The organism is Sediminibacterium ginsengisoli (assembly GCF_900167075.1).
GTDB classification, from domain to species: Bacteria; Bacteroidota; Bacteroidia; order Chitinophagales; family Chitinophagaceae; genus Sediminibacterium; species Sediminibacterium ginsengisoli.
The window spans coordinates 57,672-115,342 of record NZ_FUWH01000007.1 but is presented as its reverse complement, the minus strand read 5'-3'; the positions used below and the strand labels follow the sequence as shown (position 1 = coordinate 115,342).

Annotated in this window: 47 protein-coding genes and 1 riboswitch (2 of these 48 cut by a window edge); of the genes, 29 read left to right on the top strand and 18 right to left on the bottom strand. The window is 45.7% G+C overall.

All coding sequences use genetic code 11. The features are described 5' to 3' along the window. Both B5D42_RS12565 and B5D42_RS12560 read right to left on the bottom strand, forming a co-directional pair. On the bottom strand, window positions 1–1,036 hold the 5' portion of the coding sequence (locus tag B5D42_RS12565) for an NAD(P)/FAD-dependent oxidoreductase (RefSeq protein WP_078831868.1). It extends 170 nt beyond the left edge of the window; only the first 1,036 of its 1,206 coding nucleotides appear in the window; the start codon lies at window positions 1,034–1,036; its stop codon lies off the left edge, out of view. Between the two features lie 35 nt (window positions 1,037–1,071). Beyond that, window positions 1,072–2,025 carry a YihY/virulence factor BrkB family protein gene (locus B5D42_RS12560; RefSeq protein WP_078831867.1) on the bottom strand — a complete coding sequence of 318 codons (954 nt, stop codon included), beginning with the start codon at window positions 2,023–2,025 and terminating at the stop codon, window positions 1,072–1,074. 132 nt (window positions 2,026–2,157) lie between these two features. Here B5D42_RS12560 and B5D42_RS12555 point away from each other — a divergent pair, with 132 nt between their 5' ends. Further along, on the top strand, window positions 2,158–2,307 hold the full coding sequence (locus tag B5D42_RS12555; protein WP_139367142.1) for a lmo0937 family membrane protein: 150 nt from the start codon (window positions 2,158–2,160) through the stop codon (window positions 2,305–2,307). Between the two features lie 150 nt (window positions 2,308–2,457). On the opposite strand, the gene B5D42_RS12550 is transcribed toward B5D42_RS12555, so the two are convergent. Then, window positions 2,458–2,796, bottom strand: a complete 339-nt coding sequence (locus B5D42_RS12550; protein ID WP_078831866.1) for a hypothetical protein — start codon at window positions 2,794–2,796, stop codon at window positions 2,458–2,460. 235 nt (window positions 2,797–3,031) lie between these two features. Between B5D42_RS12550 and B5D42_RS12545 the strand changes: the two genes are divergently transcribed. After that, window positions 3,032–3,502: a hypothetical protein gene (locus tag B5D42_RS12545; RefSeq protein ID WP_078831865.1), complete on the top strand. Its 471-nt coding sequence runs from the start codon at window positions 3,032–3,034 to the stop codon at window positions 3,500–3,502. A gap of 25 nt (window positions 3,503–3,527) precedes the next feature. Here the strand turns inward: B5D42_RS12545 and B5D42_RS12540 are convergent, their stop codons facing one another. From B5D42_RS12540 to B5D42_RS12520, 5 genes are read right to left on the bottom strand one after another with little or no spacing between them, the layout of a single operon-like run. Next, window positions 3,528–4,592 (bottom strand): DNA topoisomerase IB, encoded by a 1,065-nt coding sequence (locus tag B5D42_RS12540; protein WP_078831864.1) that lies wholly within the window; start codon window positions 4,590–4,592, stop codon window positions 3,528–3,530. Beyond that, complete coding sequence (locus B5D42_RS12535; protein WP_078831863.1) at window positions 4,555–5,088, bottom strand: low affinity iron permease family protein; 534 nt, start codon at window positions 5,086–5,088, stop codon at window positions 4,555–4,557. Before B5D42_RS12535 ends, B5D42_RS12540 begins: the two co-directional genes overlap by 38 nt. 30 nt (window positions 5,089–5,118) lie before the next feature. Continuing rightward, window positions 5,119–5,880 (bottom strand): MlaD family protein, encoded by a 762-nt coding sequence (locus B5D42_RS12530; protein WP_078831862.1) that lies wholly within the window; start codon window positions 5,878–5,880, stop codon window positions 5,119–5,121. Between the two features lie 14 nt (window positions 5,881–5,894). Continuing rightward, on the bottom strand, window positions 5,895–6,623 hold the full coding sequence (locus B5D42_RS12525; protein WP_078831861.1) for an ABC transporter ATP-binding protein: 729 nt from the start codon (window positions 6,621–6,623) through the stop codon (window positions 5,895–5,897). 9 nt (window positions 6,624–6,632) lie between these two features. Then, window positions 6,633–7,409 carry an MlaE family ABC transporter permease gene (locus B5D42_RS12520; protein ID WP_078831860.1) on the bottom strand — a complete coding sequence of 259 codons (777 nt, stop codon included), beginning with the start codon at window positions 7,407–7,409 and terminating at the stop codon, window positions 6,633–6,635. A gap of 153 nt (window positions 7,410–7,562) precedes the next feature. Between B5D42_RS12520 and B5D42_RS12515 the strand changes: the two genes are divergently transcribed. Continuing rightward, the gene (locus B5D42_RS12515) at window positions 7,563–8,213 is read left to right on the top strand and encodes an energy transducer TonB (RefSeq protein WP_176113000.1); all 651 of its coding nucleotides are present in this window, start codon (window positions 7,563–7,565) and stop codon (window positions 8,211–8,213) included. Between the two features lie 56 nt (window positions 8,214–8,269). On the opposite strand, the gene B5D42_RS12510 is transcribed toward B5D42_RS12515, so the two are convergent. Next, on the bottom strand, window positions 8,270–8,704 hold the full coding sequence (locus B5D42_RS12510; RefSeq protein WP_078831858.1) for a response regulator: 435 nt from the start codon (window positions 8,702–8,704) through the stop codon (window positions 8,270–8,272). A 159-nt stretch (window positions 8,705–8,863) separates the two neighbouring features. On the opposite strand from B5D42_RS12510, the gene B5D42_RS12505 reads away from it, so the two are divergent. From B5D42_RS12505 to B5D42_RS12495, 3 genes are all read left to right on the top strand, one after another. Continuing rightward, window positions 8,864–9,097 carry a hypothetical protein gene (locus tag B5D42_RS12505; protein WP_139367141.1) on the top strand — a complete coding sequence of 78 codons (234 nt, stop codon included), beginning with the start codon at window positions 8,864–8,866 and terminating at the stop codon, window positions 9,095–9,097. A gap of 2 nt (window positions 9,098–9,099) precedes the next feature. Next, complete coding sequence (locus B5D42_RS12500; protein WP_245825667.1) at window positions 9,100–9,762, top strand: YiaD family glycine zipper/OmpA-like lipoprotein; 663 nt, start codon at window positions 9,100–9,102, stop codon at window positions 9,760–9,762. A 77-nt stretch (window positions 9,763–9,839) separates the two neighbouring features. Next, window positions 9,840–11,354, top strand: coding sequence for an OmpA family protein (locus tag B5D42_RS12495; protein WP_078831855.1), 1,515 nt, complete (start codon window positions 9,840–9,842; stop codon window positions 11,352–11,354). Window positions 11,355–11,511: 157 nt separating this feature from the next. Here the strand turns inward: B5D42_RS12495 and B5D42_RS12490 are convergent, their stop codons facing one another. Continuing rightward, the gene (locus B5D42_RS12490; RefSeq protein WP_078831854.1) at window positions 11,512–11,676 is read right to left on the bottom strand and encodes a DUF1328 domain-containing protein; all 165 of its coding nucleotides are present in this window, start codon (window positions 11,674–11,676) and stop codon (window positions 11,512–11,514) included. Window positions 11,677–11,829: 153 nt separating this feature from the next. On the opposite strand from B5D42_RS12490, the gene B5D42_RS17900 reads away from it, so the two are divergent. Next, window positions 11,830–11,997, top strand: coding sequence for a hypothetical protein (locus B5D42_RS17900; protein WP_176112999.1), 168 nt, complete (start codon window positions 11,830–11,832; stop codon window positions 11,995–11,997). Window positions 11,998–12,029: 32 nt separating this feature from the next. Continuing rightward, window positions 12,030–12,326, top strand: coding sequence for a hypothetical protein (locus B5D42_RS12485; RefSeq protein ID WP_078831853.1), 297 nt, complete (start codon window positions 12,030–12,032; stop codon window positions 12,324–12,326). Here the strand turns inward: B5D42_RS12485 and B5D42_RS12480 are convergent. Next, on the bottom strand, window positions 12,311–13,693 hold the full coding sequence (locus tag B5D42_RS12480) for a sensor histidine kinase (RefSeq protein WP_176112998.1): 1,383 nt from the start codon (window positions 13,691–13,693) through the stop codon (window positions 12,311–12,313). The two genes, B5D42_RS12485 and B5D42_RS12480, sit on opposite strands and share 16 nt — an antisense overlap. Before the next feature lie 178 nt (window positions 13,694–13,871). On the opposite strand from B5D42_RS12480, the gene rpoN reads away from it, so the two are divergent. The 4 genes from rpoN to B5D42_RS12460 are packed head-to-tail and all read left to right on the top strand — an operon-like array spanning window position 13,872 to window position 20,304. Beyond that, a complete protein-coding gene (gene rpoN / locus B5D42_RS12475; protein WP_078831851.1) occupies window positions 13,872–15,299 on the top strand; it encodes an RNA polymerase factor sigma-54 in 1,428 nt (475 codons plus the stop codon). A gap of 46 nt (window positions 15,300–15,345) precedes the next feature. Continuing rightward, window positions 15,346–16,884 (top strand): sigma-54-dependent transcriptional regulator, encoded by a 1,539-nt coding sequence (locus B5D42_RS12470; protein ID WP_078831850.1) that lies wholly within the window; start codon window positions 15,346–15,348, stop codon window positions 16,882–16,884. Between the two features lie 5 nt (window positions 16,885–16,889). Next, window positions 16,890–18,860 (top strand): PAS domain-containing sensor histidine kinase, encoded by a 1,971-nt coding sequence (locus tag B5D42_RS12465; RefSeq protein WP_078831849.1) that lies wholly within the window; start codon window positions 16,890–16,892, stop codon window positions 18,858–18,860. A gap of 1 nt (window position 18,861) precedes the next feature. Beyond that, window positions 18,862–20,304: a hybrid sensor histidine kinase/response regulator gene (locus B5D42_RS12460; RefSeq protein ID WP_078831848.1), complete on the top strand. Its 1,443-nt coding sequence runs from the start codon at window positions 18,862–18,864 to the stop codon at window positions 20,302–20,304. 64 nt (window positions 20,305–20,368) lie between these two features. Here B5D42_RS12460 and B5D42_RS12455 read toward each other — a convergent pair whose 3' ends face one another. Both B5D42_RS12455 and B5D42_RS12450 read right to left on the bottom strand, forming a co-directional pair. Continuing rightward, entirely contained in the window at window positions 20,369–21,037 is a 669-nt protein-coding gene (locus B5D42_RS12455) for a porin family protein (RefSeq protein WP_078831847.1), read from the bottom strand. A 154-nt stretch (window positions 21,038–21,191) separates the two neighbouring features. After that, window positions 21,192–21,692, bottom strand: a complete 501-nt coding sequence (locus B5D42_RS12450) for a hypothetical protein (protein WP_078831846.1) — start codon at window positions 21,690–21,692, stop codon at window positions 21,192–21,194. A gap of 167 nt (window positions 21,693–21,859) precedes the next feature. On the opposite strand from B5D42_RS12450, the gene B5D42_RS12445 reads away from it, so the two are divergent. The 14 genes from B5D42_RS12445 to B5D42_RS12380 all read left to right on the top strand — a co-directional run bounded on the left by B5D42_RS12445 (window position 21,860) and on the right by B5D42_RS12380 (window position 46,849). Further along, window positions 21,860–26,863: a translocation/assembly module TamB domain-containing protein gene (locus tag B5D42_RS12445; RefSeq protein ID WP_176112997.1), complete on the top strand. Its 5,004-nt coding sequence runs from the start codon at window positions 21,860–21,862 to the stop codon at window positions 26,861–26,863. Further along, on the top strand, window positions 26,847–29,138 hold the full coding sequence (gene tamL, locus B5D42_RS12440; RefSeq protein ID WP_078831844.1) for a translocation and assembly module lipoprotein TamL: 2,292 nt from the start codon (window positions 26,847–26,849) through the stop codon (window positions 29,136–29,138). The genes B5D42_RS12445 and tamL overlap by 17 nt, the downstream gene beginning before the upstream one ends. A 1-nt stretch (window position 29,139) precedes the next feature. Then, window positions 29,140–31,203 carry a hypothetical protein gene (locus B5D42_RS12435; protein ID WP_078831843.1) on the top strand — a complete coding sequence of 688 codons (2,064 nt, stop codon included), beginning with the start codon at window positions 29,140–29,142 and terminating at the stop codon, window positions 31,201–31,203. Between the two features lie 8 nt (window positions 31,204–31,211). Then, window positions 31,212–31,943 carry a DUF72 domain-containing protein gene (locus B5D42_RS12430; protein WP_078831842.1) on the top strand — a complete coding sequence of 244 codons (732 nt, stop codon included), beginning with the start codon at window positions 31,212–31,214 and terminating at the stop codon, window positions 31,941–31,943. Window positions 31,944–32,028: 85 nt separating this feature from the next. Continuing rightward, window positions 32,029–33,183, top strand: coding sequence for a sigma-54-dependent transcriptional regulator (locus tag B5D42_RS12425; protein WP_078831841.1), 1,155 nt, complete (start codon window positions 32,029–32,031; stop codon window positions 33,181–33,183). 171 nt (window positions 33,184–33,354) lie between these two features. Next, on the top strand, window positions 33,355–42,087 hold the full coding sequence (locus tag B5D42_RS12420; protein WP_078831840.1) for a GH36-type glycosyl hydrolase domain-containing protein: 8,733 nt from the start codon (window positions 33,355–33,357) through the stop codon (window positions 42,085–42,087). A 4-nt stretch (window positions 42,088–42,091) separates the two neighbouring features. Beyond that, window positions 42,092–42,658 carry an NADPH-dependent FMN reductase gene (locus tag B5D42_RS12415; RefSeq protein ID WP_078831839.1) on the top strand — a complete coding sequence of 189 codons (567 nt, stop codon included), beginning with the start codon at window positions 42,092–42,094 and terminating at the stop codon, window positions 42,656–42,658. Between the two features lie 20 nt (window positions 42,659–42,678). Then, on the top strand, window positions 42,679–42,894 hold the full coding sequence (locus B5D42_RS12410; protein WP_078831838.1) for a hypothetical protein: 216 nt from the start codon (window positions 42,679–42,681) through the stop codon (window positions 42,892–42,894). Window positions 42,895–43,118: 224 nt separating this feature from the next. Continuing rightward, window positions 43,119–43,712: a DUF4142 domain-containing protein gene (locus tag B5D42_RS12405; RefSeq protein ID WP_078831837.1), complete on the top strand. Its 594-nt coding sequence runs from the start codon at window positions 43,119–43,121 to the stop codon at window positions 43,710–43,712. Between the two features lie 135 nt (window positions 43,713–43,847). After that, window positions 43,848–44,708 carry an SDR family oxidoreductase gene (locus B5D42_RS12400; protein WP_078831836.1) on the top strand — a complete coding sequence of 287 codons (861 nt, stop codon included), beginning with the start codon at window positions 43,848–43,850 and terminating at the stop codon, window positions 44,706–44,708. A gap of 10 nt (window positions 44,709–44,718) precedes the next feature. Then, the gene (locus tag B5D42_RS12395) at window positions 44,719–45,453 is read left to right on the top strand and encodes a DNA-formamidopyrimidine glycosylase family protein (protein WP_078831835.1); all 735 of its coding nucleotides are present in this window, start codon (window positions 44,719–44,721) and stop codon (window positions 45,451–45,453) included. A 444-nt stretch (window positions 45,454–45,897) separates the two neighbouring features. Continuing rightward, a complete protein-coding gene (locus B5D42_RS12390; RefSeq protein WP_078831834.1) occupies window positions 45,898–46,104 on the top strand; it encodes a hypothetical protein in 207 nt (68 codons plus the stop codon). A gap of 56 nt (window positions 46,105–46,160) precedes the next feature. Then, window positions 46,161–46,619, top strand: coding sequence for a PA2169 family four-helix-bundle protein (locus B5D42_RS12385; RefSeq protein ID WP_078831942.1), 459 nt, complete (start codon window positions 46,161–46,163; stop codon window positions 46,617–46,619). A gap of 44 nt (window positions 46,620–46,663) precedes the next feature. After that, on the top strand, window positions 46,664–46,849 hold the full coding sequence (locus B5D42_RS12380; RefSeq protein ID WP_078831833.1) for a DUF3606 domain-containing protein: 186 nt from the start codon (window positions 46,664–46,666) through the stop codon (window positions 46,847–46,849). A 69-nt stretch (window positions 46,850–46,918) separates the two neighbouring features. Here B5D42_RS12380 and B5D42_RS12375 read toward each other — a convergent pair whose 3' ends face one another. Next, a complete protein-coding gene (locus B5D42_RS12375; RefSeq protein WP_139367140.1) occupies window positions 46,919–47,959 on the bottom strand; it encodes a sensor histidine kinase in 1,041 nt (346 codons plus the stop codon). A gap of 158 nt (window positions 47,960–48,117) precedes the next feature. On the opposite strand from B5D42_RS12375, the gene B5D42_RS12370 reads away from it, so the two are divergent. Beyond that, the gene (locus tag B5D42_RS12370; protein WP_078831831.1) at window positions 48,118–49,584 is read left to right on the top strand and encodes a M28 family peptidase; all 1,467 of its coding nucleotides are present in this window, start codon (window positions 48,118–48,120) and stop codon (window positions 49,582–49,584) included. Window positions 49,585–49,616: 32 nt separating this feature from the next. On the opposite strand, the gene B5D42_RS12365 is transcribed toward B5D42_RS12370, so the two are convergent. The 3 genes from B5D42_RS12365 to B5D42_RS12355 all read right to left on the bottom strand — a co-directional run bounded on the left by B5D42_RS12365 (window position 49,617) and on the right by B5D42_RS12355 (window position 52,873). Then, a complete protein-coding gene (locus B5D42_RS12365) occupies window positions 49,617–50,249 on the bottom strand; it encodes a phosphatase PAP2 family protein (protein WP_078831830.1) in 633 nt (210 codons plus the stop codon). A 122-nt stretch (window positions 50,250–50,371) separates the two neighbouring features. Further along, window positions 50,372–51,628, bottom strand: coding sequence for a homoserine dehydrogenase (locus B5D42_RS12360; RefSeq protein ID WP_078831829.1), 1,257 nt, complete (start codon window positions 51,626–51,628; stop codon window positions 50,372–50,374). Between the two features lie 12 nt (window positions 51,629–51,640). Further along, on the bottom strand, window positions 51,641–52,873 hold the full coding sequence (locus B5D42_RS12355; RefSeq protein ID WP_317042013.1) for a trans-sulfuration enzyme family protein: 1,233 nt from the start codon (window positions 52,871–52,873) through the stop codon (window positions 51,641–51,643). A 143-nt stretch (window positions 52,874–53,016) separates the two neighbouring features. Continuing rightward, window positions 53,017–53,132, bottom strand: a riboswitch (SAM riboswitch). 187 nt (window positions 53,133–53,319) lie between these two features. Here B5D42_RS12355 and uvrA point away from each other — a divergent pair. After that, a complete protein-coding gene (gene uvrA / locus B5D42_RS12350; protein WP_078831828.1) occupies window positions 53,320–56,190 on the top strand; it encodes an excinuclease ABC subunit UvrA in 2,871 nt (956 codons plus the stop codon). A 60-nt stretch (window positions 56,191–56,250) separates the two neighbouring features. On the opposite strand, the gene B5D42_RS12345 is transcribed toward uvrA, so the two are convergent. Further along, on the bottom strand, window positions 56,251–56,709 hold the full coding sequence (locus tag B5D42_RS12345; RefSeq protein ID WP_078831827.1) for a GNAT family N-acetyltransferase: 459 nt from the start codon (window positions 56,707–56,709) through the stop codon (window positions 56,251–56,253). Between the two features lie 62 nt (window positions 56,710–56,771). Here B5D42_RS12345 and B5D42_RS12340 point away from each other — a divergent pair, with 62 nt between their 5' ends. Then, a protein-coding gene (locus tag B5D42_RS12340; RefSeq protein WP_078831826.1) for a glycosyltransferase family protein crosses the window boundary here: on the top strand, window positions 56,772–57,671 show its 5' portion. It continues 657 nt past the right edge of the window; only the first 900 of its 1,557 coding nucleotides appear in the window; the start codon lies at window positions 56,772–56,774; its stop codon lies beyond the right edge, outside the window.

Genomic DNA, 57,671 nt, shown 5'->3' with positions numbered 1-57,671 from the left:
TGGTACTGCAGAATGTACCTGCCCAGGCATAATCCGTTTTAAAAGGAATGCCGGGGAACATCCTGGCGAAAATAAGTTCAAGCCTTTTCCGTTTCATTTTAATGGCTTTGTTACGCCTGTCTGCATTGTAAAAATCATCATCCCTGCCACCGATCAGGATACGGTTATCGGGCGTAGTGCGCAGGTAAGTATAGGGCACAGCCGTTTCCCAGATCAATGCGTTGCGATGCCAGAGGTACTGCTTTTCTACAGGCTCACTTACCAGCGCATATGTGCTATGGTTCTTCTGGATCTTTCTGGGGACATATTTTTCCGATTCATACCCGCATGCGATCACAAGATAGCTGCATTCCACGCGGGCATTGTCTTCGGTAATAAGTGTTACTCCTTTTTTATGATGTTGCAAGGTGGTTACTGTAGTATTGTCGAAAACCTCTGCTCCCATTTCCCTGCATAGCCTGATCAGTTCGTGTGTGAAATAATAAGCATCCATTTCGGCGCCATCGGCAGAAAGAATACCTGCGGGTGCTTCAAAACCGAACTGTTTCTTCACATCACCGGCATCGAGCCATTCCACGGAAGAGATCCGGTGTTTCTGCCGGAGTTCAAGTTCCTTCCGCAGATCCGGAACATGTTTGCGGTAACTCGCAAACTGGAAACTTTCGCGGTAGCTGAAACCGGCGTTATCGTTCATGCTGTTGGCCAGTTTACCCAATCCTTCAATGGCTTCAATGCATAAACGGTAGCTGGTGAGCGCATTTTCAAGTCCGACCTTTGCTGCCAGTTCATGAAGCGGTGTGTCGATCTCATATTGCAGTAATGAGGTACTGGCCGCAGTACTGCCCATAGCTACATGTCTTTTATCCAGCATGATCACACTGTAACCTGCCTGGCAGAGCCGGTAAGCTGCAAGCGCCCCGCTGATGCCGCAGCCGATAACGGCAATATCAGCTCGTGTATTCCGCTGCAAAGAAGGATAATGATGTAAAATGCCGCTTTTTAAGAGCCAGTAGGGACTTCCGCTTCTCAGGTCCATGATCCGGTGCTTGGGTTGGTAATATGAATGACTGTTTATATGCTTGATTGCTCTGTGTTATCAGGCCTTTCCTTTGATCCTGCCGGACTGATCTCTATGCTTTCTGTTTTAACAATATATACCGCCTGCTGGTTAGGCCTGATGCCTTTTCCTACCTGGTTGCTGTACACTTTGGTGAATTCAGCGCCGAGGTATAATATGATAGATGTATAATAGACCCAGACGAGTATCACTATAACTGATGCGGCAGTGCCATAAGTGATGCCCAGCTTGGAATTGCCGATATAGAAACCGATCAGGAATTTGCCGATGATAAAAAGAAAAGATGTGAATGCAGCGCCTGTTCTGCTGTCTTTCCACGAGATCTTTGCATCCGGAAGCACCTTAAAAACGATGGTAAACAATGCCGTGATCACAATAAAGATGATCACGATATTCAGTACATAGAACAGTTTGACCGATGCGTTGCTGAATTGAACCTGCAGTCTGTCGTGCATCACATCCATCAGTGAATTAATGATGAGCGATACCAGCAGGATAAAACCGATACTTACCACCAGCGAAAAAGAGATCAGGCGGTTGAAGATGAATTTAAGAATGCCTTTACGAGGTTTGGCCCTGATGCTCCAGATATAATTAATGGAACTCTGGATCTCGGTAAACACACCCGTGGCACCGATAATGAGGATTGCGAAACCGATAATGGTTCCTATTGTACCGCCCTGCCTTACCTGTACATTTGCAATGATATCCTGGATCTGCTTGGCTGCAGCTGAACCGATAAGACTGTTGATCTGAAAATAAACCCTGCCCTGCACAGCTTCCTGGCCGAAAAAAAGCCCTGCCAGCGATATCACAATAATGAGCACCGGCGCCAGTGAAAAAATGGTATAATAAGATAATGACGCACTCAGCTTCATGCATTCATCTTCACTAAACGCTTGTATCGATTTCTTCAGAATGGTGAAAAAACTGCCTATTTTTTTCATGGTTATGACAGATAAATTCCTATTCCACAAACCGGCACTACATATTGGGGAATAAGTTCCCCAGACCCTTTAAATCCTTTACCCGACAATATTTGGTACGCTTATTTCTACTATTTCTATAAAATGATTTTTATGAGAAGCATACTTTATATAATCGCTGTAATACTGGTAATCGGCTGGCTTATCGGATATGTGGGTTATAGTTCTTCCGGATTGATCCATGCGCTCCTGGTGCTGGCTGTTATTTCCTTACTGCTTGGTCTGATCAGGCGGGCTGACTGACGATAATTATATTTTTAAATACACGGTCACTTTTATTGGTACAAGGACTGCAGTTTCCACTGCGGTCCTTTTTTTATGATGTTGCCTGATAGGGTAAAGACATAAAAAAGCCACGGAATTTCCGTGGCTGATTAAAAAGGGGGACGGTTGTTATTTTTCTGACCTGGGCTTTTTCTCCATTTTCTCAACTTCTGTCATGAATTTACTGATATTCTCATCTGCATAAGGACCATATGCATCGATCAGTGTGCCTTTGGCGCCGTCTGAAGTTTCTATGGCATACAGGATGGAGTTATCCTGAGGGTCGCTTTGCCCTTCAAACCGGAAAAAGTTTACTACACTCACTTCTGCGGGTGAATACAGCTTTTCCGTCTTGAGCGATTTCAGCTTGCCGTCTGCAACCGTAAAATCTTCAGTGTAACCGTCGGTAACCATTTTATTCACACACTCTACCAGTGTTTTAAGATAAGGGATGGCTATTGCTTTCATAATGTTGTTGCTTTTAGGAATGAATATTCATTTACTGATGTTAATATTCTTTGAATTGAAAGAATCACTTAGTTATCAGGATAAATTTCCGTGCCATCGGAGAAAGATTGCGGATGCGTAAAAAGAGAGCTTTTTTTCTACAGATTTCGGCACATTGCGGCAGTTCAGGCACAGTATTTTATAGATGGATGATGAGTTTACCCGAAACTCTTTTTAAAACAAAAAAACTAAGGACATGAAAAAGATCTTATTAAGCATGGTACTGGGAGGATTTGTATTTTTTGCCGGTGCACAAACCACTACCAACTCTTATTCTTACAAAACCGCTTTGGGTGTTAAAGTATGGGATGGTGCTGGTATCAGTCTGAAACATTTTGTACAGGGCAACAACGCTCTCGAAGCTGTTGGTTTCTTCTGGAGAGATGGATTCAGACTTACAGGATTGTACGAGATACACGGAAATATCAACGGTGCTCCGGGCTTGAAATGGTATATCGGTCCTGGTGCTCACCTGGGCATTTATAACCCTCCTGGCCCGAACAACAGTACTACAGTCGGTGGTATCGATGGTGTTCTTGGTCTCGATTACAAGATCAACGGCGCGCCGATCAACTTCTCGCTCGACTGGCAGCCTTCCTTTGAATTCGGAGATAACAGGGGCTTTGTTGGCAGCTGGGGTGGTTTCGGCGTGAGATATACATTCTGATAACCGGTTCAGATAAGGGAACAGGTTACTGTAAATTTTCAAGAATATGAAGCAGTACCTGTTCCTGTTTATTTAATCCTGACTGTACCTGCCCGTTCTTGATTTCCGGAAAAGTATTCTTTCCCGGTTCAAAATATTTCAGGAGTACCGGATGAATATAATATTTACGGCATACGGCTTTGGTGTTGCCAAGTTTGCTGCTGACATATTCCAGTACAGAAGTCAGTTGTTGTTTTTTCCCTTTTTCTTCCTCGCATTGCTCAAGGTTGCCGATAGCTTCCAATGCATGGAGTGATCCTGCCCAGGTTCTGAAATCCTTAGCTGTAAAATCTTCACCAGTAATTTCTTTTATATAGGCATTGACGCTTCCGCTGTCGATCGGTTTTCTTTCTCCTGCATCGTTATAATATTGAAATAATTCTTTCCCGGGAATATCACGGCATTCCTTCACGATTTTTGCCAGCTTCCTGTTACGGATCGATACCTCGTGATGGATATGGGTCTTACCGGTGAAACTGAAACGTATATCATTTCCGCTGATGTGCACATGCTCATCATGAAGTGTAGTAAGACCAAAACTTCCATTTTCTTTTTCGTAAATACTATTGCCCACACGTATGTAGGTTCGTTCCATCAGACTGATGACTGTAGCCAATACCTTACGTTCGCAGAGATCCTTTAATGCCAGGTCTTTTTCAAGCTGCTTCCTGATTGCCGGCAATGCTTTCCCGAACTCGATCATCCGGTGAAATTTGGTTTCGTTGCGTAAATGGTTCCATTGGGCATGATACCTGTACTGTTTCCTTTTTCTAGCATCATAGCCCGTTGCCTGGATATGGCCATTGTCCAGGCGGCAGATCCAGACCTCCGTCCAGGCGGGTGGGATTGCGAGGCTGCGGATCCGGCTCAGTTCATCTGCAGCTTTGATGATGGTATTATTGAAATGATAAGAGAATCCTTTGCCTTTTTTGATGCGCCGGATCCCAGGTGTGCGGTCGGTGACATATACGAGGTGCGCTGCTTTCGCCGCCTGGTAATAATCCCTCGCCAGTTTAAGATGCTTTTGATGCGGTATGCTGATCTTTTCCATTTGCTTTTTTTAAAGACGCTCTCTTCTTCCTGTTCTCACTGTTTTTGCGGTCATCCAGATGTTCCGCCTCATCGATGGAATGGGTGCAGAAAATATCTTCTTCTTTTTCGGAGAGGGTAGAGAGTTTTACATAGAACTTTTTAAGCACCACCAACTCATCTTCCGTGAGGTCTTCGATATCTATCAGCCTGTTACTGGCTTTTTCGTTACAGGCGATCAGCTCGTTCAGTTTGAGCTGCAGCGCAATGGTGTCTTTATTCTGCGATTGCTGGATCAGGAATACCATCAGGAATGTCACAATGGTTGTTCCGGTATTGATCACCAGTTGCCAGGTGTCTGAAAAATGAAACAACGGCCCGGACACACACCATGCAATTACTACTCCGAGCGCCAGCAGGAAAGCCATAGGACTGCCCGTTGCCTTTGTCACTTTTGTTGAAAAACGGTCAAACAAGACCGCAAACCTGTTCTTTTTTTTAGGTTGCCTCCGTGCCATACGCTTCAGTTTAAACAGGACTTATTTGAATTATTCGTTCTTTTTCTTTTTCAGATCGGCATTACTTTTAGCTTTTGCCTTTTCAATGGAATCCTTGATCCTTTCTTTTTCCTTTCTCCTGAAATAACCCCTGAAGAGGAAATTGTTTTTAGCCGCATCCATATTGTCGCTGAAGCCATCTGCGCCTTTCTTGATGCTCTGCATGGTGGATCTTGTAGACGAAACCGTTGATTCAAGTTCCCGCGCCAGTTTATCGCTCGATACCAGCCTGCCAAGGCTTCCTTCGCCATTGTTTACCCTTTGAACAATGTCGGCCAGGTCGCCTGTAATGCTTTCAGCATTATTGAGAATACTGGTTGCTTTGGCAATCATACGATCCATGTCCGGTGGGTTAACGGTTGCGATCCGGTCTCCGTTTTTCAGGTTACCGCTCATGTTGCTTCCGGGTGATACCTGCACCAGTTTGTCGCCCATAAGACCGTCGTTGGTAATACTGGCTACCGCGTCGGGCCTGATATAAGGCTGTACAGAGGTCTGCAGGTTCAGATCAACGCGCACCGTTGTATCGTTCTCGATCAGGATATTGTTCACGGTCCCTGCATTAATACCCGCAAAACGTACATAGTTCCCCACCTGCAGTCCTGATACATTTTTAAATCTGGCCTGTACGGTGAATGTGCTGTTAAAAAGATTTTGCTGTTTGCCTATCAGGAATATGCACAGCAGCAGCAGTCCGAAGGCGATGGCGATGAATAAGCCGGTTTTCAATTTTTGGGAGGCTGTTACTTTCATATGTGTTCGTTGATTCAGTTAAAAAATGACCGGATAAATTCATCATCTGATTTTTCCAGTTCTTCATAAGATCCCTCTGCTATAAATTTTCCTTCGTTCATAATCACAATCCTGTTGGCGGTGATACGGGCGCAGGACATATCGTGCGTGATGATGATGGATGTTGTGTTATATTTTTTCTGGATGTCCAGTATCAGCTGGCTGATCTCACGGGATGTAATGCTGTCGAGCCCCGTTGTAGGTTCGTCGTACAGAATGATTTCCGGCCTTACGATCAGCGTCCGTGCCAGTCCCATCCGTTTACGCATACCACCGGAAAGATCAGAAGGCATTTTGTCAATGGCATCCTGCAGACCAACTGCTTCCAGTACTTCCATGGTCCGCGATGAGATCTCCGACTCATCCCTGATTTTCAATACACGCTGCAGGGGAAAAGCGAGGTTTTCTTTTACAGTCATTGAATCGTAAAGCGCGCCGCTCTGGAAAAGGAATCCTACTTTAGTGCGCAGTTCTTTCAATTCATCTTCGCCCAGATCTTTTACTTCTTCACCCAGTACTTTCAATGAACCAGCATCCTGTGTAAGCAGGCCTACGATACATTTGATCGTTACTGATTTTCCCTGCCCGGATTTTCCCAGCACCACCACATTCTCGCCCTTGTTCACGGTAAGGTTCACATCCTTCAGAACAGTGTTGTCGCCAAAGCTTTTTTGTATACCCTCCAGTTCTATAATTGCTTCCATACGCTACTTTTAATTATATACGAATGCACTGGTGATCTGAACTGCAATCGCATCTATGATGATGATCCAGATAGAAGAAGTTACAACAGCTGAATTGGCTGCTGCGCCTACACTTTCTGTTCCTTTGTTGGAATTGAACCCTTTATAACAGCCCACGAAACCGATGATGAACCCAAAGACAAGGGTCTTGATCACCGATGGGAAAAGATCTGCAAATACAAGGGCTGAAAATGATTTGGACATATATAGCGACAGGTTCATGGAGCCGGATATATTGGTGCCGAAATACCCGCCCAGGAAAGCCAGGGCATCAGCAACGCAGGTCAGTAACGGTATCACAAGCGTTGCCGCCAGGATTCTTGTAACCACAAGGTATTGCATGGGGTTGGCACCCGAAACTTCCATAGCATCGATCTGTTCCGTTACGTTCATGCTGCCAAGCTCGGCACCGATGCCTGATGCGATTTTGCCGGCGCAGATAAGTGATGTGATCACCGGACCGATCTCCCTGATCACGGAAATGGATACCATACTCGGAACATAGTTCTCCGCACCGAAATCCTGTAATGTTGGTAAGGATTGCAATGTAAGTACAAAACCAAGTATAAAGCCTGTTACTGCAACAATACCGCAGGACCTGTAACCGATCAGGAAACACTGTCTGATGAATTCATTCCATTCAAATCCGCCGCGAAAAATATTCCGGCAGAAAGAAAGGAAGAAATAAGCCTGATCGCCGGCAACAACAAGCGCGTTTTTCTGTTTGTCAATGAATTGTTTAAACATATAGCCAGCCTTTGCCCGTATGAAAGGCAAATGCCATACCCTTGTATTATTAACATTCTTTTCTGGAAAAACAGAAAGCCTGTGGAATTAATTACTCAGCGCCTGAGAAAGAACAGGCATATTTTTTTAAAAGCATGTATAAAATTGTATGTTATGAAAAATAATAAAACCCTGCAGAACTACTTATTGAGTTCAGCCCTGGCGCTAACGGCAGTTACAATGATTGTTAGCTGTAAGGACAAAAATGAAAATGAAGAGCCATCGGTGTATACGTCTGCGGCAACAGCAGCACCCGACACTACAAAGATCAATGCGCTTGACCCCGGTGCAGCCGGAATGCCAGACACGGCTACCGTAATGAACGCTACAGCAGCAACAACTACCAACAAGGCAGTGATCAATCCAAAGAAAAAAGGCGGTAAAGGAAAAACCGTTGTGATCTGGAGAAATATTGCTCCCGGAACAAAATACGAAATAGACAAAGAGGGCATTTATAATTATGCGGAAGTAATGCCGTCATTCCCCGGCGGACAGAAGGCGTTAGAGAAATTCATCGAAGACAATATCACTTATCCGCAGGAAGCACTGGATGAAGGAGTGGAAGGTGTGGTTTATGTACAGTTTGCCGTTGATGAAGCCGGTAAGGTTTATACACCGCAGTTGAAAAGCGATAAGCTCGGCTATGGTCTTGATGAAGAAGCGTTGAAAGTAGTACAGAAAATGCCACGCTGGAATCCGGGAAGAATCAAAGGGAAAAATGTAAAATCAAGATTTGAGCTGCCGATCAGTTACCAGATCTTGTAAGAAAACACAAACCGATACAAATTTTAGTAAAGGCCGCTGAAAAGCGGTCTTTTTTATTATTCGTCCGCTACGATGGTTGCAGTAGAAAGCCAGTAAGACCTGATCTCACGGATGGTTTTGAGGAGAGAGTCGAAGCTGACTGGTTTAACGATATAGGTATTGGCCCCCAGGTCGTAACAGCGGGTGACTTCCAGTTCATTTTTAGTAGTACTGAAAATAATCACCGGTATTTTACGGAAAGAAGGGTTTTCCTTGATTTCTTTCAAAGCCTCACGGCCATCTTTTTTAGGCATGTTCAGATCGAGCAGGATAAAACTGGGCAGGTTGGTATCTGTATTACCCGATGCGATCTGGTTAAGGTGATTGATCAGTTCCACACCATTTTCCACAAATTCAATCTTTTCTGAAGCGCCGGTTTCATCAAAGGCAGTCTGCAACAGGAACCTGTCGTCTGCATCATCTTCTGCTATTAAGACTGTTGTCCGTTTCATAAAAATTGCCTTTGTTCAAATGTATAACAATAACAGCTATACAAAATGATAATGTTTCTCCTGTCGGGCAGTGTAGAAAACATTTCCCAAAGGTATAATGTTTTGCGAAATCGTCCTGATGGTACGAAAATTTATGATAGGCTTTAAAATATGGATGTTATGGGTAAGAAATATGCAGGAGCAGAAATGCCCGACAAGGAGCTTAAGAAAGGAGATCATCCGTATGGGAGCAACCAGGCTCCCAAGGAAGAACAGCCCAGCAGGGCAGAAGACCTGAGCAGGCTTCACCGCTCAAAAGAGGTAGGAACAGCAGGTGCTGATCAGCGTAAGAAGGAAAAAGACCCGGAGAATGAAAATCTCGGAGACAATGATAAACTGAAATCAAAGCCATGATCATGAAGAGAAGCATTTTATTATTAGTGGCGGCTGCCGGACTGATATTGAGCAGCTGCAAGAGCCTTAACAAATCCCAGAAGGGAGTATTGATTGGAGCGGGTGCCGGCGGAGCTGTTGGAGCCGGTGTAGGTAAAATTGCTGGTAATACAGCCCTAGGTGCTATTATCGGTGCAACAGTTGGCGGTGCAGCAGGCGGTATCATCGGAAAAAAAATGGATGATAAGGCCAAAGAGCTGGAAAAGATCAAGGAAGCAGAAGTACAACGTGTGGGAGAGGGAATCAACCTTACGTTTAAATCCGGTGTCCTCTTCGCAACAGACAGTTATGAACTGAACAGTGCAGCGCGCCAGACATTGGCCAAAGTAACAGACGTGCTGGTTAAAAATGATGATGTCAATATCCTGATCGAAGGACATACAGACAATACCGGAAGCGATACTTATAACCAGACTCTTTCAGAAAGACGGGCAAGGGCAGTAGCAGATTTCCTGGTAGCGCAGGGCATAAAATCTGCAAGGCTGAAAACAACCGGTTATGGCAAAACACAACCTAAAGTGAGCAATGATACAGAAGAAGGCCGGGCAACCAACCGTCGTGTAGAGTTCGCTATTTATGCCAATGAACAACTGAAAGAAAGCGCAAAGAGCCAAAGTGGTTCCTAAAGAAAGCGTAAATAACTGATGCAATCGTTTAATCCATATATAAAATCCAAATCGTTTTAACCAAAAATCAGAAAAAGATGAAAACAATGCGATACCTTATACTGCTCATGGCCATGTTGGTCGGTCAGTATTGTTTGCAGGCACAAACCACAACTACAACAACAGAATTAGGCAGAGAATGGTCAGATACTGCTAAAATACCGGCATCCGGCATGGCGCAGCATACTGAATTCCTGAATAACCAGCAGCCGTATCCTGCAAAGCCCCGTAATATGTGGGAACTGGGTATCGGCGTTGGCCCTGCCTTCATATTTGGTGATGTGGCTTCAAAGATCGGTGTAGGTGGTAACCTTACCCTTCGTAAAGCGATCAGCCATGTATTCTCATTACGTGCAGGCTATACCGGCATGCTTACCTATGGCGAAGCGAAACCTTCACTGGGTATGCGTGGCTACACAAACAGGAGCCATATGCTGGGACTGGACCTGATCGCTTCTCTGAATGCAGCAAGCGGTTACCGTGGAAATCCTAAAACAGACTGGTACCTGCTGGCTGGTTATAACCTGATCGGCACACAGGTAGAATACGATGATGTGGCTTCTGGATCACGTCTTTTCTACCCAGGTAATCCTGCTTATCCATACAGCAACAATGCCCTGATCACTACTGTTGGTAAAGGTGATTCATGGGGATTGTTCCATGGTCTGAACGCCGGTCTGGGTGTAGCATTTAAACTGAGCCCAAGGGCTAACCTCGGTATCGAGCAGAAATTCACTTTCATTGCAAGAGGTGGTTATGATTACCTCGATGGTTACAGGGCTGGTAATAACAGTGACTTCTACAGCCTGTCTACCGTTCGCCTGAACTTCAACCTGGGCAATTCAACACGCAGAACAGAACCATTGTGGTGGATCAATCCTAACAACTATGTATACAGCGAGATCAATTCTCCACGTCACATGAAACTGCCTCCGGTTGTATTACCAGATGCTGATGGTGATGGTGTAACCGACCAGTTTGACCTTGAGCCTAACACACCTGCAGGCGCTCCTGTAGATGCACATGGCAGGGCTAAAGATACAGACGGTGATGGCGTTCCTGATTACAGGGATAAAGAAATCCTTACTCCGCTCAAATGTTTCCCTGTAAACAATGATGGTGTAGGTACCTGCCCTGAGCCAGCCTGCTGCAAAGAGATCAAGGACATGATGGCTAATATGGCTGCAGCACAACCGAAGAACGATTGTAATATCGGCAACCTGCCAAGCATACAGTTCAGCAATAACAGCGCAAGACTCAGCAGAGATGCACAAAGCATGCTTGCGTCTGCAGCTGCCAAGATCATCGCCAACCCTAACTGTAAGGTGAAGGTAACCGGCTACGGTGCTTCAAGCAAGGCCGCACAGCAAATGAGCTGGGAAAGGGTGAATGCAGTGATCAAATACCTGGTTGAAAAACAAGGTGTGGCTGAGAACAGGTTCATCTTCAGCTACGGCCAGGATGGAACTTCAAACACTGTAGATCTGCAGGGAACAACAGAAGACGGTCCTAATACAGTACCTTCTCCTTATCCAAACCTGCGTAAAGGATAATAAGGCATTAAAATAGCCATAAGTGAGGTTTGATATTTAACCTTACACGTGCCTGGTTGCTTCTGCGGCCAGGCTTTTTTTTATGCATATGCCAGATGATAAGCGCAAAAAAAAGCAGCCTTATGGCTGCTTTTCAATAATGTATTATTGCTGCTGATTAATCCACGCTTCTTCTTCCGCCGATAATAGAAAGGAGGAATAAAACAATGAAAATAAAGAAGAGGATCTTAGCAATTCCTGCTGCACTGGCTGCAATACCTGTGAAGCCGAAAATACCTGCTACCAGGGCAACGATAAAGAAGATGATTGTCCAACGTAACATAACAAAAGATTTATCATGAGGAATAGATTGTCAGTTAATATGATTAAAAAATCGTTCCACATTAAAGTCTGTTGCTGAGAAGATATTTCTACGGTTTATTTCCCTCTGGTCCGGTATAACATTTGGAGATATACCAGTAGCAAGCAACAAGATATGCAGGTATTCACGACTATAAAAAACAAGATCCGCCAGCTGGTCAATTTCATGATCGTAACGGTTATATGCCCCGGTGTGGAAGCAAGGCTGGAAGATCTTTTGTATTATTTCACCGGCATTTCACGGTATATGCGCCATATCCGGGATCTCCTGGATGGCCGATAGCAGTTCTAATAATCACCTAATAAACATATCTTATGCAGTTACAATTCACTTTACCCCAACAGCTCATTAACACTACTGCTGCATTTTCATTGCTGAGCAGCTTTGTTGAACGCATGAAAGAGCTGGCATCCGAAACCGGTCTCGCCATTGCATCCATGCAGCTCGATGAAGTAAGATCAAACGGTGAATCACTTAAAAAGGCAAAATTCAATGTAGTATTACCGGATGGCTCGCCCATGCACATTGCGGCATTCGCGCATCGCTGGGAAGATGCTATACTGAATGCGATCGATACCTGTGCGCAGCAGGTCACTTACAGCGGTAAATAAATATAGATGGTGCAACCCTGGTCGGGCTTGCCGCTTGCTTCGATAAAGCCGTAATGATTGGCGATCACCCTTTTTGCAATCGCAAGCCCGATGCCTTTACCGCTGTACTCGTCTTTCTGGTGCAGCCGCTGAAAGATTACAAACATTTTTTCCGCGAAAGCATTTTCGATGCCTATGCCGTTATCGCTTACACAGACCTGCAGGAACTGCTTGCCAATAACCGCAGAGCCCGCCGCCTCTCTGATATCTTTCTGCGATACGATCATATGCGAGATCTGTATCACCAGACGCTGGTTCTTGCGCCTGTATTTAAACGAATTCTCAAATATTTCCGTAAACAGCATTTTCAATTGCTGCGGGTATCCATTAACCGGGGGAAGATCATGGTTAAAATACCAGTTGTAATGATCCTGTTCCGCTGCTACCATATCGAAACTGTCTTCCACAACTTTATTGAGATTTACCTGCCCGAGTTTTTCCGGTTTGTTAAGCAGGGTTGTATAACTCACAAGATCCTGCAGCAGTAACTGCATGGCTTTGGTACTTTTGTCCATCCGCTGCAGCAGGCTTCTTTCTTCTTCAGAAAAACGTTCGCTGTATTTATTCGTAAACAGGTTGGTGAAGATGCTGATCTTGCGCAAGGGCTCCTGCAGGTCATGAGATACGGCAAATGCCATCTGTTCCACTTCTTCATTGCTGCGTTTGAGCTCAAGTACCGATTTTTCGAGTTCGGCCTGGTAACGCATCCTGCGCCTGTGCTGGAAAGCTATGAGTATGATTGAAATGACCGAGATGAGTATAGCCAGGATGAAACTGTACCGGATCAGTTGCGGGGTGAGCCGTTGTGTTTTTTCCTTTTCTTTCTTATAGATTCCCAACAGGCTCAGCTCTCTTGTCTCCATGTTATTGGCATAGACCCTGAACTTGTCCATGTGTAGTTTGCCTTCAACCATGCTGGTGAGAAAACCCTGGCTTCTTGTGTGCGACATAAAACCCGAATCCAGGAACATTCTCCGGGCATTGGCCGTTCTGCGTAACAGTTTGGCTTCTACCCGCTGGGCCGGATCATCCTGCACAAGACTGTCGAGCATATTCATTGCACTGTCGATGCTGCCGAGGAACTGGGTATAAGGAATGCGGAAATTTTCCTTGTTGGTTAACAGGTAGCCTCTCTGCGCCGTTTCTCCGTCGATCATCAGTTTTTCCACCTGCTTGATCGTTTTAAGCACGAGGTAAGTATGTTCCACCTTATCGGAATAGATCATCAGCTTCCGGTTGGAGTTCACCGATGTATACGCCATGGCTACCAATACCAGGAAGGAAAGGGCCAGGAGTGCATAGGTAATAAACGGCGATAGTCGTTTCATAGAATGTTGTGTGGAAAATAATCCCCAAAAAAACCGGTTCCCTGCCATCTGCGGTGATGAATTTAGCTAAAAATCCCGATTGATATTATTGATATTCAATCGCTTATGTGTTTTTTAACACATAATTGCTTTTTGGAACCGTTGTTGTGATATTAACTAGTACCAAAAGCCGAAAGCCATGTTACATCAGTCACAACTGCAAAAGAATACCTTAAAGATACTTCCGCAACAGATACAAATGCTCAATATGTATCATTTAAATAATATTGAGCTGGAGCTGCGTATCAAAGACGAACTCGATGAAAATCCGTTGCTGGAAATGGAGCAGGAAGATTCAGAACCTGTAGAGTTTGGGAAAAATGACGAGCCGCAGGATTACCAGGATTGGGATGAATATGGTTATGACGACCGCCCTGATTACCGCGTGGAACATGAATCCTATATTCACTCCAACAATTACAATATCCCGGTGAGGGAGAACGAAGATTTCAGGAGCATGCTGAAGATGCAACTGATCGATAAGAAGCTCAGCGAGCAGGAACTGGCTGTGGCAGAGTACCTGCTCGACAGCGTTACAGAGTCTGGTTTCCTCGAAAGGGATATGCAGGATATCTGTGATGATATTTCTTTCAGCCATGGTCATATGGTAGACATGGACCAGGTGGAAAAGATCCGTTTAATGCTTTTGTCGATGGAGCCCTTGGGCGTTGGTTGCCGCAATATCCGCGAATTCCTGCTGCTGCAGCTGAATGGTGTTGTATCCAAATGCCCGGTAACGCGTAAGGCGATACAGCTGATAGACCGCCATTATGATGATCTGCGTAAACGTTGTCTGGATAAGATCATGGATGCACTGGAACTGGATGAGGAAGAGCTGTCAATCGTTTTAAAACACATCGGCCAGCTGCAGCTCAAACCTGTTAACGAGCGTTATGAAGCTACAGTGGCAAAAGAAACCATCATACCTGATTTTGTGATCACGGTAGAAAATGAAATGGTGCTGGTGGATCTCTGCAGGCCCAGGGCGGGGGCGCTCACCATCAATACTTCACTGATGGAAGTTGCTGAAAAAAGTGATGCCGGTGCCGCACGCAACAAAAGCACCATGCAGTACATGAAAAGTAAGCTGAGCAGTGCTATGTGGTTTGTACAGGCTGTAAAACAGCGCGAGGAGAATATGCTCCGTATCATCAAGGCAATCGTTAAAAAACAGAAAGAATATTTCCTGCATGGCGATCCTTCCCTGCTTAAACCTATGATCCTGAAAAATATTGCAGATGAAGTAGGACTCGATATCTCCACCATTTCACGCGTTACCTGCAACAAATATGTAGATACACCTTTCGGGCTGATCCTGCTGAAGAACCTCTTCACTGAAGGTATCATCAACAGGGAAGGGGAATCAGTTAGCAATAAAGTGATCCAGATCACCCTGGAAGAGATCGTTCGTAACGAAGATAAAAACAATCCATATAGCGATCAGCAGCTGGTTGCATTGCTGGAAACACGGGGCATAAAAATTGCCCGTCGTACAGTAGCCAAATACAGGGACATCCTCAACATACCGGTAGGGGATATGAGAAAGATCTGGGCCAAGGCAATATAAAGCGAATAGTACTAATTTTATACTGTATTTTACTACAAATTGAACTATGCATAAGATTCTAATCATTGATGATGACATTGATATGTGCATGCTGCTGGAGCGTTTCCTGAAGAGACATGATTTCAGTGTGCGCTCGGCAAAAAGCGGGAAGAAGGGACTGGAAGAGATCGATACTGATGCGCCTGATATTATTCTTTGTGATTTCAGACTGGAGGATACAGATGGAAAAGACCTGCTGCTGCAGATCAAGCAAAGACTGCCTTCGGTACCGGTGATCATCATCACTGGTTATAGTGATATCAAGGTAGCGGTAGATGTGATCAAACATGGTGCATATGATTATGTGACCAAGCCGCTTCTGCCAGAAGAGATTCTCTCAACGATCAAAAACGCATTGAACCGGAAAGCTGCCTCAGTGCCGGAACAGCATATTGCCCCGCAACCGGAAGCCCAGACACAAGTGCAGAAAGAACAGCAGCCACAGCGTAAGATCAAACCATCAAGCAATAAACATATTTTTGGCGATAGCCGTGAGTTCCAGACCATCCTCCGCCAGATAGACCTGGTGGCGCCTACCAATTACAGTGTGATCATCTATGGTGAGAGCGGTAGTGGTAAGGAAGTGATAGCCAGTGAAATCCATCAGCGCAGCAAAAGGAAACAAAATCCGTTTGTTGCGATCGATTGCGGTGCTTTGTCGAAAGAGCTGGCCGCAAGCGAGTTATTCGGTCATGAGAAAGGTTCATTTACAGGCGCCGTGGGCCAGAAGATCGGTTGTCTTGAAATGGCCAACGGCGGAACCGTTTTCCTCGATGAGATTGCAAACCTTTCGTATGATATACAGGTGGCATTGCTGCGTGTAGTACAGGAGCGTAAGGTTCGGCGTGTTGGTGGTAATAAAGATATAGAGCTTGACATACGCATTATCGTAGCGAGTAACGAGTTGCTCTGGGAAGCTTCGCAGAAAGGCAAGTTCAGGGAGGATCTTTATCATCGTTTCAACGAATTCAGCATCAATGTGCCGCCATTGCGTGAGCGCAAGAATGATATCATGACATTTGCTTATTTCTTTCTCGAACAGACCAACCAGGAACTGGGCAAACAGATTACTGCATTCAGGCCTGAAGTGGAAGAAGTGTTTTTAAGCTACAGCTGGCCGGGTAACCTCCGCGAATTGAAGAATGTGGTGAAACGTTCAACACTGTTATCGGATGAAGGCGTTATCGATATTACGGCACTTCCTTTCGAACTGGTCAATCATCATAAACTGGCATTTGATCGTTATGAGGCTTCACCTGTTACAGAAAGACCCGCAGCTCCACCGGCAGTAACTGCTGCGCCACCGCCTGTAATTTCTCAGCCTGCACCGCAAATACCTGATCCGGCAATTGCCGCACCTGCCAGGCCGGTGGAGATCAACGGCCAGTCGCTGAAAGCGGTAAGTATTGATGCAGAATATGAAATGATCGTCCAGGCCTTACGCAAGGCAAATTATAATAAAAGCAAAGCGGCCAAACTGTTGAATGTAGACCGCAAAACGCTTTATAACAAGATGCGGCAATACAAGGAGTTTAATGAAGAATAATTGAAATGCTGACCCCCCTCATCAAAAATCTTACTGCAATACAACAACGCATAGATGCGAACGGGGATCTTGACTTTTTTGACCTTGATCTCAATTCTTTATCAACAGATCCGTTCCTGCTCTACCATACAACAACCGGCCGCATTACCTATTGCAACAAAGCTTTTGAAAAATCGTTCGGGATAAGCGGACAGGAGATACGTCTTCCGGAATTCAGATCAGAAACGCTGATCGATACTGAAGACGTATCTCTTTTTAATGCAAAGCTCGCCGAACTGGGCAGCCTGCTGCCTGAAGAACGGGCAAGTCTGCGATTCAGCTGCCGGTACCAGGCAAAGGAAGGTGCTGAATACATGTGTACGATGATGCGGCTGCTTGCCGATAACCTTGTTTTTATTGAATTGATCAGACCTGTCCAGTCCGGTTTTTTTGGCGTCACCAATAAAACAACCGGTGAGATGCTGGCCGATGCAGAACAGATGCTCGATTTTGGCACCTGGATCCATGACCGTAAGAGCAAACATATTTACTGGACAGACGGATTGAAACGTTTGACGGAATACCAGATAGATAAACCGGAAACTGCAGGTTCCATCGATGAAAGCTATTACAGGTCCCTTATTATCAGAGATGACGCCTATTATAGCCAGATCGAACGGCTGCGCGAAGGGATGCGCCAGGGCGGGTATGAAGTGAAATACAATATACGCACACATTCAGGCAACATAAAAACAGTGCTTGAAAAAGTAAAGCTGGAATATGATGAAACTCATAATATCCAACTTGGGATGGGCATTGTAAAAGACGTGACCGATTACGAAAAAGCATTGACCAGTCTGAGTGAGTACAGGATGATGATGCTGGAGAGCGAAGATAAATTTCATTACGGTTTGTGGGAGTATGATTATACAAAAGATGAAGTATTATGGAGCGATGGTATGTACCGGATCTTCGGATATGATCCTAAAACAGACCGCGAACTTGTAAAAGTAGACCGCGATATATACAAGAAGCATATCAATGAAGATGATCATTACAGGATCGAAGAACAAAGCCGCAAGATCAGTAACGGAGCGGATGATTATAGCTGGGAATTTGATATCACCACTGCCGACGGCCAGCTGAGAACCATATCCACCTATGCAAAAGTGTTACGAAACAGGCAGCAGGAAGCAGTGCGTGTGATCGGAACATCCAGAGACATTACACAATTGAAAGAGTACGAGCGCGGGCTTGAAACGAAGATCAAAGAACTGAATAAAAGCAACCGCGAACTTGAATCTTTTGCGTATGTGGCATCACATGATATGCAGGAGCCGCTTCGGAAGATCAGTACCTTCGGGCAGCGCCTGCAGAACAAATTTTCAGAAGAGCTCGGAGAAGACGGCCGGATGTATATCGACAGGATGATGGCATCTGCCGAGAGCATGCGCAACCTGATAGATAACCTGCTGGAGTTCTCGCGGATCACGAGCAATAATGCTTACGAAAAAACAGATCTTTCGCAAATTGTACAGCAGGTATGCGAAGAGCTGGATATGAAGATAGAGGAAAACCAGGCTTCGGTTGATGTGCAGGTATTGCCGGTAGTAGAATGCATTTCGAGCCAGATGAAGCAGTTGTTCAACAATCTTGTCAACAATGCCCTTAAGTTCAGATCTCCGGACAGGCCTTTGCAGATCCGGATCAGATCCGAGCTGCTGTCTCAGAAGGAAGTACGTGAGCGTCATTTGCAGCCGTATAAGAAATATGCACATATCATAGTGTCGGACAACGGCATCGGTTTCGAGCAGCAGTATGCAGACCGGATATTCCAGCTTTTCCAGCGTCTGCAGGGTAAGTCTGAATATCCGGGAACCGGCATGGGGTTAAGTATCAGCAAAAAGATCGTAGAGAACCATAATGGCATGATCAGCGCAGAATCAGCTGAAGACCAGGGCGCAACATTTCATATCATTTTACCATACAGCCAATAGAATGGAACAGTTACCAGTGTTTAAAATATTGATCGTAGAAGATGGTGAGGATGATTTCCTGTTACTGAATGATTATATAAAAGACCTGAACAGCTGGAAGATCGAAAGTAAATGGGTATTCCGGTATGAAGATGCCGTGCAGGAGATATGCACCGGCCAGTATAAAATCTGTTTTGTCGATTACAGGCTGGGAGCGAAAGATGGTATTGAATTCATCAAGGATATTGTGAAGAAAAGCTGCTCCACGCCGGTGATATTGCTTACCGGTAAGGGGAATTATGAGATCGACCGCGAAGCAACCAAGGCAGGCGCTTTTGATTATCTGGTGAAAAGCGACCTCAATGAAGAAAAGCTGGAACGCTGTATCCGTTATACATTGGAACGTGCAGCCACAATCGACAAGCTGAAAGAAAGTGAACGCCGCTATCGCTCCATTTTTGAAAAATCGAACGAGATCGTTTTTATCACAGACATGGATACCTGTATCATGGATGTGAATTTTGCAATATCGGAAATACTGGAAGTAGATGCAGACGAGTGCCGGGGCCGTTTCCTGGATAGTTTTTTTGTATCCGCGGCCCGGAAGGAAGATTTTCTCAATATGCTGAGCACACGCGGCGAAGTAGAGAATTTTGAAGCAGAAATGTCGGCAAAAGATGGGGTGGTGAAAACCTGCCTTATTTCGTCATCCGTAGAAACAGGGACAGAGGGAAACAAACATATACAGGGTGTGATACACGATATCACAAGTATCAAAAAAGCAGAACTGGCAGTCATTCAGACAGAAAAACTGGAAGCCTCAGGCCGTCTGATCCGTACACTGGCGCATGAAGTACGTAACCCGCTCAACAATATTAATCTTGCAATAGAGAATTTACAGGCAGGTGATGTTACGGAAGAGGACAGCGGACTTTATATGGATATCATTCAGCGTAATGCAACCCGTATCGGTAACCTTATTACCGAATTGCTGCAGAGTGCAAGACCTGCAGATATGAATTTCGCACAGGTAGCTATTAAGGACGTGCTTGATCTTGTGCTGGAATCAGTAAAAGATCGTATCCTGCTGAAGAAAATACAATTTACTATGCAGGTACTGACGAACTCGTCTATCCGCGCAGATATTGAAAAACTGGCAATGGCATTGCTGAATATTGTTGTAAATGCCGTTGAAGCTGTAAATGAAGAAACCGGCCTGATCGAAGTGATGGCTCATGAATGGGAAAACAAACTCGCATTAAGGATCAGGGATAACGGGATCGGGATCAGTAAAGACAATATCAAGAAACTATTCGAACCTTATTTTACTTCCAAGCGGAATGGTATGGGGCTGGGACTTGCCACAACCCTGAACATTATCCGTTCTCACGAAGCCAGTATTGAAGTAATATCCGAGCCTGGCAGCGGAACTGAATTTATCATCATGTTCAATATTCACGAATGATCTGCATTAGGTAAATAGATGTATAAATGAAAAAGGGCCATCCGGCCCTTTTTCGTTTTGTACCTTAAAATCCAAACCCAATGTAAAATGAAAACGCACTGTTTTTAGAGTCCCTGGTCAACTGACCACTCAGACTATTGTCTTTGCCGATTTCCTGCAGGCCATAACTGTAACGGGCGCCGAGTGTAGCATTGCCGATATCGAATCCGACACCACCTACAAGACCGAAGTCGGTTCCCCTGAAGTTTTCCCTGTTAAGGGTGGTAACCCCATTGATATTACCGTTATTGTCTACGTCTTTGATTTTAGCGGAAGTAAGGAAGGCAGCATATCCACCTGCGTGCAGGCTGAAATTCTGCGCTATGTTGAATACGGCAGTTACCGGGATCTCGATATAATCGAGGTTGAAGCGATATTTACCGCTACCGAGCACATTGTTGTATTCAAGCTGCGATCCCTTCATGGAATACAGTACCTCCGGCTGAATGGAAACTCCTCTGGCAACGGGAAGTTTTGCATAGAGACCGAAAGTACCACCTACTTTCATGTTCTCATTCTTAACATCATTCACGTATAAATTGGTGAGGTTAATACCACCTTTAACGCCGAGCTTTGGTGTTGGACGGCTTTCATAACTTGTTTGCTGTTCCTGGGCAAAAAGGCTGCCCGCGGTAAAACTGGTTACAACGGAGAGTATCATTACCCAGGCTTTTTTCATTACAATCTTTTTCATAATCTCTGGTTTAATTTAAAACTGACTGTAAAAAAAGAATGCCTGATGGATAATGTGCTGATTCAGAATAGATCGGGTAACATGTTCCTCATGAAAAAGCCATTTCCGTGGGGAAATGGCCTGGATATATAGCGGGTAATTATTGTTGGGGAAGTTATGCGTAATGATTGGATCCTTCGCCATACAGATTTTTGTAATTATATCCATGCGGCATGAACCAGTGTGAGATCATATTTTTGATCCTGTCTATAAATCCGTTTCCGGGCTCTGTATCATTTCCGTAATAGTTTACGTTGCTGATCCTTACTTTCAGCAGCACTTTGCCGGCAGGAGGTGTCACTTCTTTTTCAAGCGCCTCAATGCTTTGCGCGATCTCTTCCGGCTCTATCATGATCCTGGCCACGCCCAGCACATTGATGTAATAGGGCGAACCCTTTCTGAAATAATTGAGGCCCACAAGAAATTCTCTGTCGAATTCGTTAACGCTTTGTTCCGGTTTGTCGATATGAAACCAGACATTGCCTGTTTCGTCAACATGTATTGTATCTATAACGGCAGATTTTATTCTGAGGACCTGGTTGCTATGACAATGCATCACTGCGGTACCCAGGTTGCGGATCTTATCGCCGATGAATGAAAATGAATTGTACTGCATAACCAAAGTGTTTGTTAAAAAATATCAAGAAAATTCTGTACCGTTTTTTTGCCAAACGCAGACAATTATGCATTGGGGAATTATTTGCCCAGAAGCAATTTCCTGGTGGTTAAATTGGAAGAAATAGATACCCATATATTGGTATGTTTTTAGCATTTCAGGGGAATATGAAAAAATGGCCAAAAAGAATCCTCATCTTTTTCTCAGCACTAATTGCATTTGTAGTATTGGTCATTTTGCTGTTGCACACGGGTTTTGCCAAAAGAATAGTCAGGAATAAACTGGAAGCATTCCTGTCGGGAAAAACCAAAACTGAGTTTCATATCGGGGGTGTGAATTATCTGTTGCCAAAATGGGTTGAGCTGAACGGGGTATTTGTAAAGGATTTGCGCGGTGATACACTATTATGGGGTAAGAAGATCCGTGTTGATATTCGTATGCTGGGCCTGATCAAAGGTGAATACGATGTTCGCCGGATCGAACTGGATCAGTTATATGCATATATTACGAAGAAGCAGGCCGACACTACCTTCAATTACCAGTTCCTGATCGACGCTTTTACGAGTAAAGAACCTGTTGCGCAGGAAAAGAAAGATACATCTGCCCTCGCGCTCACTTTACGGAAAATAGAAATCAGGGGCTCGCGTTTCAGCTGGCTTGATGAAAGCGGCGGTCTGCAAATGACCGCTCAGATCGGATCTGTGGCTTTTGATATAGACAGTATTGATTTTAAGAAACAGGTATACGCGGTGAAGGAAGGTTCAATCGAGAATACCTATTTTAATATGCAGCAGCGCGCTGCTACAGGTACCGAGGAAACCGCAAATACCGCAGCTACAGTTTCTTCCACTGCTATGCCTGTTGTTAAAGTGAAGGATTTTACGGTCAGGAAGAGTGCATTTAATCTGAACAGTCCGGCTTTTGTAAGCAATAATATCATCAGTTATCTCGCACTTGGTAAACTCGATGCCGATCTTAACCGGAGTATGTTTTTGGTGGATAAAGCCGCCCTCGACAGCAGCAATATTGTTTTCGTACAAAGAGCAGTACAGACAGAGCAGGTTGCCGGAAAAACAGTAAAAGATACTGCCCTTTCAACGGGTTCCATGCTGGTGCAGGTAAATCAGCTTGATCTGAAAGGTAACCAGGTTGCCTTTGATAACGGCACTGGTAAGGTACAGTCAACCGCTATCGATTATAATCATCTGCTGCTGAAAGACCTGCTGGTGCATGCGAAAGGTATTTATTATGCAGGCAGTAATATGAAGGCAGATATCTCTCGCATCTCCTTCAGGGAAAGAAGCGGTTTTGTGCTCGACACTTTACAGGGAAACTTCGGAATGGATAGCAGCAAAATAGCGATCGCCGGTGCAAAGCTGATCACACCTCATTCAAAACTGTTTGCCACAGCATTGGTTTACCCGCGCAGTCTGCAAGGGCAGGATGCTTCATTGCAGAATAATGAGATTTCCATTAAAAATACAGTCTTGTCAAAGCCAGATCTCTTCATGCTTGCTCCCGGGCTTGCAGCAAAATACCGGAAAGAACTGGCGGCATTCAACAGTATTTATCTCAACGGTGATATCTCCGGAACCCGGGAACAGCTGAATGTCCGCGCACTCAGCCTGCAGACCAATAATAAAAATCTGCAGCTGTTTATAACCGGGAAGCTGAAGCATCCGCTGGATACAAAACGCTTGCAGTATGATGCTGAAATACATCGCCTCATCGCAACGCGTGAACTGATCAGCCCCTGGGTGAATAAAGGTTCAACACAACAGATCGATCTGCCGCCCGTGTTTTCCGTAAGCGGCCATGTGAATGGCAATATGTCTGTAGTGCGTCCCGATCTCAGGTTGCAAAGCAGTTATGGCGAGGCAGAGATAAAAGGCATGCTGGCCGGCTTCGACAAGCCGGCTGCTATGGAATACAACATGCAGCTGGTGGCGAAAAAACTGGAAACTGGAAAATGGATCAAAAAAGATTCACTGCTGGGGCCGCTTACGGGAACCGTTGTAGTAAAAGGACGCGGAACGGATTATAAAACGGCATCTATTACATCACATATCAATTTTCGTTCATTCCGCTTAATGGAACACGATTACCAGGCTTTCACAGCAGATATTGACGGCAGGCACGGACTATATGCGATTAAGGCAAATTCTGCCGACCCGCTGCTCGATCTTTCACTCGATGGAACTGCAGATGTAACCCGCAAATACCCTTCCGGTAAAGCGAGCCTCGATGTAAGAAATGCAGATCTGACAGGATTAGGTTTAACAAAGGATTCTTTGCGGATACAGTCTGAAGCAGATATTACGCTGAACAACGCAGATCCCGGTGCGTTGGATGTACATGCAAGATTAGACACTACCAGGATTTACCGCGGCTCTCAGCAGATCTACCTTGACAGCCTTGTACTAAAAGGTTTCAGGGACAGTGGTCTTACGTTTATAACCCTGCGTTCTGATCTTGCAGATGCAAGCCTGAAAGGAGAATTCGATTATACAAAGCTCCCGGCTGTTCTCACAGCATATGTAAACAAATACAGGGACAGCATACAGATCGATACCACATCGATCGCCAACACCAGCATCAGCATGCAGGCAGATGTTAAACCTAACCCTGTTTATGCCGTATTGTTGCCCGGCTTGTTTTTCGACAAGAATATCCATGTTACGGGCGAGCTGGTAACAAGAAATGCCGACAGCTCATTTTATGTTACAGCATCGGTGCCTTATCTGAAATACCAATCCAATGTAGTCAGCGCCCTCCAGGCGGATATCCGGGCTGTTAATGATTCGCTCAGGCTTGCTGTAGTTGCGGATACTATCCAGGCAGCAGGACTGCTGCTATACAAAACAACCGCAAGCGGAGAACTGAGTAACCGTTTTGCGCAGGCATCTGTGCTCACACATGACGCAGCCGGGAAAGAGCGGTATCGCATATCGCTGCGCGGGAATAAGGAAAACGATAATTACGCGCTTACACTGGGCGATACATTGCGCCTTAATTACAACAACTGGAACGTAAGAAAAGACAACCGGATTGTACTGGGGTCGAAAGGATTTAACATCAGCCAGCTGGAAATTACCAATGGCGCTCAACGGCTCAGTGCAAATAGTGAAACGGCAGTTTTAGGCGCACCACTGAAAGTTGAGATCAGTAAATTCCGGGTATCCAATATCGCCGGGATCCTGGATCAGGATTCACTATCGGTGAATGGTTTACTGGATGTGAATGTGCGTGCAGAGAATTTCAGTAATAAAATCCCTACGATAGACGGCACCATAAAAGTAGATAGTCTTACTTACAACAAGATCGATGTAGGTAATATCGCTATCACGGCAAATGGCGGTGCTGATGGTGTCAATTTCAATGGTGGCTTAACAGGTAACGGCAACAATGTTGATCTTAAAGGAAGTTATACAGCCAGCCAATTGGATGCAAGTATTAACCTGAATCCTGTAAAAGTAAAAACTTTTGAAGCATTCAGTGCCGGAACGCTTGCACGTTCCGGCGGAAATGTTTCAGGTCCGCTCACCATAAAGGGGCCGGTAAGTGATTTGTCGTGGAGCGGAAAGCTGCGATTCGACAGTGTAAACACATCCCTTGCGCAGTATGGAACCGTATTGAAAATTGATAAGCAGGAGATCACACTTTCTTCGCCTGAAATCCGCTTCAACAAATTCACGATCAGGGATTCGGCAGATCACACTTTTCAGGTCGATGGTACTGTACGGCAGGACGCAAAAGCCGCAGGCGGATTTACCACAGATCTTTCGCTCAACGCACGGAATTTCATTGCGGTAAATAATACGGCTGTTGACAATAATGAAATCTATGGTACAGCTATCGTAAATGTGGATGCAACCATCGCAGGTCCGCTCGCAACACCCGATATCAACGGTAATGTTCGGTTAAGAGATGAGTCCAGTATTACCTATGCACGTCAGCCAAGAGCTGCAGCACTGAAAGACCGCGAAGGTGTTATCGAATTTATAGACCTCGATTCAATACCGGATATCCGTAAAGTAGAAGATGTAAGCGAAAAGAAAAAGACAACTACGTTTGCATTGAATTATAACCTCAATATAGAGATCGACCCGAATGCGCAGCTGAGTGTGATCATAGACCCGGCAACAAGGGATGAACTGATCGTTAAAGGATCGGCCCAGCTGAATGCGGGTGTTACACCAAATGGCGAAGTGGCATTGACTGGCGCCTATAACTTAACATCAGGAAGTTACCAGCTGAATTACCAGTTTCTGAGAAGGCGCTTTGAGTTGCAGGAGGGTAGCACGATCATGTTCAGCGGAGATCCCAGGGAGGCTGAAGCCAATATTACCGCGATGTACGAAATGGAGGCCGAACCACTGGAACTGATCGGTAACGAAATCGAGAGCGGCGGCACTGATAATGCTAATTACAGGCAGAAGTTTCCCTTCCAGGTAATCCTGAAAGTGAAAGGGCCTGTTACGGAACCCCGGCTTGAATTCGATATCAAACTGAAAGAGGGCGTAGCCGGTATCAACAGTACTGTTTCTACTACCATCGAGAATAAACTGGCGCAGCTCCGGAATGATGCCTCGTCTATGAACAAACAGGTATTTGCATTGCTGGTAATGAACAGGTTTATCGGCGAGCAGAGTAAAGACTTTTTCGCTGGCAGTGGCAATAACAACAGTAACGAAGAAATGATCAGGGCAAGTGTGAGCGGGTTTTTATCTGAAGTGGTAAACCAGCTGGCTGCAGATCTGATCAAAGGGGTTGATATTGATGTAAACCTGAAATCAGTAGATGATTATGCAACCGCAACACAACGTACAGATCTGAACCTTGCACTCAGCAAACGTTTTCTCGACGACAGGCTTTCTGTTATGGTGGGAAAGAACTTCACGGTAGACGGTGAAGATCCGCTCGCCCGAAGCCAGAATAATTCAAACCTTTCTTTCCTGCCGGATATTACAACCAATTATAAGTTATCCAGGAATGGGAGGTACATGCTGAAGGCTTACAGGAGAACCCAATATGAAGCGATTCTGGATGGTTATTTCGTTGAAACCGGGGTGGCATTCTCCATCAGCCTCGATTACGTGAAATTCAGGCAGATTTTTAATCAATTGAAAAAGAAAAAGAACCGCAAGAACGATAATGAAAAAGAACGCTAAATATATATTATTTGCCTGCCTGGTCATGTTCTGTGCCTGCAATGTCAGCCGCAAGCTGCCTGCCGGTACCCAGTTGTATAACGGGGCAAAATATACCATAGAGAAGGAGGACGATAATAAAGCCAAAACCGGTTCGGTTAAAAGCCAGCTCAAAAAAATAACACTGCCCAGGAAAAATAAAATGATACTGGGATTTCCGTATAAGGTTTGGTTCTGGTATGCGATCGGCGAACCGAAGAAACAAAAGGGATTTAAATACTGGCTTCGCAACAAGTTCGGTGAACCTCCGGTTTTAAGCACCGTGGTTAACACCGAAGCTACCAGTGAAAGTTTTGCGGCATATCTTGAAAATAAAGGATATTTCAGAACAACCGCCAAAGGGGATACAACTGTGAAAGGCTATAAAGTAACAGCCAATTACACGGTAAAACTTGGCATGCCTTATTCCATTAATCATGTGCAATGGGTGCTCGACAGTAACCAGGAGATCAGCACAGATATTTCAAGGATGGATGAAAAAGAGAATTATCTCAGGAAAAAAGATCAGTTCGATCTGGATAATGTAAAAGCGGAGCGGACAAGAACAGACCTGTTCCTGAAAACAAAAGGGTATTATTATTTCAGTCCGGATTATATCAAAGGCTGGATCGACAGTTCTGCCGGTAATCATCAGGTGAATATATTTATGCGGCTGAAAGACAGTATACCTGTTGCTGCGGACCTGCCACAGCGTATCGGAAGGATAACGGTCTTCCCTAATTATACTTTGCTGAAACCACCGCCGGATACCTCAAAACGCGGACTGCTGGAATATGATGGTATTTATATCCGCGATACAATGAATCGTATCAAACCTTCAGCCCTGGTAAGATCTATTACATACCGTTCCGATTCTTTGTATAATATCAAGGAACACAATAAAACCCTTAACAGGTTTATCAATATGGGGCTGTTCAAATTTGTGAAAAGCAGGTATGAAGGCAGCCGCGACAGCAATAACTCACGCTACCTTGATGTCTACTATTATCTGACACCGATGAAAAAGAAAACGATCAACGCAGAGATCGGTGGCTTTACAAAATCGAATTCATTTACAGGTGGCCAGCTGAATGTAAACTGGAAGAACAGGAATACGTTCGGAGGTGCAGAGCAATTGAATATTAAGGGTTACACATCTTTTGAAAGCTCTTCCGTTGATTCCTTACGCGGAAACAGTAACTACCGTCTGGGCGGGGAAGTGTCGTTGCTTTTTCCACGCTTTGTTACCCCTTTCCGTATCAGGGAAAGCAATTATTTCCCGCCAAAAACCAGGTTCTCTGTCAGTTATGAATGGATGCGCCGGCAAAGTCTGTATACCAAGAACTTTTTCAGGTTCCAGTATGATCTTACCTGGAAAGAATCGCCAAACAAAGAACATACACTAGGGCCGGTCAGCATTACTTATAACAATACCACCAATACAACGGATGAATTCCTGAACCAGCTGGCGCAATTGCCATCCTTGCGGTATACCAGTCTGCCGGAACTGATCGTAGGTTCATTTTACAATTTCGTTTTCAACAGCGTCAATCCGAATGCCAAAAACATTTTCTATTTCAATGGGAATGCTGAAGCAGCAGGTAATATAGCCGGACTGGTTAATAAAGCAGCTGTGCCTTATTCTGCCAAATTGTTTGGCGCTTATTATGCACAATACGCAAAGCTGGATCTGGATTTCAGGTATACCCGTAAACTGGGTGATGACCTTTATCTTGCAAACAGGGTTATCCTGGGGGCGGGTTTTCCTTATGGTAACTCGTCATTTCTTCCATTCTCCAAACAATATATTATCGGCGGCTCGAGCAGTCTGCGCGGGTTCAGTCCGAGGCAGATCGCTGGACGCATACTGACATCAGCCGTTCAGCAGGCATATCTTCCGCAGGTGGGTGGTGATTACAAACTTGAGTTGAATTCGGAACTGCGGTTTCCGATTGCAGGCAAGCTTAAAGGCGCCGTATTTGCAGATGCCGGAAATATCTGGACCAAAGACACGCTGATCTATGGCGGCGGAAGTAAGCTGACAAGCAGCTTCCTGAAAGATATAGCAGTAGATGCAGGTGTTGGTCTACGTTTCGATGTAACTATACTGATCATCAGGCTGGATGTAGCTGCACCGTTGCGCAAACCCTGGCTGCCGAGAGGACAGGAATGGGTGATACGCGATATCGATATTTTCAACTCAGGCTGGAGACGCGACAATATTGTCTATAACATCGGTATAAGTTATCCTTTCTGATATGATGACGAAAAAACGAAGTATCTGGGTCATTGTGCTCGTACTGCTCCTATCAGGCGGGATCTTCTGGTGGACGACACGTAAGAAGGATATTGTGAAACAGGCCGTTTTAAATGTGGTGAAGAATAAAACGGATAGCCTGTACAAATTATCGTATGATTCATCCGAGCTGGATGAAGTGAATGGGAATGCCTTCCTGTATAATGTAAGCCTGCGGATAGACAGCAGCAGACTGAAAGCTTTACAGAGCAAGGGAGAATTGCCGGCAGTAACAATGGATGTACATGTAGCCAAACTCACCATTCTCGGTCTTGCGTCGCTGGATTTACTTACAAACACATCACTTGAAGTAAAGGGAATAGAACTTGAAAACCCGGTGATCATGATCAGCAGGTGGAAGAGCACAAAACCGGATCAGCAAAACGATACACTTGAATTATATCAAAGGATCACTGGTCGTTTCGAACATGTGAAAGCAGGTTATATCAGTATCAGGAATGGAAATGTAGTGGTAAGGGATACGGCAGGAAAAGCCACATTCAGTGCATTGGGAATCAGTACGCGCATGGATAACCTTTTGGTAGACAGTGCGCATAGTTACCGGAACATCATGTCCTATTTTGTGAAACAGGCAGATGTAAAAGTGACGGAAGCCGGTAATGATAACTGGAAGATTAATAATGTGATCTACAAGTCGGCAGCCGGTTATCTCGCTTTCGATAGTCTTACAGACCAAGGCGGCGGTGCTGTGGAAATAAAGGTCGCACGCACCACATTTACGGGCCTCGATCCTTATCTTTTTGTTTACCATCAGCAGTTCAAAAGCCGTCGCCTCAATATCACCGGAGCCGATATCCGAACAGGAGGAAAGTTGCGACGTAATGGCAACAAGCCTTTCAGGCTGCCGGCAGTCTTCTCCTCTGTGATCGTTGATTCGCTGACCATTGAAAAGGGAAATTTCAATATACATAATGCAAAGGGCGGTAGAATCAATGTAACTGAAGCGGATCTTTTGTTGCGCAACGTTCAGATTGACCGAACAGTGAAAGACCTCGCAGGATATATTGTATCAAGACCAATTACAGCAGACGTAAAAGAGATAAGTGTCGGTCCGGCAAAAGGCATACACCGGACAGTGATCCGGAATATCCGTTATGATGGAAATACAGGGCTTTCAGTTGCAACACTGGATGTGAATCCCGTGATCACCAGGGCAGCATTGGCTAAGCGTGGGATGCAGAAAGACCTGTATAATATCCATATAAAAGATTTGTTTGCGGCCGGGTTTGATCTTCCTGCACTTGTAAAAGGAACGATCACTGCAAAAATGGTAAGGCTGCAGCTGGATTTCAAAGTGTACAATGACAAAACCCTGCGGATGGACAGTATTAAACGTATCGGTAATTATCCGCATCAGCTGATCGGGAAAAGTAAAACCGTCTGGAATATCCCCATGATCGAACTGAAGAATTCAACAGTAACCTATGAAGAAAAAGCAGCAAAAAGCGGATTAATGGGTGCTGTTCATTTTACAAATGTGAACGCCACTGTGCAGCATGTTACGAATATGCCCGAGCTGCTGAAAAAAGACCCGGTGATGCTGGTAAGAGCAGAAGCGCTTTTTGAAAGATCCGGTAAGATAAAATGTGAATGGCAGCTCCCGGTAAATACGACCAACGGCAGCTTCACGATACAAGGTTCACTGGAAGGAATGGATCTTACAAAACTGAACCCGGTTATTAACCCTTTAAGTATGGCCAGTATCAGATCCGGTTATAACGAACTGATGCAGTTTACAATCAATGGAAATAATACCCAAAGTCATGGAGACATGCTTTTCACCTACAAAGACCTGAAAGTGGACCTGCTTAAGAAAGACGACCGTGACAGCCTGGAAAAAAAAGAGTTTATGAGTTTTCTTGCGAACAGTATTGTCAGGAATAATCATCGCGCAACAAAGCCGCAGGCCTATACATTTGAAAGAGATGTATACAAATCATTTTTTAACCTGGTCTGGAAATCGATCTTCGAAGGAGTTAAAAATACAGTGATGACTATTAAGTAAAAACGAACATGAAGAATTCCGTTTTTTATACAGGTTGTTCAGGTTTTTCTTATAAGGAATGGAAGAATCGTTTTTATCCCGAAAAGCTTGCAGCAACAAAATGGCTGGCTTATTATGCAACTGTATTCAATACGGTAGAGATCAACATGACTTTTTACCGTAAGCCATCCACCCAGTTGTTCCAGCGCTGGTATGACACCGTGCCGGATCATTTTTCCTTTTCAGTAAAAGCGCCGCGCCTGATTACGCATTACCGCAAGTTTGTAAATGTAAAAACTGAACTGAATGAGTTTTATTCATTCGTGTCGGAAGGGCTACGCGAAAAAGCAGGCTGTATCCTTTTCCAGTTACCGCCCTCTTATTCTTTTACGCCCGAGCGGCTGGAGCATATCATCGGAAATCTTTCAGGCGGGTTTATGAATGTTGTGGAATTCCGTCATGCCAGCTGGTGGAATTCTGAAGTAATGACTGCATGCAAAGAGGCTGGTATTGTGTTCTGCGGCATTAGCCACCCGACCCTCCCGGATGAACTGATTAAAACGGCACCGGTGATCTATTACAGGTTTCATGGAACCCCTGAATTATATTATTCATCCTATGACGATGCATTCATGCAAAAAATAGCTGCATCAATCCGGCACAAGCAGTCTGAAACAGAACTGGTGTATTTATATTTCAATAATACGGCATCTGTGGCGGCTGTTGATAACGCGAAATACATCCGGGAACTGCTGGTTTAACCGCCTTCAACTGGCACAGTTTTTTCATTTTATGAGCTAACCTCCAGGCTGCTACTTTTTACGATACAACAGGATAAGAAAGGATATGAAAAAAATTTTACTGATAGATGATGATATGGATATGTGTTTGCTGTTAAACAGGTTCCTTACACGTGAAGGTTATATCGTAACAGAAGCGCATAGCGGGAAGGATGCCATGCAGGCATTGAATCAGTCATTGCCTGACCTTGTGATCTGCGATCTGCAGTTAGGTGATATGGAAGGAACGGCAATCCTTAAAATCGCCAAAGAAAAAAAATCTACCCTCCCTTTTATCATCATTACCGGTTACAGCGATATCCTCACTTCCATGAATGCCATCAAACTCGGCGCTTTCGATTATGTAGCAAAACCACTCCTGATGGAGGAAATGAAAGCCACGATCAAAAGAGCCATCGAGGCCGCGGAGAAGCAGGATGATATGGCCCGCACGGGCAAGTCGGCAGCTACAAAACAAAGCAAACATCTGGATGCAAAAACAACCAGTTTTAATGCACTCAATAAACAAATCGACCTTGTTGCTCCAACCGAACACAATGTGATCATTTATGGTGAGAGCGGAAGCGGAAAGGAAGTGGCTGCGCAGGAAATACATAAAAGAAGCAAACGCAGCCGCAAACCCTTTGTGATCGTGAATTGTAACACCCTGTCCGGCTCCAGCGAGCTGGACATGCTTTTTGCAGACAAACAGGGCAGTTTTCATATCGCCAACGGCGGCACTTTATTGTTGGATGACGTAACTATGTTAAGTCCTGCTGCACAGGCTGCAGTACTCAGTGTAAAGCAAACAGGGAAAGTAAATGGTTACAGGAATGCAGATTTTGATGTACGTATTCTTGCATCCAGTAACGAGAGTGTATGGACAGCGGTACGCAAAAGAAAATTCAGCGATGAATTGTATTATACGCTTAATGACTTTAATATTTCAGTCCCGCCGCTGAGAGAACGTAAGGATGATATTATGGTTTTTGCAGAGCATTTTTTGAAGCAGGCCATCACAGATGCGGAAAAAGAAAGCATCAGTTTTTCCGCCGATGTTATACCTCTTTTTGAAAATTACAGCTGGCCGGGAAATCTTCATGAACTGAGAAATGTGATCAATAAAGCAGTTGTAACTACGAAGACTAACGAAATAACTCCCGGATCACTCCCCGCTGAACTGGTAACCGCAGCAAAAAATTCAGTCATGATCAAACAATAAAATTGGGTATATAATTCCCCATTTTATCTCTACTCCATCTTTAAATGAATTTCCGTAAGGAACATGCATGCTTTTTCAATGACAAAGGCTGGTACTGTTTTTTAGGTAAGAAGGGTGATCTTTTTTACAGGAAGCATCCGGTAAGTTTATCAGATACGTAAAAGCAATTCAATGAAAGTCAGGAACAGGAAAAGCCAGCAAAAAGATATTCTTGAAATACTGCCACATGCCATCGAATCTATAAAAAAAAGCATTCTTACTCCCTTTTTTGGCGATGACCTTGTGAAAAAATATGCGGGCGAACAAACACCGCTGCGTTCTGAATTATTTTCTGTTGAACAACTCGCCGATTATGCGGGCAATCTTGCAAAAACACATGTACTCATATCCGGCAGTCCTTCGGAACAGTTGCTGAAAAGACTTGCAGATAATGAATCCGTATTACTGGATGTACATAAACTGCTGACTGAATCGATCAAGGAAAATCAACGTATTGTTCCGGCCGGCGAATGGCTGCTGGATAATTTCTACCTGATAGAAGAACAGATCCATACCGGTAAAAAACATTTACCCAAAGGATACAGTAAAGGTCTGCCGCAACTGCAGCGGGGGCCTTCTGAAGGTTTGCCGCGGGTGTATGATATTGCAGTGGAGATCATATCGCATACGGATGGCCGTATCGACCTGTCAAGCCTTGGTGCATTTATTCATGCATACCAGGAAGTAACGCCTTTAAAGATAGGAGAGCTCTGGGCTATACCAATTATGCTCCGGCTGGCATTGCTGGAGAACCTTCGCCGTCTTGCCATCAAGATCGCATTTGATATTACGAACAAAAGCCTCGCCGACCGCTGGGCCGATGCAATGACCAACGCGGTGGAAAACAATCCCAAAGACCTTGTACTGGTGATAGCGGATATGGCAAGGTCAAATCCGCCCATGGAAAGTTCTTTTGTTGCGGAACTGATCAGGAGATTACAGGGTAAGGGTCCGGTGCTGGCACTGCCCTTAAGCTGGGTGGAACAACGCTTGTCAGAAAACAATCTTACGAGCACTGAGCTTGTACAGATCGAAAACCAGAAACAGGCGGCAGACCAGGTGTCTATCAGTAACAGCATCAGCAGTCTTCGTTTCCTGAGTACGAACGACTGGCGTGAATTTGTTGAACAAACCAGTAAAGTAGAGGAACTATTACGGCAGGATGCAACCGGAATATATCCGCATATGGATTTTTTCACCCGTGATAATTACCGTCATGCGGTGGAAGAGGTGGCCAAGCACAGTACATTGTCTGAGCAACAGGTAGCGGCTACTGCTTTAAAACTGGCCAATGATAATTATGTGGCAGGAAGCACGGATATCCGTACAACACATGTTGGTTACTTCCTGACCGGTAAAGGATTGCGTCGCCTGGAGCGGTTAGTGGGAATGAAATTCACGTTCTGGCAGAAATGCCGTCGCTTTTTCAACAGGGTTCCGTTAGTATTCTACGCAGGTATCATCAGCATACTTACACTGCTGATGGGCTGGTTGTTCATGTATAAGATCTATACACCCGAATGGAGCAGCTGGGTTTACCTGCTGATCTCATTGCCGGTGATAACTGCAACCAGCCAGTTATCTATATCGCTTGTAAACTGGCTGTCCACCATACTTGCAAAGCCCGATCTGCTGCCGCGGATGGACTTCTCAAAAGGGATCCCGGAGAGTGCGCGTTCCATGGTAGTGATACCCACAATGCTCAGCAGCATGGAAACACTCGACCAGTTGGTAGAAGATCTTGAAGTACGCTTCCTCGCCAACCGCGACGCTAACCTGCATTTTGCATTGCTGACCGATTTCAATGATGCAGACCGCGAACATATGCCGGATGATGAAGCCCTCCTGCATGCGGCAAGAAGCAGGATCATACAGCTGAACAGGAAATACGACCGGCCAACAAACGATACCTTTTTTCTTTTTCACCGCCCGCGTACCTGGAATGCAAAAGACAAGATCTGGATGGGCTATGAACGGAAACGCGGTAAACTCGGCCATTTGAATGAATTGCTGCGGGGGAAATCAAGAGACGCTTTTTCAGTGATTATAGCGGATGAATCTTATTTTGATTCCATCCGTTATATTATTACGCTGGATACCGATACGGAATTACCGAGGGATGCCGCATGGCGTCTTGTAGGAACCATCGATCACCCGCTCAACAGGCCGGTATATTCCCAAAAAAAGAAACGCGTAACGGAAGGTTATACCATTCTTCAGCCCCGTGTATCCAACAGCCTGCCGGCTGCAGGAAGTTCTGTTTATACAAGGATACATGGCAATGAACCCGGTACCGATCCTTATACCAGAACCATATCCGATGTATACCAGGATCTTTTTCACGAAGGTTCATTTATCGGTAAAGGCATTTATGAAATCGATGCTTTTGAAAAAGTTCTCGGTGATCGTTTTCCGCCCAACCGCATACTCAGCCATGACCTGCTCGAAGGCTGTTATTCACGTTCCGGATTAGTGAGTGATGTGCAGTTGTATGAAGAATACCCGTCCCGGTACAGTGCCGACATGAAACGCAGGCACCGCTGGATCCGCGGCGACTGGCAGATCGCAACCTGGCTGCTGCCTGTTGTGCCTGATGCCAGAGGGAAATACATCCGGAATCCGTTATCCGCACTTGCAAAATGGAAGATCGCCGATAACCTGCGCAGAAGCCTGTTTCCCTTCTCATTGCTGTTGCTGTTCATCCTGGGCTGGTTATACGCAGAACCTGTTACCTGGACACTGATGTGTTTAGGCATCCTGTTCCTCCCGGCAGTGATCAGTTTTATATGGGAAGCAGCGCGTAAGCCCAAAGACATCAATATCTGGCAGCACATCAATTATACAATACGTTCTGCAAAAGATAACTGGGTACAGACATTATTGTCACTGGCCACACTTCCTTACGAAGTGTATATAAATACAAGCGCAATACTGGTTACGTTATGGCGAATGTATATCACCGGGAAAAAACTGCTGGAATGGAATCCGTCTTCAAGCCCTATCAATAAAGTTGATAAAAACCTGCTGCAGACATACGGAGCCATGTGGTTTTCTCCTTTTACCGCAGCCGGTGTATTGTATTGGGTGGCTGCGTGGAATCCGATCACACTCATCTTCGCTTTCCCGGTAATATTTGCGTGGGCCGTAGCTCCTTTCATCGTATGGGTTATCAGCAAGCCGGTAAAAGAAGAAGCGGCTGTGATCTCTGCGGACGAGAAAAGATATCTCAGGAGATTATCCAGGAAGATCTGGTTTTTCTTCGAAACCTTTATCACTGCAGCTGATAACTGGCTGCCGCCTGATAATTACCAGGAAGAGCCGGTAGAAAGACTTGCGCACAGAACATCGCCAACAAATATAGGTCTGTCACTGCTGGCAAATCTGACGGCATATGATTTTGGTTATATCACAGCTACCAGTCTGATCGAACGCTGTACGCATACGATCGGTACCATGCAGGCGATGGAAAAATACAAAGGCCATCTTTACAACTGGTATGACACGGAAACCCTTCAGCCGCTGAATCCGCGGTATGTATCCACTGTAGACAGCGGAAACCTTGCCGGTCATCTTATTACCTTAAGACAGGGATTACTGGCACTGGGAGATGAAAAAGTGATCCGTAAAAAAATATTTGAAGGCCTGACAGATACCGTAAATGTATTACTGGAACTTCAGCCCGCGCATTTCCCCATCCAGCTTTTCAGAGAGCAGCTCGATAATGTCTGCCTGCGCAGCCCTGAAAACCCTGCGCAATACCGCCAGTGTATCGATAAAATGGAGCTGGCTGTAAATGAATTGAAACCATCGATCGAACAGACGAACGATAAACTTGCGATAGAATGGACGGGACGGCTGGACAGGCAGCTGATACAGATCAAAAATGAACTGTACAATTTCATGCCCTGGGTATTACTGCCGGAACCACCATCAGGTTTTGAAGAGCCGGATGTTCTGAAACAGATACCCACACTGCGTGAACTGGCAAGAATGGAACACCAGATCCTGCCGGTGATCGATAGTTATTATTCTGATAATAACACCGCTGCCGAAGAAGAGTGGCTCGACAGGTTGCGTACGGGTATAACGGAAGCGGTACGACGTGCCAAGGAAACCATACTGATGGCAGAAAGACTGGCTGGTGAATGTGAAGGGCTCGCCGATATGGAGTATGCATTCCTTTATGATTCTTCACAGCACCTGCTCGCAATCGGTTATAATGTAGATGAGAACAGACGGGACCACAGTTATTATGATCTGCTCGCCTCTGAAGCACGTTTATCTGTATTTGTTGCTATCGCACAGGGAAAACTACCGCAGGAAAGCTGGTTCGCTTTAGGCAGGCAGCTTACGAATGAGGGCGTAACGCCGATGCTGTTGTCCTGGAGCGGCTCCATGTTTGAATACCTGATGCCCCTGCTGGTGATGCCTGGTTATGAAAATACCCTGCTCGATCAGACCAATAAAGGTGTGATCCTTAAACAGATTGAATATGGCCGGAAAAGAAATATACCATGGGGCATTTCCGAGTCGGGATATAATATGATCGATACGCACATGAATTACCAGTATAAAGCGTTCGGTGTGCCGGGAAGTGGTTTTAAACGGGGCCTCTCAGAAGACCTTGTGATAGCGCCTTATGCAACAATAATGGCGCTGATGGTGAACCCTGAAGAAGCATACAGGAATTTACAGGTGATGCGCGAAGAAGGTTTTGAAAGACGTTATGGTTTTGTTGAAGCGGTTGATTATACAGCAGCGAGATTACCAAGAGGTAAATCGCATGTGGTGATCAATTCATTCATGGCGCATCACCAGGGCATGGCATTCCTGTCGCTCGCTTACCTGCTGCTCGATCAGCCGATGCAGAAAAGATTTGTGTCAGATGTTCATTTCAAATCCACATTATTACTACTGCAGGAAAGGATCCCTCGTATCACCACATTCTACTCTCCGGGTATACATGTGGCCGACAGCAGCATGGTTATCGAAACCGACCTGCCGATGCGTGTGATCAATACGCCGAATACACAGGTGCCCGAAGTGCAATTGTTATCCAATGGCCGTTACGAAGTAATGGTAACCAATTCGGGTGGTGGCTATAGCAGATGGAAAGGGCTTGCCGTGAACCGCTGGCGGGAAGACAGCACCTGTGATAACTGGGGTACATTCTGTTATATCCGCGATCTTGATAATAACCAGCTCTGGTCCTCTTCTTACCAGCCGGTACTGCAGGAAGGTGAGAATTACGAAGTGGTCTTTTCTCAGGGTCGTGCCGAATTCCGCAGACGGGATCATTCCATTGAAACACATACGGAGATCGTTGTTTCTCCGGAAGATGATGTGGAACTGCGGCGTGTGCATATCACCAACAGGTCGAGAAAACGCAGGTATATAGAAATCACGAGTTATGCGGAAGTTGTACTGGCATCGCCTGTTGCTGATGCTGCTCACACTGCATTCAGTAACCTGTTTGTACAAACGGAAATTGTTGAGCCCCGGCATGCGATCATCTGTAGCCGCAGGCCGAGATCTGTAAAGGAACAGACGCCGTTCATGTTCCATTTGATGAAAGTGCACGATGCTGAAGTGGCACATGTAAGCTATGAAACTGACCGCAGCCGTTTTATAGGACGCGGGAATACCGTTCAGCAGCCGCTGGGAGTTACACAGTCCGGAACATTATCAGGATCGCAGGGCTCGGTACTGGATCCCGTGATCGCGATCCAATACCGCATCATCATTGAACCACTGGAAACCGTTGTGGTGGATATGGTATATGGTATGGGCGATACCAGAGAATTGGCAAACGGACTGATTGAGAAATACCAGGATAAACACCTTGCCAACCGTGCATTTGAACTGGCCTGGACGCATAGCCAGGTTATACTCCGCCAGATCAACGCCATGGAATCAGACGCACAGTTATATGGCAGGCTTGCCAGTTCCGTGATCTATGCAAATCCATCGCTTCGTGCAGATGCAGCGATTATTACAAAGAACAGACGTGGCCAGTCGGGTCTGTGGAGTTCTTCCATTTCAGGTGACCTTCCGATTGTACTGGTACAGATAGAAGATCAGAATAACATCGGCCTCGTTAAGCAAATGGTGCAGGCGCATGCGTACTGGCGCCTGAAAGGATTGCTGGTGGATCTTGTGATCTGGAATGAAGACCATGGTGGTTACCGGCAGGAATTGCAGAATGAAATACTGGCTTTAATCGCCCCGGGCGTTGCTGCAGATATGAAAGATAAACCAGGTGGTGTGTTTATACGTTCTGCGGAACAACTTTCCGTAGAAGATCGCATTCTCTTCCAGTCGGTGGCAAGGATAGTGATATCGGATAGCCTTGGCAGTCTTGAAGAACAGCTGAACCGGCGTAATAAGCTGCGTACCATCATTCCTTATTTTACGCCAAGCAAGATCTATCCAACATTAAGTACACCGGCATTACCTGTTAAAGACCTGCAGTTCTTTAACGGAACGGGGGGCTTCTCCAAAGACGGGAAAGAGTATGTGATCAATATCATGCCCAACAGCCCCACACCGGCACCATGGGTGAATGTGATCGCCAATCCGCAATTCGGAACGGTCATTTCAGAGAGCGGACAGGCATATACCTGGATTGAGAATGCCCATGAGTTCAGGTTAACGCCCTGGAACAATGATCCTGTGAGTGATAAAGGCGGTGAAGTATTTTACCTGCGGGATGAAGAGAGCGGCAGATTCTGGTCGCCGGTACCATTGCCGAGAAAAAGCAAATCGCATTATACCGTCCGGCACGGCTTCGGTTACAGCATTTTTGAACATACGGAAGACGGGATCATTTCATCCATGCGTGTTCATGTTGATCCCGAACTGCCGGTTAAATATATTGTGCTGAAACTGCACAATCGTTCAGGAAGATTAAGGAGGTTATCGGCTACCGGTTATATGGAATGGGTATTGGGAGAGCTGCGGCCGCGATCCGTCATGCATGTGATCACAGAAGCGGATAGCGCAACCGGTGCATTGCTGGCACGTAATGCTTATAACACCGAATGGGGTAATCGTGTAGCATTCTTTGATACGGATGAGCAATCCAAATCCATTACAACAGACCGCACTGAATTTATCGGCCGTAACGGTACACTTGCCAATCCCGACGCCATGAACAGGTCAAAGCTTTCTGGCAAAACCGGTGCTGCACTCGATCCCTGTGCCGTGATACAGGCTGTATTCGACCTGAAAGAAGAAGAGGAGCGGGAGATCATTTTCCGTATCGGTGCAGGAAATGATATGGGCCATGCACTGCAACTCATACGACAGGTAAAAGGCGGAAACGTGATGCGTGATTCTTTTGCGCGCATGCAGCAATACTGGAAGGAAACCCTGGAAACTGTTCGTATAGATACACCTGATACGGCTGTAAATTTGATGGGGAACGGCTGGCTCAGTTACCAGGTCATAGCATCGAGACTATGGGCACGAAGCGGTTATTACCAGTCGGGCGGAGCTTTTGGCTACCGTGATCAGTTGCAGGATACTTTATCGCTCATGCATATCCGTCCTGAACTCGTCCGCAAACAGATCCTGCTTTGCGCATCACGGCAATTCAGGGAAGGTGATGTGCAGCACTGGTGGCATCCGCCGGTTGGAAGAGGCGTTCGTACAACCTGTTCTGATGATTATCTCTGGCTGTCTTTTGTAACCTGCCGATATGTACTGCATACGGGCGATACAGGCATTCTTGACGAATCCGTGTACTTCCTTGAAGGCCGACCGCTGAATGTAAATGAAGAATCTTACTATGATATGCCGGCAAGATCGGCAGAAACTGCGTCACTGTATGAACATTGTGTGCGTGCTGTGAAACATGGCCTGCGTTTCGGGCAGCATGGTTTACCCCTGATGGGTTCGGGCGACTGGAACGATGGCATGGACAAAGTGGGCGAACACGGAAAAGGAGAGAGCATCTGGCTTGCATTTCTCTTATATGATATACTCCTGAAATTCAGTGATCTTGCTGATTCGAGGAATGATACTGCATTTGCAGCCGAATGCCGTGAAAAGGCAGAAACGCTGCGGGAGGATATTGAAAAGAACGGCTGGGATGGAGAGTGGTACAGGCGTGCTTATTTCGACGATGGTACTCCGCTTGGTTCTGCAGGGAATGAAGAATGTAAAATTGATTCCATTGCGCAGAGCTGGTCAGTGCTGTCGGGTGCGGCGCCCAAAGAACGATCCGTGCAGGCAATGCAATCAGCTTACCGTTACCTGGTGCGGAAAGATCCGGGTATCATACAGTTATTTGATCCGCCTTTTGATAAATCGTCGCTTAATCCCGGTTATATCAAAGGTTATGTGCCGGGCGTACGGGAAAATGGCGGTCAGTACACCCATGCCGCAATCTGGCTGGTGATGGCTTTTGCTGCGCTGGGCGATGCAGATAAAGTGTGGGAACTTTTCCAGCTCATCAATCCTGTCAACCACGCTACAACACCTGAAGAGACCAATGTATATAAAACAGAACCTTATGTGATCGCCGCAGATGTTTACGCAGTAGCTGGCCAGAAGGGGCGGGGAGGCTGGACCTGGTATACCGGCTCTGCAGGCTGGATGTACCAGCTGTTGTTCGAGTGGCTGGTGGGTATCAGGAAAGAAGGTGACAGGCTGGTGTTCAATCCATGCATTCCTGATAGCTGGCCTGAAGTAGCAGTACAGTATAAATACCAGGACACGGTTTTTGCAATAAAGATCATAAAAGACAGATCCGCAGGCAAAGGCAGGGTAAACGTTGTGGCAGATGAGCAACAGCAACCGGGAAACAGCATACAATTGATCAACGATCAGAAAGCACATTCCATCATTGTAAAAACAGGTTAGGCATATGGAAACAAAAATAAGGCTGGCAGGGATCTCCGGCAGTCTCAGGAAAGATTCCTTCAATACGGCATTACTGCGCACCGCAGCTACATTGTTGCCGGAAGATGTAACGATGGAAATATTGCCTATCGGTGATCTTCCGTTGTACAATGGCGATCTTGATGTTCCAGCTGTGCAGCAGAGACCAGAACCTGTAAATATTTTCCGCGAAGGATTGAAACGGGCACAGGGGCTGGTGATCGTTTCACCTGAATACAATTATTCTATCCCGGGTGTTCTGAAAAACGCGATGGACTGGGCTTCGCGTGGAGAAGATTCCCCTGTTATCAAAAAACCTGTAGCCTTAATGGGGGCAACGCCCGGCCTCTGGGGAACGGTTCGAATGCAGGTTGCCTTCCAGCCGCTTTTTCTAACACTGGCCATGCCTGTGATCTATAAACCCGAAGTGCTGGTAGCGGGAGCCGAAAAGAAATTCACAGCAGGCAAACTCACAGATGAAACGGCCATCGAAATGGTAAAGAAAAAGCTTGCGGCGCTGACAGATCACATTCGTAAAAACAGTATTGCATAACCTATATTAAAACATCTTTTATGAAAGCATTGGGCATTATCCTGATTGCGGCTGGTGTATTCATGATCTTTTTCCGCAATATCAATTTTACGCAGGAAAAAAAAGTGGTAGACCTCGGCTCTGTTGAGATCAGCAAGAAAGAAAGAAAAAGCGTTACCTGGCCGGTTTATACAGGTGGTGTGGCAGTTTTCGCAGGCGTATTGGTTTTACTGGGCGCCTCGAACAAGAAAAGTTAGTGCCCGGATGAATGATGGCATGTTTTTTTCTGTAAGAATAACAGTCTCTTACAGGATCGGTTGCGATTCAATTCACAAAAATCCGCTTCCTGCTCCGGGGATACCGGAAATGGAAAAAAGAGCAATTAAAGGGACCTGGTTAACGCCATGTCCCTCCTTTTTTTCATAGATATGGCACGATAATTTAAAACGCACTTTAAACTCATTTCACTAAAATTTAAAGTATGAAAAAGACTTTCTTCCCATCTTTCAGAAACGCATTTTTGCCGCTGATGGCTATTGTTTCTGCCTGCTTAATGATGACAGCCTGCGGCAATTCCGAAGAGAATTCCAAAAAAGAAGCAGAAAAAGAAAATGAAGCAAAATTTGATAAGCCCAGTGAGAAAGATGCGCAGTATATCGTAGACGCATATGCAGCAAGTCTCTATGAAGTGAGGGTTGCAGATACTGCCAAAAAATATGCAGTTACACAGGATGCCATTACCCTGGCCGATGCGGTACTCCAGGCTCACACCAGTATGAGCGAACAACTGCGCAGCCTCGCTACTGCCAAACAGGTGAGCCTGCCTACCGATATCACACCGGCACAGAACGATAAGCTGTCTAAAATGACAAAAGAAAAGAAAGTAAAATTCGATAAAGATTATACTGACTGGGTGGTAAGTGACCACAAAGACGCGGTTTCCATGTATGAAAAAGCATCACAGGATGCCGGCGACGCGGATATCAAAGGCTGGTTCACAACCACATTGCCTGAACTCCGCAAGCACCTCGATGCGGCTACAGCCACCAACGATAAGGTAAAGAGCATGAAATAATCCCTGCGCAAATTCCGATGGTCGTTTTAAATACAAGGTCCCTGCACAATGTGCGGGGATTTTTTTGCAGAACAATTTCCCCAAAAATGATTTTATCACAGGCATGTTTTTTTGTTTTTCCCCTGAAAAGAAACAATGGCAAAAAAGGCAAATAAAAAACAGCCGCCGCAAAAGCAGCGCTTGCCGGGATCTGAACAGGTAATGGATCCACGGCCATTGGTAGACGATAAGACCTATCTGCCATCCGGCATGCTTTCGGGGAAAGTGGCAGTGATTACCGGGGGCGACAGTGGCATCGGGAAAGCTGTGGCAATATTATTTGCGAAAGAAAAAGCCCGGATCATGATCGTATACCTCAACGAGCATAAAGATGCAAGGGAAACAAAAAAGATCATTGAGGGTTATGGAGGTGAAGCCATGCTGATGCCCGGGGATATCAGTGATGAGGCATTCTGTAAAAAAGTAATCACTAAAACTATCCGGCAATTCGGACAGCTGGATATACTGGTCAATAATGCGGCTGTTCAGCACGATGAAAAAAGCCTGGAAGATGTAACTACCAAAAATCTGCAGCAAACCTTTGCCGTAAACGTATTTTCCATGTTCTACCTCACCAGGGCTGCATTGCCGCATATGAAAAGAGGCGCATCTGTTATTAATACCGCTTCTGTAACGGCTTATCGCGGCAGCCCTGAACTGCTTGACTATTCTGCCAGTAAAGGTGCAGTTGTTGCCTTTACAAGGAGCCTGGCATCCAATCTGGTAGATAAGGGTATCCGTGTTAATGCTGTTGCTCCCGGTCCGATCTGGACGCCGCTTATCCCTGCTTCATTCAGTGCAGAGAAAACAAGCAAACATGGTTCTAAAAGCCCCTTTGGCCGGGTGGGCCAGCCTATAGAAGTGGCGCCATCTTATCTCTTCCTGGCAAGCACAGGCAGCAGTTATATGAGTGGCCAGGTATTACATCCCAACGGGGGAGAAATTGTTAACGGATAAAGAATGAGCTATGCCCGAAGGTCCGAGTCTTGTTATATTGAAAGAAAAAACTGAAAAGTTCAAAGGCAAAAAAGTACTGGCAGTCTCCGGTACTGCAAAAGCTGATATCGAGAAGGTAAAGAACCAGGTAGTGAAAGAAATTGCTACCTGGGGCAAACATTACCTCATCAGGTTTGCCAAAACCACCATCCGAGTACACTTGCTTATGTTCGGTACTTATACGATCAATGAAAGGAAGGAAGATCGGCAGCCGCGGCTCTCACTGAAATTCAGTAACGGCGAAATGAACTTCTATACCTGTGCAGTAAAAATGATAGATGAGGATCTTGATGAAGTGTACGACTGGAGTGCCGATGTGATGAATGAAAAATGGAGCTCCGTCAAAACGTATAAAAAGCTACAGGAACAAAGCAATAGCATGATCTGTGATGCATTGCTGAACCAGGAGATCTTTTCAGGTGTAGGCAATATCATCAAGAACGAAATACTGTTCCGGAATAAAATAGATCCGCGCAGCCGGGTTGGCGCGATACCGGATAAATTACTGAAAGCGCTGATAAGGGATGCCAGGACTTACAGCTTTCTCTTTCTGGAATGGAAAAAGAAGTTTGAACTCAAAGCGCACTGGCAAGCCTATCACAAAAAAGAGTGCCCCCGCGACCATACACCCATTCATAAATCGAATACCGGAAAAGGCAAACGCCAAAGCTTTTATTGTACAACTTGTCAGAAATTGTATAACTAAAAAGGAAGGTGACCACTGAACCTCCGGGAGACGTCAGCTGCGAAAGTGCGAGATCGGTATGGTTAACCATTAACCAAAAGATCCAAACCAGTCTTTGCAGAGATGCCTCTTTGGGTTCGGTACCGAGGGCAGTGCAGGTAATCGAAATGCTGCGCAGCATATTTCGATAGAGGCCAAAGAAGCGTTGGCGCAAAGACGAGGCCCAGCGGCCTGAGCGGCAAATGCCGGCACTCGCGTGAAGGTTGAAAACTATAATCAGCTTTAGAAATAGCAGGATCGTGCCGAGCTGAGTTCCCTCCGGGAGGCATCAGCGGCGAAAGAGTGAGTACAGTGCCGGAATTGGAATTAGTATCTGTAACCTGCAAAGTATTGCTGGCCAGACGCCAGCAATGGCGTGCTTTTTGAATACCGGGTTTATACATTCCTCACTAATCACCAGCTGTTATGAAACAAACACATTCACACAACCAGGCCATCGGTACAATGGCAGTTGATACAGGCAAACAGGTTCGCAAACAGAATCCTGTCCATATGGATATGATGCCTGTATTTATTACCGACTATATTTCAATGTCATTCCCCAATACGGGAAATAAAGACCTCAGCAAAGGGCAACCTATGAAAACATCTCAACAGCCGCGCAGAAAATAAAGCCTGTTTTGCTGGCATGGGAATTTTCTGTTTTAAGTATACAAAAACGAAAAACTATGGAAAACAAACAAACAAATATCCAGATACTGAATGATCTGATCGCGATCAATAACGATCGTATTGAAGGTTATGAAAAAGCTATCAAAGAGCTTGGGGGTAAAGAGGCAGACCTCGATACACTTTTTCTTTCCCTGATAGACCAGAGCCGCAAGTTCCGCAATGAACTGGGCAGCGAAGTGCAGACACGGGGCGAACAAATGGAAAGCGGCACCACCACCACCGGTAAGATCTACCGTGCGTGGATGGATGTAAAAGCCGCGTTTTCCGGAGACGACAGGCAAACAGTTCTCAACAGCTGCGAATTTGGTGAAGATGCTGCCCAGAAAGCGTACAGAAGCGCCCTGGAGTCGGATGATCTTTCCTCCTACCTGCGCGAACTGATTACACGTCAGAAACAGGAACTGAAAGAATCGCACGATAAGGTAAAAGCATTGCGTGATTCAGTTACCGCTTAATTCAAGTCAATAAAAGATATTGTTTAACAGATAAATTTATATTTATGCTACAGGCACATAAAGAAAGGCAAAGCAACAACATCCAGGTTAATTTCAACATTTCAAAAGAAGTGGCATACTGGGCCAGGAAATACAACATAGAACCACAGCAGTTGAAAAGCATATTCGAACAAACCGGTTATTCAATATCAAGAACAATACAGCTGATGCAGCAACAGGCCGCACAATAATTTATATATATATCAGGCAATAAAAATGACCGGCATCTGCCGGTCATTTTTATTGATAAGGTGATTGTATTAAACGGGAATGCGAACCCTGGCGGCGATTTTGTCTTTGTCGCCGATAATCGTCAGACTGGCACCTTTGCCATATCCGATGAAGAGCCGGTTTTTCAGATCCGTGATGGCGTGGTTTTCGTGTGCGCTGTATTCTTCAACATTGCCGGAACAGAGAACGGCAAATTCATGAATATCGCCATCGAATTGCGAACTGATGCGGATATTGCCACCCTTTATATCATTACTTACACCGTATTTTAAAGCGTTCTCTACCAGTGCCTGCAGCATCATAGGCGGAACGGGCTGATCGAGGGTTTCGTCATCTATATCGTAACTGATATCAAGCCGGTCTTCAAATCTTATTTTTTCAAGTGCAAGGTAGTCTTTCACGATATTGATCTCTTTCTCAAACAACGTCTTTTCCATTTTATCGCCCTGCATACTGCTTCGGAGGATATTGCTCAGCTGCGTGATAGCCGATCTTGCCCGTACCGGGTCTTCCATCACCAGCGCCCTGATGCTGTTGAGCGAATTAAAAATAAAATGCGGGTTAATATGCGCTTTCAGGGTTTTGATCTCGAGCTCCTTCAGCATACCTTCCAGCCTTGCCTGATCGAGCTGCTGCTGTCTGGTTTTACGCACATAATGATAAGTTACATACAAAAGATTCCACAGGAGGATGAAGTGAAAATAGGAAAAAGCAAAACGGATAGACAGGTTCAGCATCGTATAGTTCAACGACAGCTCTTTATTCTGTATTCCCAGCAGCCTTTCTGCAAAAACGATCGACGCACCGATCAGGAATGAGCAGCAGAGTGACGCCAGAAAGAGCGACGCTACCTGTTTTTTTACCGGCAATGATAAAATGCCCGCCTGGTGAATCACGAACCGCATCAAATGGGTAAACAGCAAACCGAGCACTGCATGAGCAATCAGTTGCTCATAGAAGTAGGGTTGCGGAGCTGTCCGGATCTTGATATAAAAGAAGATATAAACCAGGCAGTAAACAGTCCAGCCACATAGCTGGAAAAGCCAATATGTCAGTAAATGTCGTCTCATCGGGGATTTGAAGGTATTTATTCATTTTATTACTGCATAATCGAATATATATACGGTAAATAAGATGGTTGCCCGGTTGAATTTTTTAGCACCTCCTGTAATCGGAGGATAACCATTCGTAAATAATGTATAAATTCAGCACCTCAATACAATTGCTTATGGTAAAAAGATCACTTATTGCCGTTTCCTGCCTGTTACTGGCTGGCACCGGAATGGCACAGGTAAAACCTGAATGGAATGCAGTATTCAAAAACATCAACACCGAAGTGCAGTCCAACTCCAAAGCGTATGCTACCTTAAAACAGGCTACCGAAACCATCGGCCACAGGCTTACCGGTTCGGAGAATGGAAAAAAAGCGGAAGAATATGCTTATAACCTGCTGAAATTATATGGTTTCAAAAACCTGCGCTACCAGCCTTTTGAAGTAGAAAGCTGGAGCCGTGGCACTATTTCCGTTAATATCGGTGCAACAACTTCTGCATTACACCCGGTGAAAGCTGTAACACTTGCTCATTCGCCGGTTAAAGCTGATCTTACTGCTGAAGTGGTAGACATGGGAAATGGACTGGAAGCTGATTACCAGGCCAGCCAGGGTAAAGTAAAAGACAAGATTGCACTGGTTTACCTCGGTGTTTTACCAGGTTCGCCGGCGGGTACCAAAAGCCTGCACCGTTCAGAAAAAACGGCTATCGCTACCAAATATGGTGCTAAAGGCATTATTATCATCAATACAGCTGAGGGCGGTATCCTGCTTACGGGTACGGCTTCGGTTACCGGTAAGCTCATCCCGATACCGGCGGTATGTATTGGTAAGGAAGATGGACTGGCGTTTAAAAAAGAAGTTGCTGCCGGCAAACAGTATGCACATATCACCATGACGAATTTTTCAGGCCTTATCAAAGCCCGTAACGTGATCGCAACCATCAAAGGCAAAACACTGCCGAATGAAAAAGTGGTAGTAGGTGGTCACCTCGACAGCTGGGATCTTGCCACGGGTGCCATTGACAACGGTATCGGCTCATTCTCCGTACTGGATATGGCCCGCACTTTCCAGGCATTGAAACTTCAGCCCGAAAGAACAGTTGAATTTGTGATGTTCATGGGTGAAGAAGAAGGCCTGCTCGGCTCAAAAGCTTATGTGGATGCAGCTGTAAAGGATAAAAGCATCGACCAGATCAGGTACATGCTCAACTACGACATGACCAATGATCCGAAAGGTTTCTCCACCACGGCAGAAGAAAGTAAAGAACTGTTCCAGTCGATCGGTTCTATCGCGCAGCAGCTCGATACCACTTTCCGCAATACTTTCCGCACAGGTGCAGGCCTGCACAGCGATCACCAGCCGTTCATGCTGCATGGTGTTCCAACAGGTGGCGGAGCCGGAGGTGCATTGCCGAACAATGCAGGCCCGTGTTACCATGCCGATTGCGATAATTTCAAACTCGTGGATGAGCAGGGGATGAAAAATACTGTCAGGTACAGTGCAATGCTGCTGTACGGTATCGCAGATTCAAAAGAACTGAAAGCAAAACATTTTACAGACGAGGAAACAAAAGCCTTCCTGCTGAAGAATAATCTGAAAGAGCCGCTTAAAATAGCTGGTGAATGGCGCTGGGATGATTAGCGGCCTGTGTATCGTTCTGAAAAGCTGCAGTATTACACTGCAGCTTTTTTATTGCCGGAAAATCGTTCCTGTATTTTTAAAGCGAGGTATACGGAGATCACGGCCGCCAGCATACCGGCACCCACATCGAGCGGAAAATGCTGCGCGAGATAGATACGTGAATAACCTACCAGTAATGCGGCAGTAAAACCAACGGGGAATAACCATTTGCTGCGCCAGAGCAGGCAGGCCACCAGCAGCACTGAAAACGCCGTAGCAGTATGACCGGAAGGAAAACTGTTGATCGTATGCAGTTCCACGCCTTCAACAGTATGGATCAGCGAATGATCGGTGAGGGCTTGTGTTGGCCTGGGCTCGCCCGGGAAAATAAAATTCTTCGTGCCCTGTGTAAGTAATGTGGTGAGCAGGATGGTAGACAGTAATAGAGGTAATAACCTGCGTTTATAAATAATAAAATACAGGGCAACAGGAACACAGATCATGCCATCGCCCGCATAGGTCCAGTAGTGGAAAAAAACATCGGCAACTTTTCCCAGGTCGGTATTCAATAAAAGAAAGAAGTTATTCTTACCCATGAATAGCGATACAGCAACAAGCATAATACCTGTCACCAAAGTCAGTAAGGCGACTTTACGGAAATGATTGTAAAAAAGCGGCTGCGTCATGGCTGATGGATTAAGATGATCCTGCAGCGGCAAATCTATAGATAAACGGTCAGCCTGCAAGGCCCGGGGCTGCAGTTACAGCACTCACCACTGTAACGCCGCCCCCTTGCCTGCAATAAATATTAAACAACCCCTGCCAGTTCAAGGCTTCTTTTCTTCAGTTTGATGATATCCAGGTTATCGATCAGCGGTTCCGGTGTAAGGATCAGGGAAGTATTGTTCTCTTTCCACCAGTTGCTTTGGGTGAGCTGACTCAGGTGCAGTACGCCGATCAGGTATTTCCTTTCCTCCTGTGCATGCCATTCTTCGATCCATTCAAAATGATCTCTCGGGATATATTTCCAGTCGTCGAAGCTTACATAAACTTTCAGGTAAAAATCATTGCCCAGTTCATGGGGTTTGTGGTGATACCTTTTCTTGTATTCGTAACGGTAGTTATAACGCAATGCAGCAATATCGCTCAATACTGCAGAGGCAGTAGGAAAGCTGCCCGCGCCTTTTCCGTAGAAGAATTGCTTGTCGGCAAAACCACTTTCGATCACCACGCCATTGTATTCATTCTTCACAAAGGAAAGCGGTTCATCGTGTTTAACGAACTGGGGCAGCACAAACGCGGCAACAGTTCCGTCGGTCAGTTTTTTTGCCTGCGCCACGAGCTTGATATCATAATTCTTTTCGCGTGCAACCGTAGCATCGCTGAGCTGAATGTTCTGGATACCGCTGAAAAGGATATTGTCAGGGTGTTCAACAATACCATAGGCATGGTTCAGCAGGATGGCCCATTTATTCACGGCATCATAACCTTCCACATCCAGTTTTGGGTTGCTTTCTGCAAAGCCGAGCTGCTGCGCCAGCAGTAATGCTTCCGCGAAATCAAGCTTGTCCTCGAACATTTTGGTAAGTATGAAATTGGTAGAACCGTTCACGATCGCTTTGATGGAATGAAGCAGGTCATTGTCGTAATACTCTTCGAGGTTACGGATCACCGGAATGGATGCACAGGCGGCTGATTCACAGAGGAAAGGCTGGCCTGTTTTTTCCTGCAGTTCCAGCAATTCCGGTAAATGTTCTGCGATCATTTTTTTGCTGGCACTTACAACGGCTTTACCATTGAGCAGGGCAGTGGAAACAATTTCAAAGGCTGCATCTGCATCGTCGATCACTTCAACGATTACGTTTATAGCCGGATCTGATAACAGTTCTTCCCGGCTGGTAGTGAACAAAGATGCCGGCGCATCTCTTTTCTTTTCCGGGTTCTTGATACATACTTTCCTGATCTCTGCTTTCAGTGATGGTGTCTGCTGTAATACTTTATAAAGTCCTTCTCCTACAACGCCAAAGCCAAAAAGGCCGATCGTCAGCTGTTTGTGTGCTTCCATTTTACTGCTTGGTTATACGGTTACTGTGTTTGCTATGAATGTTTGTTTGAATGTTGCTGTTGTGGTGCTGAATGCCTGCTCCAGATCGAGCAGCAGGTCTTCTGCTTCTTCGAGTCCTATGGAAAGGCGGATCAGGCTGTCGCTCACACCGGCTGCTTTTCTTTTTTCAGCGGGAATCGATTTATGGGTCATATTGGCGGGATGAGATACCAGGCTTTTGATACCGCCGAGACTCTCTGCCAGTTTGAATAACCTGGTTGCTGTTACAAAAGCAATAGCTGCTTCTTCCGTGTCTTCCTTCAGTGTAAAGGATACAATGCCGCCGAAGCCTTTTGATTGTTTACGTGCGGTCTCATGACCGGGATGTACTGGCAGGCCTGGATAAAATACCTGGTCCACTGCCGGATGCTGCTGCAGATATTCTGCAATGGTCTGCGCAGATGCGCAATGCTGGCGTATACGGAGGTGCAGGGTTTCGATACCGCGGATAAGCAGCCAGCTGTCGAAGGGCCCGAGCACCGCGCCGCATGCATTCTGCAGGAATTTAAGCCTGTCTCCGATCTGTTTATCGGCAGCAACAACGATCCCTGCAATCAGGTCGCTGTGGCCACCCAGGTATTTGGTAGCGCTGTGAATAACGATATCTGCGCCCAGTGTGATCGGTTGCTGTAACGCCGGAGAAGCAAAAGTATTGTCTACGCAGAGCAGGCATCCGTTTGCTTTTGCAATGGCTGCAATGGCAGCGATATCGCTGATCTTGAGTGTTGGATTGGTAGGTGTTTCGAGCCAGATGAGTTTGGTTTTGGGAGTGATGGCTTCAAACACATTTTCAGGCCGGGAAGTATCCGTAAAAGTGACTTTGATCCCGAACTGCTCATACACCTGCGTGAACAGGCGGAATGCGCCGCCGTAGATATCGTCAACGGCAACGATCTCGTCGCCGGTTTTCAGCAGTTTTACCACAGCGTCTATTGCTGCAAGCCCGCTGGCAAATGCGAGGCCGGTACTGCCTTTTTCAAGTTTGGCCAGCAGTTGTTCAACGGCGGCCCTGGTAGGGTTGCCGCTGCGGGCATAATCATAGCCTTTGTTAACGCCTGGCGCTTCCTGTACAAAAGTGGACGTCTGGTAGATGGGCACCGAAATAGCGCCGGTCAGCGGATCTACCGGGATGCTGTGGATGAGTTCTGTTGCATTGCTCATGACTGAAGATGTTTTATCCTGCCTTGCCTGCAGCAAAGACAGCATAGTTAAAAATGTTGTTGAATCTTCTTGCAATACTTTGTCAGGGAGCCTGCTTACCGTATGGGCATTAAAAAACCCACCTGGTAAGTCAGATGAGCTTGAAATAGGATGACAGCGATAGCTGCGTGGGATCAAACTGTTACTCTGACTTATCTTCCCACACTTTCGTGTGGTCGGAATTGGCACCTTCGTACCGCTGAGTAAGCGATATGGGTTGCCAAGGCATCATAGGGCCATTTCCCTCTGCCTTTCTTGATAAGTTGTTGCTAAAAGAACTGATGCGAAGTTATGCAGCAAAAATCCAAATCTCCAAAAAAAACTTTCAGAAAATCCTTTTTTTCGTTTGAAACGCTTGCTGGTAAAGGGATTCTGTCCAATATAAAATTGCTATAAATTTTAGTTTTTTGTTTCGGCAGGTTCTTAGTTGTGCGTATCTTTACTGTTCAGCTATGGCAAACACAAAGAAAAAAAAGCCCGCAGAACCTGTTACGGAGGAAGAACGCATAGAGGTTTTTGGTGCGAGAGAACATAATCTCAAAAACATAGATATTTCCATTCCCAAGAATAAGCTGGTTGTATTCACAGGACTGAGCGGCAGCGGTAAATCTTCGCTTGCCTTCGATACCATTTACAACGAAGGTCAGCGCCGTTACATGGAAAGCTTCAGCGCTTATGCAAGGCAGTTCATGGGCGATATGGAAAGACCAGATGTAGACAAGATCACAGGGCTTTCACCCGTAATTTCAATCGAGCAGAAAACTACCAATAAAAATCCCCGCTCCACTGTCGGCACTGTTACGGAAGTATACGATTTTCTGCGTTTGCTGTTTGCACGTATCGGTGAAGCGTACAGTTATAACACGGGTAAAAAAATGGTGAAATTCAGCGAGGAAGAGATCGTTGAAAATATCTATACCCGTTTCAAAAATAAAAAGATCACTTTACTGGCCCCGCTGATCCGCGGGCGTAAAGGACATTACCGTGAATTATTTGAAGAAACCCGCAAAAAAGGATTTCTGAAAGTCCGCATAGATGGTGAGATCGTAGACCTGACCCCGAGACTGCAGGTTGACCGTTACAAGATCCACGATATTGAAGTGGTGATCGACCGGATGCAGGTAACGGATGATATGAGGGTGCGCATCAGCCAGAGCGTGCAGCAAACACTTAAAATGGGTAAGGAACTGATGTTCCTGCTGGTGAACGATACGGACAAACTTGTGCAGTATTCACGCCAGCTGATGTGCGAAGACACCGGTATCAGTTACGAAGAACCTTCACCCAATGCGTTTTCTTTCAACTCGCCCTATGGTGCCTGCCCGGTATGTAAAGGACTGGGAAATGTATATTCGGTGAGTATCGATGCCATATTGCCCGACCGCTCACTCAGTGTTAAGGAAGGAGGCATCGTCCCTCTCGGAGAACAGCGCGATGCATTTGTATTCCGGAACGTGGAGACCATTGCAAAAAAACATAAGATCCGCCTCGATAAGCCGATCAGCGAACTGCCGGAGTCTGCTCTTAATATCCTGCTTTACGGAAATGCCGAAGGCAGCGTATCAGAAGATGTTCCCGATATGGACGAAGCCGCAGGCAATGCCTATGAAGGCGAATTTGAAGGTATTGTGCCGATGCTGAAACGTTGGTTTGCCGGCAGTAACAGCAGCGAATCGCTGCGTGAATGGGTAGAGCAATTCATGGAGCTGAAAAAATGCCCTTCCTGCGAAGGCAACAGGCTGAAAAAGGAAAGCCTTTGGTTCAAGGTTGATGAACTGAATATTTCCGAGCTGAGCAATATGAATCTCGATAAACTGCTACAGCGGTTCACCGGGATCGAAAAACGACTCAGCAGCAAACAGAATACCATTGCCAAAGATATCCTGAAAGAGATCCGTGAAAGAGTTGGTTTCCTGCTGGATGTAGGACTGGCTTATCTTTCGCTCAATCGTCCTTCGCGTACGCTGAGCGGTGGCGAATCGCAGCGTATCCGTCTTGCAACACAGATCGGATCACAGTTGCAGGGTATTACCTATATCCTGGATGAACCGTCGATCGGGTTACACCAGCGTGATAATCACCAGCTGATCACCGCTTTGCAGAACCTCCGTAATATCGGTAACAGCGTACTGGTTGTTGAACATGATAAAGACATCATGATGGCAGCCGATCATCTTGTCGATATTGGTCCGCGTGCAGGTATTCATGGCGGAAGGGTAGTTGCTGCAGGTACGCCGGCAGAAGTACTGAAAAGTCATTCCGAAACTGCCCAATACCTCAACGGCGAAAAGAAGATCGCAGTGCCCGCCGAACGCCGGAAAGGCAACGGTAAAACCCTTGAACTCAAAGGTGCCAACGGTAATAATCTCAGGAATGTAAATGTGAAATTCCCGCTTGGTAAGCTCATCGTGGTAAGTGGTGTGAGCGGAAGCGGCAAGTCAACATTGATCAACGAAACCTTGTTCCCGGTATTATACCGTCATGCTTATAACAGCCGTATCACCCCCATGGAATATAAATCGGTGAAAGGCCTTGAGCATATTGATAAAGTGATCGAGATCGACCAGTCGCCGATCGGCCGTACACCAAGAAGTAACCCGGCTACTTACTGCGGGTTCTTTACGGAGATCAGGACATTGTTTGCTGCTGTGCCTGAAGCCAAGATCCGCGGTTATAATGCAGGGCGCTTCTCCTTCAATGTAAAGGGCGGACGTTGTGATATGTGTGAAGGCGGCGGTATGCGGGTAATTGAAATGAATTTCCTGCCCGATGTATATGTGCATTGTGAAAAATGCAATGGTAAAAGATATAACCGCGAAACACTCGAGATCCGTTACAAAGGAAAATCGATCAGTGATGTGCTCAACATGACGGTAGATGAAGCCTGCGAATTCTTCCAGCCGGTACCATTCCTTTTCCGGAAAATAAAAGTACTTCAGGATGTGGGCCTGGGTTATATCACACTCGGCCAGTCTGCCGTAACGCTCAGTGGCGGTGAAGCCCAAAGGGTGAAACTGGCAACGGAGCTTGGAAAAAAAGATACCGGTAAAACTTTTTATATACTCGATGAACCGACCACCGGCCTGCATTTTCAGGATATACAGCATCTGCTGGATGTACTGAACAAACTGGTAGACCGCGGCAATACAGTGCTGGTGATCGAACATAATCTCGATGTGATCAAGGTTGCCGATCATATCATAGATCTCGGACCCGAAGGTGGTGATGGCGGTGGTCGCATTCTTTTTGAAGGAACCCCGGAAGAAATGGCCGATAATAAAGAAAGCCATACTGCCCGTTTCCTGAAGCTTGAACTGGAGTGAGATCAGATACTTTAATCAATAATGTCAATGCGCGGCCTGTAAAGACTGCGCATTGTTGTATCAGGCATGCTGGAGAAGCATTTCAATATGCGGGATATTATCTTCCATATATACATCGCTGGTAACTTCAAACCCAAAACCACTGTAGAACCGCTGAAGATAAAGCTGCGCACTGATACGGATCGGGGCCGGCCCATACAGGTTATGGCAGCCTCTGATCGCTTCTGCGATCAGTGTTTTGCCCAGCCCTGTTCCTCTTGTATGAGGTGAGGTAATGACCCTGCCGATAGACATATCCCCGTAAGAAAGTCCGGGCGGCACCAGCCTGGCATAAGCGGCCAGTTTACCGTTATCCCAGGCACAGAGATGATGGCAGCTAAAGTCTTTATTATCTGCATCCTGATACACACATTCCTGTTCTACCACGAATACTTCATTCCTGAGCTGCAGAATGGCATACAGTTCGTGCGGGGTCAGTTGTTCGAAGGGTTTTACCGTCCAGGTGATATCGCTGTTCATATGAAGTACCTATTTCTTTATATATTAGATGCACAAAGATCGATAAACAATCCAAACTGCATATGCCTGGTTTTTCATTCATTAAAAAGAATGCATTATCTCTTGTTATACTTACGGGTGTTTTCATTTTCGCTGCGTTTTATACGTTCAATGAGAAACTCGATCTGAACGGAGATAACAGCTCTTATTATATTTTTGCCAAATCACTTGCCACCGGCAAAGGCTACAGCAATCTTGCATCACCCGGAAGCCCTGCTACCAACACATTTCCGCCGGGTTATCCGCTTATAATGGTACCACTGATGTGGATCACAGACAGCGTTACCGCGCAGAATTTCCTGGGTGAACTTTTTATGCTGGCAAGCCTGTTCACCGTCCTGTACTTCCTGACTAAAGCAACCAAAGATCGTTTTTTCGCACTGTTCGTTTCCCTGATGCTGGCCCTGAACTTTTACCTCCTGCAATTCGCCGGAATGATGATGAGTGAGCTGCCGTATGCATTTCTCACCATGCTGGTATTATACGGGTTATATGCTTTGCGGGATGACGGCGCCTGGTATAAAAGCAGGCATTACCTGGTCCTGGCCGGTGCGGCAATACTGGCTTATCATGTACGGACGCAGGGGATCGTTGTGCTGCTGGCCATACTGATCCATTTTCTCTGTCGCAAAGAATGGCGCCGGGCGATCATTACAATGCTTGTATTTGCAGCAGGATTGCTTCCCTGGATCATACGTAACCAGCTGATGCATCTTTCCGGCAGCCGTTATATCAGCCAGGTGCTGATCAGTAACCAGTGGGATCCGGAAAAAGGAACGGTAAGCCTGGCCGACTTTATAAGCCGTACATTCACCCATGCCTGGGAGATCGTTAGCCGGGCTTTACCGGCATCGCTGTTCAACTTCCTGGGTACGGATTATTCGCTGGAAGGACAATCTTATCCGTTTACCGGGATTATCTGC

Coding starts and splice junctions, on each gene's coding strand:
- B5D42_RS12560 (WP_078831867.1), bottom strand. CDS start 2,025: ATGAAAAAAATAGGCAGTTTTTTCACCATTCTGAAGAAATCGATACAA.
- B5D42_RS12555 (WP_139367142.1), top strand. CDS start 2,158: ATGAGAAGCATACTTTATATAATCGCTGTAATACTGGTAATCGGCTGG.
- B5D42_RS12550 (WP_078831866.1), bottom strand. CDS start 2,796: ATGAAAGCAATAGCCATCCCTTATCTTAAAACACTGGTAGAGTGTGTG.
- B5D42_RS12545 (WP_078831865.1), top strand. CDS start 3,032: ATGAAAAAGATCTTATTAAGCATGGTACTGGGAGGATTTGTATTTTTT.
- B5D42_RS12540 (WP_078831864.1), bottom strand. CDS start 4,592: ATGGAAAAGATCAGCATACCGCATCAAAAGCATCTTAAACTGGCGAGG.
- B5D42_RS12535 (WP_078831863.1), bottom strand. CDS start 5,088: ATGGCACGGAGGCAACCTAAAAAAAAGAACAGGTTTGCGGTCTTGTTT.
- B5D42_RS12530 (WP_078831862.1), bottom strand. CDS start 5,880: ATGAAAGTAACAGCCTCCCAAAAATTGAAAACCGGCTTATTCATCGCC.
- B5D42_RS12525 (WP_078831861.1), bottom strand. CDS start 6,623: ATGGAAGCAATTATAGAACTGGAGGGTATACAAAAAAGCTTTGGCGAC.
- B5D42_RS12520 (WP_078831860.1), bottom strand. CDS start 7,409: ATGTTTAAACAATTCATTGACAAACAGAAAAACGCGCTTGTTGTTGCC.
- B5D42_RS12515 (WP_176113000.1), top strand. CDS start 7,563: ATGAAAAATAATAAAACCCTGCAGAACTACTTATTGAGTTCAGCCCTG.
- B5D42_RS12510 (WP_078831858.1), bottom strand. CDS start 8,704: ATGAAACGGACAACAGTCTTAATAGCAGAAGATGATGCAGACGACAGG.
- B5D42_RS12505 (WP_139367141.1), top strand. CDS start 8,864: ATGGGTAAGAAATATGCAGGAGCAGAAATGCCCGACAAGGAGCTTAAG.
- B5D42_RS12500 (WP_245825667.1), top strand. CDS start 9,100: ATGAAGAGAAGCATTTTATTATTAGTGGCGGCTGCCGGACTGATATTG.
- B5D42_RS12495 (WP_078831855.1), top strand. CDS start 9,840: ATGAAAACAATGCGATACCTTATACTGCTCATGGCCATGTTGGTCGGT.
- B5D42_RS12490 (WP_078831854.1), bottom strand. CDS start 11,676: ATGTTACGTTGGACAATCATCTTCTTTATCGTTGCCCTGGTAGCAGGT.
- B5D42_RS17900 (WP_176112999.1), top strand. CDS start 11,830: ATGCAGGTATTCACGACTATAAAAAACAAGATCCGCCAGCTGGTCAAT.
- B5D42_RS12485 (WP_078831853.1), top strand. CDS start 12,030: ATGCAGTTACAATTCACTTTACCCCAACAGCTCATTAACACTACTGCT.
- B5D42_RS12480 (WP_176112998.1), bottom strand. CDS start 13,693: ATGAAACGACTATCGCCGTTTATTACCTATGCACTCCTGGCCCTTTCC.
- rpoN (WP_078831851.1), top strand. CDS start 13,872: ATGTTACATCAGTCACAACTGCAAAAGAATACCTTAAAGATACTTCCG.
- B5D42_RS12470 (WP_078831850.1), top strand. CDS start 15,346: ATGCATAAGATTCTAATCATTGATGATGACATTGATATGTGCATGCTG.
- B5D42_RS12465 (WP_078831849.1), top strand. CDS start 16,890: ATGCTGACCCCCCTCATCAAAAATCTTACTGCAATACAACAACGCATA.
- B5D42_RS12460 (WP_078831848.1), top strand. CDS start 18,862: ATGGAACAGTTACCAGTGTTTAAAATATTGATCGTAGAAGATGGTGAG.
- B5D42_RS12455 (WP_078831847.1), bottom strand. CDS start 21,037: ATGAAAAAGATTGTAATGAAAAAAGCCTGGGTAATGATACTCTCCGTT.
- B5D42_RS12450 (WP_078831846.1), bottom strand. CDS start 21,692: ATGCAGTACAATTCATTTTCATTCATCGGCGATAAGATCCGCAACCTG.
- B5D42_RS12445 (WP_176112997.1), top strand. CDS start 21,860: ATGAAAAAATGGCCAAAAAGAATCCTCATCTTTTTCTCAGCACTAATT.
- tamL (WP_078831844.1), top strand. CDS start 26,847: ATGAAAAAGAACGCTAAATATATATTATTTGCCTGCCTGGTCATGTTC.
- B5D42_RS12435 (WP_078831843.1), top strand. CDS start 29,140: ATGATGACGAAAAAACGAAGTATCTGGGTCATTGTGCTCGTACTGCTC.
- B5D42_RS12430 (WP_078831842.1), top strand. CDS start 31,212: ATGAAGAATTCCGTTTTTTATACAGGTTGTTCAGGTTTTTCTTATAAG.
- B5D42_RS12425 (WP_078831841.1), top strand. CDS start 32,029: ATGAAAAAAATTTTACTGATAGATGATGATATGGATATGTGTTTGCTG.
- B5D42_RS12420 (WP_078831840.1), top strand. CDS start 33,355: ATGAAAGTCAGGAACAGGAAAAGCCAGCAAAAAGATATTCTTGAAATA.
- B5D42_RS12415 (WP_078831839.1), top strand. CDS start 42,092: ATGGAAACAAAAATAAGGCTGGCAGGGATCTCCGGCAGTCTCAGGAAA.
- B5D42_RS12410 (WP_078831838.1), top strand. CDS start 42,679: ATGAAAGCATTGGGCATTATCCTGATTGCGGCTGGTGTATTCATGATC.
- B5D42_RS12405 (WP_078831837.1), top strand. CDS start 43,119: ATGAAAAAGACTTTCTTCCCATCTTTCAGAAACGCATTTTTGCCGCTG.
- B5D42_RS12400 (WP_078831836.1), top strand. CDS start 43,848: ATGGCAAAAAAGGCAAATAAAAAACAGCCGCCGCAAAAGCAGCGCTTG.
- B5D42_RS12395 (WP_078831835.1), top strand. CDS start 44,719: ATGCCCGAAGGTCCGAGTCTTGTTATATTGAAAGAAAAAACTGAAAAG.
- B5D42_RS12390 (WP_078831834.1), top strand. CDS start 45,898: ATGAAACAAACACATTCACACAACCAGGCCATCGGTACAATGGCAGTT.
- B5D42_RS12385 (WP_078831942.1), top strand. CDS start 46,161: ATGGAAAACAAACAAACAAATATCCAGATACTGAATGATCTGATCGCG.
- B5D42_RS12380 (WP_078831833.1), top strand. CDS start 46,664: ATGCTACAGGCACATAAAGAAAGGCAAAGCAACAACATCCAGGTTAAT.
- B5D42_RS12375 (WP_139367140.1), bottom strand. CDS start 47,959: ATGAGACGACATTTACTGACATATTGGCTTTTCCAGCTATGTGGCTGG.
- B5D42_RS12370 (WP_078831831.1), top strand. CDS start 48,118: ATGGTAAAAAGATCACTTATTGCCGTTTCCTGCCTGTTACTGGCTGGC.
- B5D42_RS12365 (WP_078831830.1), bottom strand. CDS start 50,249: ATGACGCAGCCGCTTTTTTACAATCATTTCCGTAAAGTCGCCTTACTG.
- B5D42_RS12360 (WP_078831829.1), bottom strand. CDS start 51,628: ATGGAAGCACACAAACAGCTGACGATCGGCCTTTTTGGCTTTGGCGTT.
- B5D42_RS12355 (WP_317042013.1), bottom strand. CDS start 52,873: ATGCTGTCTTTGCTGCAGGCAAGGCAGGATAAAACATCTTCAGTCATG.
- uvrA (WP_078831828.1), top strand. CDS start 53,320: ATGGCAAACACAAAGAAAAAAAAGCCCGCAGAACCTGTTACGGAGGAA.
- B5D42_RS12345 (WP_078831827.1), bottom strand. CDS start 56,709: ATGAACAGCGATATCACCTGGACGGTAAAACCCTTCGAACAACTGACC.